Below are 54,469 nucleotides of genomic sequence, written 5' to 3' on the forward strand. Positions count from 1 at the left end.
ACAGTTTCAACAATCAGCTGTCACCGGTAGAGTTTGAAAAGCGTTACGCAGCGAGCCTGGAGAGTGTCTAGGAAACCTGGGGCGATTCAGATTTCTTCCCGTGCCATGGCTTCCCACAGAAACGGGAAACCGTTGGCATCGGTGCGCTCTCCAGTGGCGAGGGCGACATGGGCAGGAAGCGGCGCGCCGCCACCGAGTGCCTCGACATGCCAGGCCAGGCGGCTGCGCCACTCCAGTGTGATCGCGCGCAAATGGGCCTGGCGAATGCCATTGGCGACCACTAGCACACCGTGGTTGGCGAGCATGGCCCATTTCTGGGCTCCCAGTGCCGTCACTACGGCGCGGCCGAGGACGGTGTCCTCGACGGTACCGCGATATTCGTCGTAGAGCACCGGGTCGCTATCAACCAGGGCGGAGGTCTGGTCGTAAACCGGCGGGATGCGCCCCGCGGCTGACCAGACGCCTGCCCAGCGCGGGTGGTTATGGATGACCACCTCAACATCATGGCGCGCGGCATGTAAATCCATATGCAGGTTGATCGCCGGGGTGATGTTCCATTCGCCTTCGATGACCTTGCCGGTCTGGTCGAGGCGCAGGATGTCCGAGGCGGTTACTTCGCCCCAGGTGAGCTCCCAGGGGTTGGCCAAATAGGTGCCATCGTCCTGCTTGACGGTGACATGACCGGCAATATGGTCGTTATAACCCTCTCGATACAGCACCCGGCACAGCAGCGCCACGCGTTGGTGCGCAGTCAGTTCGGGCAACAGTGCATACCGGCCTGGCCTGGGAATGTAGCGGGCCAGGAGGTCGTGATTAAGTTCATCGTTCATCATTCTGGTGTGCTCCTCTGCAGCGGTTGTGATCCGTGAATGTTCCTTCAGAACTCACGCCTGCAAGGGTTCGCGGGCGAATACCGAGGTGCGCTGCATGCGCCGTTGATGGGGTTGGTAGTCCAGAATGGCGTTGTGCAACACGCTTCGGTTGTCCCAGAGCACCATGTCACCGACACGCCAGCGATGGCGAAACCCGAATTGCACGTGCTGGCAGTGCGCGTGCAGATAGTCCAGGATCGCGTCGCTTTCAGAGGGGGCCATACCTTCGATATGGGTGGTGTAGGTCGGGCTCAGATACAGGGCTTTGCGACCGGACACCGGGTGCTGGATCACCAGCGGGTGCAGGTGGCGGCGGTTCATCTGCACGACCTCGGCATAGCGCTCATGGCTGACGACGCTCTGGCGCAGCGCTGCCGTCATGGGCCCGTTCATGTCGTGCCAGGCGCTGAGCCCGTCGAGGTAGTGCTGCATACGCCCGGACAGGCTGTCATAGGCCGTGGTCATGCTGATCCAGCACGTATCGCCGCCACAGGGGGGAAGGATCTGGGCGTGGGTCATGGTGACAATCGGCGGGTCGGGCAGGAAGCTCTCGTCGTGGTGCCACATATCCGCCCGGTCACCCAGCCTGGAGTCGATCACGGTGATCTGTTCAAAGCCTGCGCCCAGGTTGGGATAGAACGTGTGAACTTCGGGCTCGCCGAAATATCGTGCAATGGCCAGGTGTTGTTCTGGCTGTAGCCATGGGGCGTGCAGTACCAGGGCTTCATGTTTGACCAGCGCGGCTTCCAGTGCCGCCAGGGTTTGCGGCTGAAAAACAGTGGCAGGATCCAGGTCAAGCACTTCGGCGCCCAGGTGTGGGCCAAGGGGCTGGAGGGTGAGTGGTGAAGGCATGGGCAATCTCCCGGCAGGCTGAAATATCCGATCTTATAGAGGGCGTATCACTACACGTTTGGACGATGTCCGAGCGTCTCCAAAGATCATACTGACGTCATCAGGGTTGAGATATTCGCATTCTGCGGGCATCTGATTGCGTATTTAACCTAATGATAAAAAAGGAAAATATCTGAAATTAAGAACAGCAAAAAATACTCCGCTCGGGTTCCCATGAGCAAGCCAGCCGATGACAATACAAAGGGTCTGATGCCTGCGCTGCGCAAGCGGCCGGTGCAATCCCGCTCACGGGCACTGGTCGATGCTGTTGAGCAAGCCTGCCTGCAGATTCTGGATGAAGCAGGAGAGGCGGCGCTGACGGTCGCCCGCATCGCCGAGGTATCTGGTGTCGCGGTCGGCTCGATCTACCAGTATTTTCCCAGCAAGGACGCCATCGTGGCTTTGCTGTACGAGCGTGTGCTCGACGAAGAGTCCGAGCAGTTGCTGAAGGTGCGGGAAAAGTTGATTGGCGTGCCCCTGAAGTCGGCGCTGGAACAAATTCTGGCCAACATCATTCGCGTCGAAACACGCTTGTTCAGGCTGAACAAGGTGTTTCATTTGCGCTATCACTCGGCCTTGCACCTGGGCATGTGGCGCGGGCCATATACCACCACCGGGGAATTTATCGAAGCGACCTGGTTGCCGCTGCTGCAGTTGTATGAAGATGAAATATCCACGCAACACCCGGCCATGGCCGCTTACCTGCTCGGGCAGGGGCTGCGCAGTGTTATCCGCTCGGTACTGGAAGACATGCCAGACCAGCTTGAATCCAGGGCGCTGCTCGATAGCCTGGTGGCCATGGCCATGGGGTGCCTGCGGCCTTGCACGTGGGAGTGATCTGGCGGTCGGCCCGCTGTTGCGGCTTCGCACGCCGAGCAGTTGCGGGCGCTACACGGATCACCAGTCAGCTTGAAACAGCCAGTTGCACCTTGACCTTCTTTATCCTGCAACTAAGGTCGTGGTAGTGCACCCACCGCGCAGCGTCTGTTCTTGAGCGTGATCCGAAGGCAGGGATATGCAAATTAATCACCCATGTTCAGCACTACGCCCGTTTCTCTGGTACGCAGCCGTCAGCTTGCTGACCCTGGCTATGGCAGCGCAAGCCCATGCCGAAGACACCTGCAGCGCCTTGGCCGCCAGGGCCTTGCCCGATGCGACCATCACCGTGGCCGAGGCCATTGCCCCCGGGCAGTACCCAATGCCGCAAAACCCGCTGACCCGATTGGGGAGTTTCTCCGGCATGAACCCGGCAGGGCGCCCCGCAGTCGGGCCAAACCCGGCCTTTTGCAGGGTTGCTGCCACACTCAGGCCCAGCAGCGATTCAGATATCAAGATCGAAGTCTGGTTGCCGCTCAATGGCTGGAACGGCAAGTTACTGGGTGTCGGCAGTTTTGGCTGGGGCGGAGCGATGATGTACCCGGCCATGCTCGCCGGGCTTGAGCAGGGCTACGCCACGGCAGCGACCGATACCGGACACGACAGCGGTACTGAAGAAGGCAAGGGCGGGCAGTTCGCCCTGGGCCACCCGGAAAAACTGATCGATTATGCCTGGCGCGCCGACCACCTGATGACGGTACATGCCAAGGAACTGATCAAGGCCTACTACGGAAAACCGGCCAGCCGGGCGTACTGGATAGGCTGTTCGCTGGGCGGCCTTGAAGGTCTGATCGAAGCCAGGCGCTTTCCCGATGACTACGATGGTATCGTCGCCGGTGCGCCGCCCAACCCGCTGGTCAAGTTCAATGCCGCCCAGCTCTGGCCCGGCTGGTTGCTCGGTCGCCACCGCGATGTGAACATGACCAAGGCCAAGCTCGAGATGGTCAGCAAGGCGGCGCTCAAGGCCTGCGCCACGCCCATTGGCCTCAAGCAGGGGTTTATCGACGACCCGCAGCATTGCGATTTTGAGCCTGAACAATTGCAGTGCAAAGGCACCGAGACAGCCGACTGCCTGACGGCGGGGCAGGTAGAGCTGATGCAGCAGCTCTATCGAGGGCCGATCAACCCGCGTACCGGGGAAGTGATCTTTCCTGGCGTGGCCAAGGGCAATGAAAACCTGCTCGGTGATTTTGTCGATGGCCAAGCGTTCCCGGTGGCCCTGGACCTGTTCAAGTACGCAGCTTTCCAGGATCCGGACTGGGACTGGACGACCATGGACTGGGACAAGACCGTGAATGAGGCTGTGAACAGGCTCGGGCCCTTGTTGCACGTTGACTCCAACCTCACGGCATTTTTCGACCGGGGGGCAAAGCTACTGCTTTATGTGGGCTGGAACGATTTTCATAACGGCCAGGAGCTGATCGACTACTACCAGTCACTGCTGCGCGATTCGGGCAAGGCGGCCCGGGCCTCGGCCCGGCTGTTTCTGATCCCGGGCATGGGCCATTGTTACGGCGGTGCGGGCTGCGACACCTTTGACAAGTTGGCCATTATCGACAATTGGGTGGAGCACGGCGTAGCACCGCAGCGCATCGTCGCTTCGAAAATTGAAGACGGCAAGGTTGTGCGCACCCGCCCGCTATGTGCCTGGCCGCAGGTCGCCCGTTACGCGGGCAAGGGCGATATCGACAATGCCGACAGTTATGCCTGTGTCGAAGTAACGCAATAGTGGTGCAAAAAAACAAAGGCCTGCATGAGAAGTCTCATGCAGGCCTTTGTGTACCTTGCGCCGGCGCTATTGCGCTGGTTTCAGCGGCCTACCAGCAGTTCTGCGGCCTGATCCAGTAATGCCAACGGGTCCTTGGCCTTATGGATATCCACCGACAGCAGTTGACGAAAGCGCCTGGCGCCAGGGAACCCCTGGCCCAGCCCCAAAATATGACGCGTGATATGGTGCATTGAACCACCAGAGGCTATATGCGCTGCGATATAAGGCCGCAACAGCGTGAGCGCCTCTACCCGCGAAATGACAGGGGCAGAACTGCCAAACAGACGTTGATCGACCTCGGCCAGAATATACGGGTTGTGATAGGCCTCGCGGCCGAGCATCACACCATCAAACACCTGTAAATGTTCCTGGCATTGCTCGAGGGTCTTGATCCCGCCGTTGAGAATGATCTCCAGTTCAGGGAAATCGGTTTTCAACTGCGCGGCAACGTCATAGCGCAGAGGCGGGATATCGCGGTTTTCTTTAGGCGACAGCCCTTCGAGAATGGCAATACGCGCATGCACGGTGAAACTGGTGCAGCCTGCATCACGAACCGTACCGACGAAATCGCACAGTTGTGCATAGCTATCGCGGCCGTTGATGCCGATACGATGCTTGACCGTGACAGGGATAGCGACCGCATCGCGCATGGCCTTGACACAATCGGCCACCAGCGCCGGATGCGCCATCAGGCAGGCACCGATCATATTGTTCTGCACCCGATCGCTGGGGCAGCCGACATTCAGGTTCACCTCGTCATACCCTGCATCCTGAGCCATGCGTGCGCAAACGGCCAAGTCAGCCGGAACACTCCCTCCCAGCTGCAAGGCCAGCGGATGCTCAGACTCGTCATGACGCAAGAAGCGCTCGGCATCACCATTAATCAGCGCACCCGTAGTGACCATTTCGGTGTACAGCAAGGCGTTTTTGGATAGCAGACGCAGAAAAAACCGACAGTGGCGATCTGTCCAGTCCATCATAGGTGCCACGCTAAAGCGCCTGGACACCGCAGAGCCTTTATTTACGGGGTTTGTAGCTGATTTTTCTACCATTTTGCTCTACGTGTTTAAGGCGTGTTTTAGGGGGTAAAAGGGCGTTTTTTGCATGTCACTGGTACAATGTACCATCTCAATTTCGAATTGTACCAGTTGACCATGGCCACGATCAGAGCACGTAAACGCACCGACGGCAGCACCAGTTACACGGCTCAAATACGCCTGATTCGTGAAGGGGCGCAAGTCTATCAAGAGAGCCAGACTTTCGCCCGTAAACAGGCCGCCCAAGCATGGGTTCGCAAGCGTGAAGCCGAACTGGATCAACCCGGCGCGATCGAGCGGGCAAACCGGATAGGCGCCACGGTTAAGGAAATGATCGATCGATACATGGTCGAAATGGAAAAAGCCCGTGGCCTGGGAAAAACCAAGCTGGCCACACTCAAAGCTATCAGCGAGTCCTACCTGGGCGCGGTGAGTGACCAGGACTTGAACTGCCAGATTCTGGTTGAGTACGCGGTCTGGCGAATGGGGCCAGAGGGCGGCGGGGTGCTGCCTCAGACCGCTGGCAATGATTTGGCGCACCTTGGGGCTGTGCTTTCGATTGCGCGCCCGGCATGGGGCTATGAGGTCGACCCTCAAGTAATGGGCAATGCCCGCAAAGTCTTGCGCAAGTTGGGCTACAACATGCGCAGCCGTGAACGTGACCGCCGCCCGACTCTGGATGAGCTGGATAGGCTGCTGGAGTACTTCCAATCGATTCAGGACAGGCGCCCGACTTCGATCAATATGCTCAAGATGACAGCGTTTGCCTTGTTCTCGACTCGGCGTCAGGAAGAGATCACCCGGATCAAGTGGGCGGATCTGGACGCGGAGGGGAGTAGAGTCCTGGTGCGAGATATGAAGAATCCCGGGCAGAAGATAGGCAATGATGTGTGGTGTCATCTACCGCCTGAAGCATTGGCCATCCTGCAGTCAATGCCAAAGACCGTTGACGTGATTTTTCCCTACAGTGCTGAATCAACTTCCGCATCCTGGACACGGGCCTGCAAGTTTTTGGGGATCATCGATCTGCACTTTCACGACCTGCGCCATGAGGGTGTCAGTCGCTTGTTTGAAATGGATTGGGATATACCGAGGGTGGCCAGCGTATCGGGGCACCGCGACTGGAACTCGATGCGTCGCTATACCCACCTGCGTGGACGGGGGGACGCTTATGCAAACTGGAAGTGGTTGGATATTGTGGTAAAGGCGCCCGTGAAGTTGGGCGCCCTGACCTTAAAGTGATTTAACCCCTACGAGGTGCGCTGTTGAGCTGCTGACTCTCCTTCATCGCTGCAGCGCGCTGGCTGTCCAGGTACTCAGAAAGATCCGAGATATGAATGCCCTTGGCACTTTTCTGGCTGGCCTCCATCCGAGTGATGGGGATTTTAATCAGCCCGGCCATCACCTTGCGCTCAAACATATTGGTGGTCAGGTGGGTAAAGTAATCCGTGCAGACCTTATGCAAAGGGATCACCACTTGGGCATCGTATTGGGCCATCAGAACAAACAGAGTTTTCAATTCCCGGTTTCCAGTTCAGCAATGCGAGTTAGCAGTTGGGCAATAACCTTGTTCTTCTGATCGAGCACCAGTTCCAAGGCGAGCGAGCGTTCCAGTCGATGGATTATTTCTCCGTTCATGCTTCGTTGGTTTCTATAGGCGACGGTGGCAATTTCAGGACGAAGACCGTCGGGTAACCGGATTACAAACTTGTCTTGAGCGCGTGAGTCAGTCATTAGTTAGCTCCCAGGGACATGGATTTAGCGAGTAACTGCGCAACTACGGCAGCATCCCGTTCCGATAGCTCGCCCAAGGTCTGGGCCATGCTGCTCAAGCTTTCCAGGCGCACACGTGCCTCTGGTGTTTTGTGTACCAGGTAACCGATCACTGCAGCTCCGATAATTGCGGTGGCCACCAGGTGCCTTGCCGGTGTGGTAGCCTTCAATTCGCTGCTGCTTTGGTTTGTCACTTTCATGGTGTAGTCCTCAGTGGTGGTTGGTGTCGGGGAGCTGTAACTCCTCGACACCACATTTCTAATTCAGGCTTTGAACTGCCAGCAGCTCACCGACTCAGGTGGGGGATTCACCAGGTTGTTTTTCCGCTGGATGCTGTTAATGGCGCTGGATGTGGTGCGATTGATATCAATCAACTTGTGCGATCGGCATTCGCGCAGTAACTGACGCAAGGTGCCGATGTCTGCCAGCTTCTGACGATGTTCTGCCGCTATCTTGGCGAAGCCGTTGAGGTTGATCGCGATGACGTCTGGCTTCTTGCTGTGGTTAACCAACGGTTCGCTGGTGAGCGACTCCAGGTACTCATAGACCTGCCAGAACTCGACTACCGCTGGTGGATCCATGACGATTGCAGACTGGCGTTCGTGCGCCATTTCGATGATCTCTGCGCGGGTGCTCGTGATCATTGCGTCGGTCAATGGCAGCACCAGGGCAAGGCAATCAACAAGTGCAAGCATCATGCTGTGGTTCTTGACGATTCGAGCTGAGCTAAGCGTGCGCAACGAGCGCAGGTGCTCGCGGTGCTTAGGATAGGTTTCGGCGAACTTGGCCATAATCTGTGGCTCAAGACTGATGGCCTGAACAAGGAAGTTGCTGACCTCGTCTGTCGCCATCTGACTCAGTGCATCAGCGGCCGCACTGCTTTCGGCTGTGATCTTTGGCTTGAGAAAGTGCAGTTTGACGATCCGGCTCATAATCGCTTCATTGCCAGTGACGGGAGCGTTTTGGCAGATTGCGATTGCTGCGCGGAACTCAGGCTCATAGGTTTCATTGGTGTTGTTTTTCACACCACGGGTACCCAGCAGGCCGCCACCGAAGAAGTCTTTTAGCTCGTTCATATCGAACGATTTGTTATTCGATGCGTCGTTGTCGCGATCCCCTTCGATAAACACGACCGGCATCCCTGCGACCTGGCCCATCGCACGACTACGGCCTGACGCAGTACCTTTCATTGGGTCGAAGCCTTCGTAGTGGGGCCGCCCGAAGAGTTTCCACAGGAACATAATCAACGTGGTCTTACCCGCGTCCGGTTCGCCAGTGGCCTCCAGGAACGGGAAGCTTTCGTACTGTGCCCTGATCTGTTCTGAGAACAGCGAACCAAACCAAAACGTCAGTGCAGCCAGTCCCTTTTCGCCGAAGCACAGCCACAGCTTGGCCAGCCAGTCATCGCGATAGCCTTTGTTGGTTGCCTTCGGATTGATTTTTACGTTCTTGACCAGGCATTTAACCCGGCGCTTGCCGAACTCAAAGTAATCGTCGGAATTGACTTGGTAAACGACACCGTTATGACAGGCAAGACCATTGAAAATGTAAGCCTGATGTTCTTTGCTGTACCCAACAAAGTCGATTGTCTCTACGGTTTTGATACCTTCAATTTGCTTCATTGAAATCTGGTCAAGGTGCTTTTGGGCACCCAGCCATGTGGAGCTGGAGTAGAGAAGACGGGCTTTAAACTCGGTGCTCGATGAAAACTGTTTCAGGGTGAAAGTGATCTTTTCGCTTGGAGCATCACCGTGCGGATTGATGCGGACGTAATACCACGCCTCACCAGTCGCTTCGTTTAGTTGCTTGTAGAGCGTTTCAAAAGTGCAGTTCGCCAACTGCTTCAACGAGCAAGCGCTATCCAACGCTTTTTGTCGGGCTGCCTTTGCGTTCAGAAGCTGGTCGTCATGGTCATCGCTGTTGAGGAGTTCACGTTGTTCCTCATCGAGCTTGTGCAGATCAAACTTCGCCCAGTACAGGCGGTTGGCAAAATCAAAGTGGAATTCGGATCCTTCCTTTTTTTGGTTATAGATCAGCATCGCTTTTTCACGGGCGGATTCAGCCAACAACAGATCGCCTTGATGGCGAGCCGCATCCAGATCCTGCTGGCGGCGGTAAGCACGCTTAGACTCGTCGGTTTCAAAATGCCAGCGTTGGTGCAGGTCGTTCCAGTCGACTTTGCGGCCGGGTTGCGGGATCAAGGACGCTTTACAGTTGAATCCCATTTCACGGGACTGTTTTACCCACTTTCTGACATACCGGCGCGTTTCAGGCTCGTTATCCAAAGCCCAGACGAGGGTTGGCAATTTGCCGCCGCGCTGCCGCGACAGCTCCTTTAACGCATCCACCGGGAAGTTGTTGTTGGACATGGCGGATACTGCCGCTATGCCGTTGTGTTCCAGGGCAATGGCGTCAAAGATCCCTTCGACGATCCACAGCTCCTTGACGTTGACCAGGTCTACCGATGGCGGGCACCACCAACCGCCGCTTGGGCTTTCGCCTTTTTTGAAGCGGGCCTTCATATTTCCGAAGCGATCCGCCCGGTCAATCAGACGTTCCCAATATCCCCCTTTGTCCAAAGGGAAACGAACCGTGGCGCTGCCGGCATTGAGCTTGTCGGAGTAGAACGAATCCTGAGTGAACCACCCATTAATCCGCTCGATTTGAAAGCCGCGGGCAAACTCCAAATAAGCCCGCGCTGTTGCATTTGGGTTGTCGCTTGTTGCGGGTACCCGTTTGCTCCAGTTCTCAAAAAGGTCTTTGTAAATCTCCTTCACATGCATTGTGAATTTGCACTTTTCAGGTCGCCCGCAAATGATCATCCAGGGTTCATCGTGGCGGGCGTACAGCAGCTTGTCCTTGTGGTTGCAGCTAGGGCAAACGCCCCCGCGCATGTATTGAGTGCCTGGGCGATGTTTCAGGCCATAGTCAGCCTCAAGTCGCTGCAGGATGTCGTAGCGCAGATCTTCTCTCATGGTTACTTCACTGATTTAAGGCTGAGTGATAGGGCTGCCATCAGGCGTTTTTGTGCAGCCATTACCGGGACGTGGGCGAGGATTGCCCCGTGGCGCAGACCGTCCGAGATCAAGCGGAATTGGTCGGCATACCAGTGTTCATTGAGGTTTGAGCGGTACTGTTCACGCAGGGCCATAAGCAGCGCTTCGGCCTCTGCAGGAGGCAGTTGGGTGGTGACAATTACGGCGTTTCCCATCGTAAAACCTCGATTTTGGGCGCAGCTCACCCAAACCCACTGGGTGTGGGGCAGGCGGTTATTGGGTTGGTGGTTCTATTGGGCTATCAAGAAACGGTCGATATGGGCCGTTTTGCGTGCAACTGAATGACAGCTAGTACCTCTGCATGGCGTGCGGCCATGTGCAGGCTTTCGGCTTTAAGGATGGCGTCTGCTTCGCCTTGATCGATTACGCCGTCTTCAAGGGCTTGGGCAATGATCTGGTCTACAGTCCCGCGCTTGGCTGCTGTCTTTACGCACATGGTGTACATCTCCAAATTGTCGAGAGACTCAGGCTGCGCGACCGGGACGAACATTCCGCCGTACATGCCAGCGATGTATTCGGGAAAGTGAGTGGTGCCTGTGTCCTGTTCAAGTTGAAATATTTGCGACTCGGTCAGGGGGCGGCTGTTCTCATACAGGTGGTTGTCAAACTGCTTGATGTCTTCAAAACCCAGGCGGGCAGAGGCGCACTCCCGGCCACCTGGGTAAGCCAGGATTACCAGTCGCATAACCTGTCTGCGCGTTTTTAAAACTTGGCCTTTCATCTTCTACTTTCCCCCGTTACGCAGTGCTATTACTGTGCGATCACGCCGTCTTTGATGCCGAGTAATACGGCAGCGCGATGTGCTTCCCCACGACGACAAAGGCTCTGGCCACTCAGTACTGCGTAAACGGTGCTAGGGTTCAGGTTGTGCAAAACAGCGAAGTTCTTCGCTGACTGGCCACGCTTCTCCAGGGCTTCGCGAGCCTGTTTCCGCGCTTGCTCGTTGGTAGTGGTGTTGGGCATAGTGCAATTCCTTGCGTTTTCGTGTGATGACAAGCGCAGGATGTGGCAAAAAACTGCCATTGTAAATATGTGAGTGGAAATAAATTGACTCTATCTGAAGAAATTGGGGCGCGTTTGCGTGAGCTGCGTTCACAGACCGGCCTGACTCAAGACCAACTTGCGGAAAAGCTCGGCGTATCAAAACGTACCCAAGGAAACTACGAGTCAGGGGCAAGTGATCCCACTGCTTCTTACCTGAGCATGGCAGCCAGCCAGCTGGGTTTTGATATTCCGTACATCCTCAATGGCGTGCGCACGACACCTACGAGCGATTCCCTGAGTGAGGTGGAGCACTCCATTCTCCAGCAGTACCAGAGCATTCCCGAAGACGATCAAAAAGCCATTCGCCGTATTCTCAAAGCGATGGCCGACGATGCTGCACGGTCTGTTAATTAATTTCGTCTCCCCCCGTTCTAAAGCTGCTACTCCTCCCGATAACGTCGATTCAGCAATGCACTTTATGGAGTAGTTAGCATGTTGGATCACGTAAAAAACCATAGCGGCCTTGCACAAGCGCTTGAGCTTGAATCGCAGGAACTCACGGTAATGGAGCTGAATTTGATCAGTCTTTACCGCCAGTTGAGTGAGCAGGATCAGTTGCAGATGAAACGAGTAATTGAGGCTCTGACAACGAATCCGGAAGCCCCTGTAGAAAGTTAACTTCCCGCTGGGATGTGACCGATCGCCGACATTTTGAGTCGGCGGTTTAAGGTTCAAGCGACTGCATGTGATGCGAGTTGTGCGAATAATTCTTGTTGTTTGGCTTTGGGCATTTCGCGCAAACGGTCGAGCAGCATTCTTTCGTATGACTGAGCCGATGGGCTTAATGTGTGTGAGAACGTGAGTTCTGCCACCCAGGTATGCCCGCACATTGCATCCAGGCACTGGCAATAGAGCTTCGAAAAATCAGCTGAAAAAGTTTCCCGTGAAGCGATGCGCCCTTTGTGCCCGCACTTACAAACAACCCGCATATTGTGTCCCTCCCCAGGGTGCAATAATTTGCCATTGTATCGTCGATAGACGCAGATTTACGCTTCTGGCCGCGCTTTAATTAGTGCTTTCTATCGTTTTGTCCTCTTCCCGCCACGCTATCCGCCGATCCTCGCGCAACACCTCATTAACCTGGTCAAACAGCTGGCAGATCGGGCGTATCTCGTTGCTGGTGTAGACCCGGTCGATCTTTTCAATATCCCCAAAGCCCCCGCTGTTCTCCGGGATGATGCCCGCCAGTGCGGGGTTCATTCGCCAGGCCGCGATTACGTCGTTGCGGGTGATGTTCTTCACCTTCTCCAGTTCGTCTTTGGCCTGGAAGTCGCCCACCGGGATGATCTGGATCGCCTCTTTGTCGCCGCCCGGGATGTTGACGAACATTGAGCGGAAGTTACCCACACCCTTGCTCGCGGTGATTTGTGCGCGCAGCTCGTCTTCGTCTTCTTCGGTCAGGTTTGGGTCGTTGGTGTAGAAGATGTAGCCTGCGTGGGCACCGTTGCTGTAGTAGCGGCGGCGGAACAGGGTCGCGGCTTCGTTGAGTAAAAGGGCCTGCAGTCCGCCCAGGTAGTCGGGCACGCCGTAGATGTTCTGTTCCACGTCGTAGTCTTTGATATGGACGACTTCGTCTTGCTCAAACTCGTCTTCCTTGCCGTCCGGCAACAGCATCACAAACCCGCCATCGACCTTTACCCGCATGTTGATAGCGGGCAGGTGTTCCAGCTCCAGGACTTCGCCAAACATATTGAATTGCTTGAGCAGGTAGGCTTCGCCAAAGACCATAAAGTCCAGGCCAGCACAGCGCATGGTGTGAACGCTGACACCTTCAGAGGGGATGAACTCACGCAGCAGCAAGTTGCGCTTGAAGCCCGGAATGGCGCCGTGGTGCGCGTTGGCGCGCAACAGCTTGGCCAAGCCCTGGCGCGACACTGGCGGCGTGTACAGGCGCCCGTCGTCGCTGGCAAAGATGCCGAGGTATTGCCCGATGTTCTCGGTGAGTACCTGTTCCGGGGATCCGAACGAAAACGCTCGCGTGCGCCCTCGTGCTGGTTTGCGTTGCTGCTGTTTTTTTGGCCGGGCCATTACTGTTCGATCCGCTGAGTGTGTAGCGACTACGCCGCTGCTTGTTGGTGTTGAGGGGTTCGTTTTGCAGGGCGTGCATGACCGCCCAGGCCACGTCGGCGTGGCCGGTGGCGTCGGTACGCGATGCGCTGTAGGTGACTTGCCCGCTGTTGGTGGTGCCGCGCTTGATCGTCAAGAAGGCCTGGGCGATGTCAGTCCACCCGGCATCCCATTCGATGCGGCTGCCCTGAATCGTGTCCTGGGCTTTGAGTACCAGGGCGTTTTTGGTTTCCAGGCTGTAGTGGATCGAGGTCGCACGCGGGTAAAAATCGCGCACCAGGTCGAACACGCCGTATCCGATGCCGGTGGTATCGATACCGATGTGTTGCACGTTGAAGCGCTCGGTCAGTTTTTTGATCTGGGCAGCCTGGTACGTGAACGAATGGCCGCGCCAACTGTGTTTTTCCAGAATGCGGAACTTGGCGCCCGGCTCCAGCGGTGGAGCGATGACCACACAGGTGGCGTCATCGCGGGTACGGCTTGGGTCATAGCCCAGCCACACAGGACTGTTGCCGTAGGGTCTGGCGTCATCCGGATCGTAGTCAGCCCACAGTGCCAGGTCGGAATAGCAGCGCTCCAGATCCGACAGGGTGAAGGCGCTCATGGTGCTGTCGATGAATTTACAGCGGAACAGCTGTTCAAACTTGTCCTCGTCGTACTCCAGCTGCAACTGCGCCAGGTCGAACAAGTTGCAGCCACCGGCAATGGCATCGTCGATGGTGATGATCTTGCGCCACTGGCCATCCGGGCATAGCGTGCCCTGTGCGATCGCCGTGTCTTTCGGCCAGTCTGCAGCGAGCTTTTTCCCGCGTTTGCTGTTGCGAAAGCCCTCACCACTCCAGAATGGGTACGCCTGGTGCGTGACCGCGCTTGGCGTTGAAAAGTAGGTCTTGCGCCACTTTTTGTGGGTAGCCATGGCGCTGGCCACCGTGTTCAATTTCTCGAAATCACGAATCCAAAAGTATTCATCCACGTACACATGGCCGTGGTGGCCCTGGGCGGTGCTGCTGTTGGTGCTCAGAAAGCGCAGTTCGGCGCCGTTGCTCAGTTGGATCGGGTTACCCGTCAGCTCCAGGCCAAACCACTGCTGGGCAAACTGGATAATGTAGCTGCGAAAAATTTCTGACTGGGCGCGACTGGCCGACAGGAATATCTGGTTATCGCCGGTCAGCACGGCATCCATAAACGCTTCGCCAGCGAAGTAGTAGGTCAGGCCCACCTGGCGACTTTTGAGGATGTTGCGGATACGACAGGCCAGCGGGTTCTGTTTGGCCGCGAACAGCTCTTTCTGGTAGCCGTACATGCTGCCGATGAACTTATCCAGAAAGTCCACTTCGGTCAGGCCGCTGACATCATTCTTAATCTTTTTTTCGCGCTTGCCGCCGCCTTTTTCTGCGCGTTCGCCACGTTCGCGGCGTCGGCCTTCCCGGGGCTGGCCAGTCTCTGCCGGTTGATCCCCGATCGGGGCCGGTACCGACTTTGCGCTCTGCTTTAGCAGACGCTCGCGCACGCTGGTCAGGCGGTCGAGTTCGTCCAGGTCGCCTTTTGTCAGCGTGGTCTGCTTGTCCAGGATCAAGGTGATTCGGCGGCCAACCGCGGTCAGCGGTTCCTCATCCGAAAGCATGTCCTCCCAACCGCCCTGGCGGATCCAGTAATAGACGATCCGGATATTGGGCAGGTTGAGCTGTGCCTGAATTTCCTTGGCCTTGCAGCGGCGCAGAAACAAGCGTTTGGCGGTTTCTTTAACTTCGGTTGAATAGAGCATGGGCCGCAGTCTATGCGGCGAAAACGCAGCAAACGCGGTGTTAAGTTCCGCCATTCTCCTAGATCGCGAATATAGGAGGAACGCGCAAGGGAACCGTTTGTTTGAGGGGCTTTCGCTCCCTATCGTGGCGTCTCAACTCACCGATTGAGCGCAGTTAGCACCATGCCCCGTTCCCTTGTTTCAGTTTGGAAACGTGTCGCCACCAGCGGCACCACCGCTGATGGTCGCGAAATCCTTCCCCAGGAACTGCGCGACATCGCCGAAACCTACAAGTCGTCGCGCTACACCGCTGTTATCTGGTGTGAACACGAACGCTGGCATGGATCCCACGGCACTGTGTTTTCAGTGCGTTTGCTGGAAGACGCTGAGGATCTGGAGCCGGGCCAAATCGCTCTGGAAGCCCAGCTAAAACCCAACGATCAACTGCTGCGCCTCAATGACCTGGGCCAGAAGCTGTTTACCAGCATCGAGATCACCCCGAACTTCGCTGGCACTGGCAAAGCCTATTTGACCGGACTTGCCGTTACGGATGAGCCGGCCAGCCTGGGCACTCAAGAACTCTACTTTTCCCGCAAGACCAACAAAACGTCGTACTACGCCGCGTCTGTTGCGCTGGGTGAGTTGGTCGAGGATCAGCCGCAGGGCGAGTTTGCAAAGCTGACAGCCATGCTTAAAGGGCTTTTTAAGCAGTTCGGTATTGAGCCAAAGCCCGACGAAACCCCACCCCCCACCGAGAGCAAAATCCCAATGGATGAAGCAACAGCCAAGGCTGCACAAGCCCTTATTGAGCAGCTATTGATCGTGGCTGCCGGTCTGCAAACGCTGGTTCCAGCCGTCAGCGAAGAAGTCGACCAGACCCTGATTGAAGACGTGCAGGAGTCTGTCGAAACGATTCTGGACGAGGCGGACAAAGACCGCGAAATGTCCCGTAAACGTAAGGCTACAGGCACTGCCCAAAGCCAACTGGAACAGCGTTTGGCTGGCATCGAGAAGCAGTTTTCGAAGCTGCTGGATACCGCTCAAGCCCGTCCGGTTGTGCGTACTACTGGTGTGAACTCTCGCATCAACAAGCGGAGAGCTGTGTAAATGGCACGCTCATATTCCCTTAGTGCCCACGCACAAGAACAGTTCGCGCTACTGCAGGACGATCTTGGCGAAGCGTACAACGTCCAGGACGTAGCCCGTCAGTTTGCTGTTGAACCCAGCGTGGCCCAGGAACTGAATGATCGCATCACCGAGAAATCCGACTTTCTTGGGCGAATCAACATCGTCCCGGTGACTGAAATCAAGGGCGAAAAGGTGATGATGGGCGTCAGTGGCCCGGTGTCGAGCCGCACTAACACCATCACCACCGACCGCGAAGCCAAAGACTTCAGCGACCTGTCTGCACTCGGTTACGAGCTGTTCCACACCGAGTCCGATGTGGGTCTGTCCTTTGCGAAAATCGACAGCTGGGCCAAGTTCCCGGACTTTGCCGATCGCTACACCGCTGCCGTGCAACGTCAGATCGCGCTCGATCGGATCATGATCGGTTTCCACGGCACCCACGCTGCACTGCAAACCGACATCGTCGCGTTCCCGATGCTGCAGGACGTGAACAAGGGCTGGCTGCAAATCGCCCGTGAACAGATCCCGGCGCAGGTGCTCAAGGAAGGCAAGGTGGCTGGCAAGATCACCTTGGGCGTCGGTGGCGACTACGTGAACCTTGACGCCCTGGTGCATGACGTTAAGCAGATGATCGATCCGGTGTTCCGTGATGCGGGCGACCTGATCGCAATCATTGGCAGCGATCTGCTGGCCAGCGACAAGGGCAAGCTGTACGCCAAGCAAGGCGACACCCCGACCGAGAAGGAGCGCATCGAAGGCGCCCAGATCATTGCGACCTACGGTGGTCTGTCGTCCTTCGTGGTTCCTCACTTTCCATCCACCGGCGTTGTTGTCACCAGTTGGAACAACCTGTCGCTGTACTTCCAGGACAGCAGCTGGCGTCGTCATGTGCTTGAAAACCCGAAGCGCTCCCGCGTCGAAGATTACAACGGCCGCAACGAAGGCTATGTGATCGAGCAGCTGGAAAAATTCGCGGCGATCGAAGCCGGTAACCTGGAGCTGATCTGATGAGCATTGCCTTGGCCCACAAGCGGCGCGTACTCGCACAAGGCCCGGCGGTCGAGGCGGCTGCTGTGCCTTACAGCTCATCGACGGCACTGGCCAGCCCGGCCAATGCGCAAAAGCACCTCAAGCTGATGGAAGTTGCGCTGGCTGATGATCTGGAGCGCGTCAGCGCAATCAACAGTCGTGAAGTCCGTCAACAGCTCAAGCGTGACGAGCTGTTGCCCAAGTACCAGGACTACGTCAAACGCTATATCGACAGCGGCCTTAACCACCCAAATCCGGTGCTGATGCAGGTGATGGTGTGGCTGTTCGACACCGTGCAGTTTGAAGAAGGCTTGGGCCTGGCTCGCTTTGCCATGGGCCAGGGTCAGGAAATGCCTGAGCGCTTCAAGCGTGACATCCAGACCTTTGTCGCTGACGAGGTGATCGACTGGGGCGAGGCAGAGCACAAGGCCAAGCGCAGTCCCGAACCGTACCTGTCCGACCTGCTGCCTTTTGTCGATGGCGAATGGCAGCTGTTTGAGCGCATTCCGGCGCGCTACCACAAGCAAATCGGGATTCTGGCACTGGAGCAACGCGACTTCGCCAAAGCCATTCAGCACTTCGAACGTGCAGAAGAGCTTTTCGAAAGCATCGGCGTAGGCACTCGCCTGGAAGGTGCTCGCAAAGCCCTGGCCAAAGAACAGAAAGAAACGGCCAACCCGGCCACTGAATAACCGACTACCCCCCCCAGCGGGAAACTGTGGAAGTGAGTCAGCCATTTATGGCCGTCCGACTCACCGCCAACAGTTTTCCCGCCCTATTTGAGCGGCCAGCGATGAGCTTTTCAGGCAAACCCACCACATTGGTGGAACAGCAGATCGACAATGACGGCTTTTGGCCTGACCTGTCGGTAAGCGAGTTCCAGAAAGGCTATCGCCTGCCAGGTGAGTACCTGGGCGAAATGCTGGCCGCTGATTTAAAGACCGCCATGGTCGAGGTCAACACTGACCTGAGCCGTGTGAAAACCAAACTACAGGCTGCTGGCATATCAAACCTGGAAGCTGCTGCAGGTGTGACTACTCCCGCTGAATGGGTCTATGCCTACAAGGTCGTGCTTTACAAGCGCGCAGTGTACTGCCGCGCCAAGGCCAGCCTGCTAACCCAGTTCGCCACAGTAAACCGCCGCGAGAGCGCCGAAAACCTCGGCAAGGAATTGCCTGAGCGATCGGAAACCTTTCTCGCATTCAGCCAGCAGGCTGTTCGCTTGCTGCAAGGCCGTGGCCGCATCACGGCGATGCTGCTGTGATCAAGCTGCAGGCTTTGACGGCCTACCTCATCGAACGCCAGTTGGTAGCTCCCGAACAGCTCGACAGCTGGACGGACCAGGTGCAGCTGGAATTGGTGTGGAAGCCCGACACCAAGGGCATGCACATGGGCGATATGAACTACAGCGCCACGATCGTGCTCGAGCGTTTCGCCGACAACCCGGCCCGCCTGATGGCATTGGTCGGCAGTTGGTTGGAGAACAACGACGAGGACCGCGACGGCCTGCCTGCGACCGTGTTCGACATCACCATGCTCGACAACGACTTGGCCGATGTGGACATCAAGCTGCAGTTCAGTGAGCCGCAGTACCTGACCGAGGATCCGGACGGTGAGATCGAGGCCTTCGGTCAGACCTGGGCATTCGTGCCGTTCGAGCTGTGGGTGGCAGAGCAAGGCGAGGTGACCGGCGATGGCGCGTAGCACTTTCGACCTGGATATTCGCGGCCTGCTGGGTGCCGAAGAACAGCTCGCGCTGCTCAATCTGGCGCCTAAGTTGCGCCGCCGGCTGCTGAATAACGTCAGCAAGCGCGTGCGCAGCCTGAGTCGCCAACGGATCCGCAACCAGCAGAACCTGGACGGCTCGCCGTTCGAGGCTCGCAAAGGTTCGGCCAAGGGCAAAAAGAAGATGGAAGCCGGCCTGGGCAAGCTGCTCGAGGTCACCCGCGTCAACGCTGACGAAGCCGAACTGGGCTGGCGTAACGCGCTGACCCGTTGGGTGGCCTCGCAGCAACACAACGGCGTATCCGAACGACGCACCGCCGCGCAGATGCGCCAGTGGAACAAGGTTCCCGAAGGCTTGGCCGCGACCGAAAAGCAGGCCAAGCGCTTGCGCCGTCTCGGTTTCAAGGTTCGTCAGGCGGGCAAAAAAACGCTCACACGCCCGTCCGTGGCGTGGATTAAAGAACATGTGAACTACGCCAAGGCGGGTCTGTTGATCCGCATCCTGGACGACCAACAAGCCGAAACCTCTGGTGCACAAAGCTGGGAAATCAAGCTGCCCAAGCGCCAGTTTCTCGGCCCCGGCACCGAGACGGAAACCAGCGCGCTGGTGAACCTGGTGCTGCAACAAATCCTTAATTCTCCCCGCTAACGAGGCACTGCATGTCACTCGGCAAAGTCAGCGTAAACAATCTCAACCTCGGCCAGGGTGCCGTGTCTTCGATCGAATGCTATTTCATGTTCATCGGCCCTGGTGCGAAAAGCCAAGGGCAGTTGATCCCCCTCAACACCGACAGCGACCTGGACGTGATGTTGGGCATTCCGGCCAGCGATCTGAAAAGCCAGGTCACGGCCGCACGCCTGAATGGCGGTGACCGCTGGGCCTGCCTGGCTGCGCCGTTGGCTGCCGATAGCAACTGGCAGGACGCACTGACCAAGGCGCAGCAACAGGGCTACTCCGTCGAAGCGGTGGTGATCACCAAACCAGTCACCACTGGCGCCGAATTGTCGGCCATGCACGACGCGGCGCAAGCCCTGCAGAACACCTATGGTCGCCGCGCTTTTGTCATTGCCTCGTCGGTTGGCATTGATGCCGCCGATCAGACCTGGTCGGAGTACCTGACCGAACAGAAAGCCATCGTGGAAGGCCTGGCCGCACCGCGTGTCATTTGCGTGCCCCAGCTGCACGGCAACGACTTGGGCGTGTTGGCCGGTCGCCTGGCCAACGCCGCCGTCAGTGTGGCCGACAGCCCGATGCGCGTGGCCACCGGCCCGGTACTCGGCTTGGGACCGGTACCGGTTGATTCCGAAGGCGTGCCGTTGCTGTCCGCGATCCGCTCCGAGCTGGATAAAGCGCGGTTTTCCGTGACCCAGACCTACACCGATTATCCCGGCGTGTACTGGGCCGACGGCAACCTGCTCGACACGCCGGCCAGCGACTTCCAGGTGATCGAGTACCTGCGTATCGCCGACAAGGCGGCACGCCTGGTACGTCCGCTGCTGATCCGCCGCGTGGCCGATCGCCGCCTGAACAACTCGGCCAACAGCATGGCGGTGAACATCAGCGCCCTGATGGCCCCGCTGCGCGCAATGGCCAAGTCCACCACCTTCGCGGGCCAGGTGTTTCCCGGCGAGATCGAGCAGCCCAAGGACGGCGACATTGTCCTGACCTGGAAGAGCAAAACCGCCGTCGAGGCCTACATCAAGTTGCGCCCCCTTAACTGCCCGAAAGACCTGACCGCGAACATCGCGCTTGACCTTTCGACCACTGAAACGGAGTAACCCCGCATGGCTGCAAAGATTGGCGGCAAGAACTTCGACGTGAACCTAGGCGATCTGCTCGTTCACGTCGAGAGCGGCACCCTGGACATCACCGACAACAGCACCGTGGCCCAGACCAAGGGCGTGCCGAACGGGCACGTTGACGGTGACGTGGGCGCAGCGGGCGAACTGGAGCTGGACACCACCAACTTCAACTTGCTGATCGAGCAGGCCAAGAGCGCCGGCAGTTTCCGCGAACTGGAACCGTTCGACATCGTGTTTTTCGCCAAGGCCGGCGACGAGGAACTGCGCATTGAAGCGTTCGGCTGCAAGGTGCGGATCTCCAGCCTGTTGAGCCTCGACCAGAAAGGCGGCGAGAAGAACAAGCACAAGGTGCCGTTCGACGTCACCAGTCCGGACTTCATCAAGATCAACGGCGTGCCATACCTGAGCGCTGCTGAAATCGAAGGCCTGACCTGATGGTGGACTGGTTCGATCGCGCCCAGGCGCAAGAGCAGCGCGAGCGGGACAAGGCCATAGAGGTCCAGCTCGCCCGGCCGCGCCCGTCCGGACCGAGCCGGACCCATTGCCAGGAGTGCGAAAGCCCGATCCCCGAGGCGCGTCAAGCGCTGGGCGGCATCGTTCGCTGCGTGCCCTGCCAGACGACTTTTGAGCAAGGAAAACGCTGATGTCGACCACTCTGCAGCAGCCCCTTACCGACCCAGGTGCAGATACCACGCGCCAGGGCAGGATCGAACGTGACGTGATGTTGATCGAGTACCGCGTAGGCGAATTGGAAAGGCATCACGGAACGGTTCCTACCCGCGTCACCAAGCTTGAGCAACAGTTCGAACACATGTCCGGTCAACTGTCGCAGCTCAATGAGGGCCAGCAAAAGCTGACCGTCGTTGTTTCCGATATCGGCAAGAAAATCACCTGGGCGTTGGCGATCGCCAGCACCTTGTGGGCGATCCTGCAGATGGTCGGACCAGCCCTGTTGCGGGTGTTCCTACCATGAGCCTGCGCAACAAGATCACCGCCGGTGTGCTGGTCCTATGTAGCGGAGCGCTGACGGCTTTTCTGGGCACCTGGGAAGGCAACGGCCAGAACGTCGTCTACGCGGACAACCTGGCCCGTGGGCTGCCCACCGTGTGCAAAGGCATCACCAAACACACCAGCTCGGTACCGGTGGTTGTGGGTGATTACTGGTCGGACGCTCGTTGCGCTGAAGTGGAAAGCCTGGTGATCAGCAAAGGCCAACTGGCCCTGGCCGACTGCCTGACCAACCAGGCGATCGGGCAGAACACGTTCGACGCCCTTAGCAGTCATGGCCACAACCTTGGGGTGCCGTCCACGTGCGCCAGTCGGGCCGTGGGCCTGATCAACGCAGGCCGCATTGCTGAGGGCTGCAAAGCATTAGCCTGGGCGCAGGACGGCAAGCCGGTCTGGGCCTACGTGACCCTGCCCAACGGTCGAAAACAGTTTGTCCAGGGTCTGCACAACCGCCGGTTGGCCGAAATGGAGCTGTGTCTGAAATGAAAACCATCCTTATGGAGTTCGCCTGGCCGCTGCTCAAGCTGTTGAGCAGCGTACTCATCATGCTTGCTCTCTATTTCCAGGGCGGACAGCTGGACGATGCCCGCCGCGAGCGTGACAGCGCCCAGTCCGAAGTCAGTGGCTTGCGTGAAGCCGCCCGCATCAGTGGCGAACGGCTCGCCGCCCGTGACCAGGTCGATCAGAAACACACCGAGGAACTGAACCATGCACGCGCTGAAAACGACGCTCTGCGCCGCGATGTTGACGATGGCCGTCAGCGGCTGCGCATCCGTGCCACCTGCAGACCCCCTGTGCCCAGCGCCACCGGCGCCGCCAGCGTGGCTGATGCAGGCAGCGCCGAACTCGCAGCAGACGCTCGATCGGATTATTTCACCCTCCGAGATCAGCTCGCCCTAAGCCGGCAAATGATCCTCGGCCTGCAGGACTACACCCGGCAGGTGTGCCTACGCATGCCCGCCAATCCCTGATCAACATTCACCAAACCCTCTACAGACGGATCCTCCAATGACTGAAGTAAACCGCGACATCACCATGGAAATCGGCGACCGCGAATTCACCTTTCATCTCACGCCTCAAGACGTGACCAAGTACTTCAACAGCACCACGAACAACAACAAGGTGGCCCCGGCTAACAACTTGTTGGTGAGCACCGTCAAGCAGGAAGAACGCGCCTCGCTGAAACCGTTGCTGGCCAACCCGGTGACGGTGATGGAGCTGGCCGGTGCGCTGCTTGAAGAGTACTCGCCGGACATCGACATCATCGTAAAAAAGTCCTCAGCCACGCTGACGGCTTAACCGACGACGGGCTGGGCCAGCTGATGGCCCTGACCCACCGCTGGTTACCCGGTGCTGAACCCACGATCGAGAACATGGGCACGGCGAAATGGCTGGAAGACGAACACTGGAGACGCATGGAGATCGCCGTGGCTAACGGTATCGCCTTTGCGCTGAACGGATAAAAACCCATGGCTGACCGCAGCGCCCGCTTGGCTTTCATCCTCAGTCTGACCGACAAGGTCAGCGCGCCCCTGGGCAGGGTGAAAACCAGCTTTTCCGACCTGGCCACCCAGGGCGAAAACAACATCAAGCAGATGGGCCTTGGCCTGGGCGGGATGATCGGTGCAGCCAAGGGCATCAGCGAGTCGCTGGAACCGGCGCTGGAGATGAACCGCGCCCTGGGCGAAGTCCGCTCGCTGGGCGTGGCCGAAGATGCGCTGAATGCCCTGAATCAAAAGTCGTTGGAGTTCTCGGTGAACTACGGCGAGAACGCCCGCGACTTCGTGGCCTCGGCCTACAGCATCTCGGGCGCGATCAAGGGGCTGTCGGGCGACCAGCTGGCGACCTTCACCAACACCAGCAACCTGTTGGCCAAGGCCACCAAGTCCGACGCCGAGACCATGGGCGCCTACGTCGGCACCATGTACAACCTGTTCAAAGCTTCGGCTGATGCCATGGGCAAAAGCCAGTGGGTCGAAAAACTGGGCGGCCAGACGGCATTGGCGGCGCAGCTGTTTCGCACGGACGGTGCGCAGCTCAAGGATGCGTTCAAGGAAGTGGGCCAGCTCGCCACCACGGCCGGCGTCGATATCGCCGAGCAGTTCGCGGTGATCGGCACGCTGAGCAGCACCATGGAAGGCGGCGACGCCGGCGGCCTGTACAAGTCGTTTTTCGAGAACATCGGCGCAGCGTCCGAAAAGCTCAAGCTGAAATTCACCGAGCAAAACGGCCAGCTGATGCCGATGGCGGACATTCTGGCCAAGCTCGAGGGTAAGTTCGGCGACCTGACCAGCGCCGCCGCCGGCACCAAGCTGACCGAGGCGTTCGGCGGAGAAGGGGCACGGGTGATCAACGCCCTGGCCAAGGACACCGACCGATTCAAAAACGGCCTCGATCAGCTGGGCAAAGTCCGCGGTTTGGAGAGCGCCGAGAAAATGGCCAAGGCCATGGTCGACCCGTGGCAACAGTTCGGTGCGGCTGTCCAGGCGCTGCGCATTGCCTTCGGCCAGGCGCTGATCCCCATGCTTGCTCCACTGATGGACAAGCTGGTGGGCATCGCCGGCACCCTGACTCGCTGGACCCAGCTGTTCCCCAACATCACCCGTGTGATCGGCATCACCGTGCTGGTGATCCTCGGCCTGACCGCCGCCATGGCCGCGATGACCTTCACCGTGGGCCTGGCCAAGATGGTCTGGCTGTCGCTGGTCACCATTTGGAAAGTCCTGACCTGGACGGGTTTTCGCAGCATCGCCATGTTCCTGGTGCACACGGTATTGATCGCCGGCTTTGTCCTTGGCCTGGCAGCGCTCTACACCTGGATGGGCTTGGTCAAGGTCGGCATGTTGCTCTGGCAGGGTGCGATCTGGCTGGTCAACGCCGCCATGTATGCCAATCCGGTGGGGCTGATCATCGCCGGTATTGTTGCCCTGGTCGCGATCGTGGGTGCCGCGATCTACTACTGGGACGACTGGACCAGCGCCCTGATGAACACCTCCGCGTTCAAGTGGATCGCCGGCCAGCTGCAGGCGTTGTCGGATTGGTTCAGCTCTATCGGTGGCTGGACCGGTATGGCCAGCGCCGCGTGGGACGGCATCGTCAGGATTTTCAAGGACGCGATCAACGGCCTAATCGAGATGCTGAACAAGATCCCCGGTGTGCAGATCGATGCGGCCTTTGGCGAGATGCCCAAAGCGCCGGAGATCCCCGGCATTTCCGCGCCCCTGGTCAATGCGCCGGCACCGCCGCAACTGGTCACCACGCCGCCGCTCACCGAACAAGCCGAGCAGGCACGTCAGCGCATGAACGGCGGCACGTCGGGCGGTCTGTCGCCGATGCGGCCGACGGCTGTGCCCCAGGGCGGCCTGTTGCGCAGCATCCAGAACAACAACAGCCAAACCCAAAACAGGGGCACGCATGTGGAGACCCTCAACATCAATACGGCCAAGCCTATGACCCCGCTGGAAGTTGAAAACATGATGAGCATGGCGGTGGGTGGATGAGCGAGTACATCGATCTGCTGATCGAGGACAACGACTTTGCCCTGGACCTCAGCCGTCAGCCGGTACCGGTGGAGGATCGCGTCTGCATCGCCCAGGACATCGGCCACATGATCCGCGAAAGCGGCCTGCTGGTGACCCTGGTGGCCGAGCGCAACCGCCTGAAACAGCGCGACTGCATCCAGCAGCTGGAACTGCTGGTGGAAGCCGACGTGCGCCTGGTACCCGGCACCGCCCGAATCACTGAGCTGGGATCCGGCCAATACCTGGTCACCGCGACCACCCTGCAGTTTGGCAACCTTGAGGTAACGCTGTGAGTGACGTGGACTTCAAACAGGCGCTGGCCGACGCTGGCATCCCGACAACCGAGGCCGCGCTTAAGGCCGCCTGGGAGGCCGAAGTGGTCGCCCAGGGCAGCAAGCTGGCCAACACCAGTGCGTATTCGCCGTTCTGGCGGGTGATCACTGCCCTGGTAACCAAACCGGTGCTGTGGATCCTGACCTTCGTCACCGGCACCGTGCTGCCGAACTTCTTTTTGAAGACGGCCACCAGCACCTGGTTGGACATGCTGGCCTGGGCGGTGAACGTCGAGCGCAAAGCCCCGACCAAGGCGATCGGCTCGCTGTTGTTCAGCAGGGCTACGACCGTGGGTTCGCTCGAGATCCCGATCGGCACCCGCGTGCAGTCGGCCACGATCAACGGCAACGTGTACGAGCTGGTCACCACGGCGGTGGGCAGTTTTATCGAAGGCGCGTCACAGGTATCGATCCCCGTGATCGCCATCGATGCCGGCAGCGGTTTCAACCTGGCCCCGGGTTATTACGCCGTGTTGCCCGTCCCGGTACCGGGCGTTGTCCAGGTGGTGAACCTTGACGGCTGGCTGGCCACCCCGGGTTCCGATGCAGAGTTGGACGACGATCTGCGCCTGCGTGCGCGCAATCAGTTCAGCGCGGTCAACCAGTGGCACACCGACGCTGTTTACCGCGCCCTGATCGCCGCGTTCCCAGGCGTATCGGCCAATGGCGTGTACTTCGAGCATGGGGCCCCGCGCGGCCCGGGCAGCGCCAATGCCTACGTGTTATTCGAAGCGGATGCACCGGCGGACACCTACCTGCAGCAGATCAACGCCCGAATCATGGACGAGGGCAACCACGGCCACGGGGATTCCATGTTGGTCCTGGTGATGCCCGAGACCCAGCACGACGTCAGCCTGCAGGTCTGGCCGGTCGCCAATTTGACCGAGGCGCAGCGCGCCACGCTGAAAGCCGATATCGCGTTGTTCATCCGGGCCGCGTTCCGTGAAAGCACGGGCAGCGATTACGCCCCGACGTTGACCTGGCCACAGTCGCGCTTTTCGTTCAGCCGGCTGGTTGAAGAGCTGCACGAACAGTTCCCGCGCATCGAATCCATGCGGTTTGGTAACGACGACATTATTTCGGCGTTGGCTATTCCCCGCCTACGGTCGCTTGCGGTGGTGTTCGCATGATCAAACTCGAACTGCCGTTCTGGCTGGACGGCGTAGAGGCCACCAAGCTCAAGGCCACCGCCCAAGCGTGGTGGGAGTCGGTAGAAGGCTGGCTGCGCTGGCCGCTGCTGCAGATGGATGCCGAGACCTGCCATCTGACCATTCTGGATCTGCTCGCCTGGCAGCGCGATATCACGCGCTTTCGTGGTGAGTCCGAGGCCCTGTATCGCTTGCGGGTGAAGTACGCCTTCGTCAACGCGGTCGACGCGGGATCCGTTGCAGGTTTTCAGCGGATCTTCCAACGCCTAGGGATCGGTACCGTGCAGATCCTGGAGCGTCAGCCCGACCGTGACTGGGACATCGTCCAGCTGCTGCTGACCGACGAGCAACTGTCCGAAAACCCCGTTTTGCTGGACATGATCGTTTACCAGTATGGCCGGACCTGTCGCCGTTACGAGCTGGTGGGTACCTCACGGATCACGCTGGTGATCGGTGCCCATGTGATCGGGAATGACCAGACGACCGAGACCGCCCGGTTCGACGATTTCAACACCGTGAGCTTGCGCCTGGCCACTCAGGAGTACGGCAACGACTCGCTGTCGGTTTCGGCTCGGTTCGATGACACCCACACCGTCAGCGTTTCGCTGAACACCACCGAATTCAACCACGACCAGGTCACCCTGGTTACCCGCTAAGGAATCCCCCAATGGGTGCAAGTATTACCCTGGCCGGCGAAAGCCTCATTTCGCAGAAACAGAGCAAGCGTGAAGCGCTGCTGGTCTCCAAGTTCGTCCTGGCCAACGTACCAGGACTGGACACCACCTTGCCGGTGGACCGGGCAGCGGGCTTTCCGTTGGCTGAAAACATCGTTCACAGCGTCCCGGTGACTCGCGAAGGCTATCTGGCGACGAACAAGGTCGTTTATAGCCTGATGCTGGGCAGCGATATCGGTGACTTTGATTTCAACTGGATCGGTCTGGTGTCTGCAGAAGACGTCCTGGTGATCGCGGCCTACGTGCCGCGTCAGCAGAAACGCAAGGAAATCCCGCCGCTGCAGGCGGGCAACAACCTGACCCGCAATATCATCCTGGAATATGACGGCGCGCAGAGCCTGACCGGGATCAACGTGCCGGCCAGCAGCTGGCAGTTCGATTTCACAGCTGATTTCACTGCCATCAACGCCAAAATCGAACTGCTGCAGGTCGAGATCGCCAAGAAGGTGGATCTGGAGACGTGGACGCCCCCGGCAGCGGTCAGCTTGGACGGCCCCGTGTTGGTCTACCCGGGCAGCACCAACACTTACAAGATCACCGATTACAACCGATTCAGCGTGTTCACCGCATCCACCACTTTGGGCACGGTGTCTGTCGCCGCCGATGTGGTGACGCTGGTAGTCCCGACAGTGGCTGCTGCCGGCCTACTGACGCTCAACGTGTTGCGAGACGGTAACAAGGCTTCGTTCAAGTTGCCTGTGGGTGCCGCGTCCATTGTGCCGCCGACCATCACCAGTCCGGCCAACCTGGCGACAGGTGTGGCGCTCGACCTGGTGCTGACCGCCACGCCGTTTGAAGTGTTTCCTGCAGGCTATGACCGGCAAGTGTCGCGCCGTTGGCAGATTGCGACGGACCAGGCGTTTGCCCAGGTCGTCTTTGACAAGACCAGCACAACAGATCTAATCAGCATCCGTCCGAGTGACTACGAATTCTTCCTGCCTCCAGGTAAACGTCTGTATGCAAGGGCGTGGGATATTGGCTCGACCTTGCAATCCGCTGCCCCGGTCGCTATCTCGTTTAACACTGCCACAACCTACATTCGTCGACCGTCGCTCATTACCCCGCTCGATGGCCAAACTGGCGTCAGCAGCTCGGTGACCCTGATCGGTGATGCATTCAGTGTCTACGGCGGCTCTGATGCGCACGTCCAGAGCCGCTTTCAAATTGCACTGGCAAACGATGGCACTGGCCTTGTGCAAGACAGTGGCTGGTCGGCAGTCTCGCTAACCAGTTACAAGCCAGAAACCAAGCTGGCTAGCATTACTCAGTTCTATGCGCGCGTTAAATATCGCGGCCAAGCACTCGGCGAAACTGAGTGGTCGCCGTTTATCAGCTTCAAAACTGCCGACAAGCTGCGTGGCGTGTTCAAGATGCTGAGCAGCGGCGGCGTAGATCGTATGTGGCACGGAATGGCGTCGCATGCGGGATTCATCTACGTTTTCGGTGGGGGCAACTCCTCCGGAAACCTTGGCGATCTCTGGCGCTATGACCCGAACGCAAATGCCTGGCAGCAATTGGCATCAACCGTCGCCAGGGCTTACATCCCGATGGTGGCCATTGCCGACAAGCTTTACGTGTTCGGCGGCAACACGACCAATGTCAGCTATACCAACGATCTGTACTGCTACGACATTGCTAAGAACACCTGGACGAAGTTGGCTCCTGCGACAAGCCCGCCTGTGCGTTACGCACATTCGATGGTCGCCCTAGCCGGAAAAATCTACATGTACGGTGGCCACATCAGCGGCGGGTTCGCCACGGATCTCTGGTGCTATGACCCTGCGACCAACAAATGGACCTCGCTTGCTTATAACTCTCCAGGCCGAGCTTTTGGCGTTATAGGAGTTGTTGCCGGCGAAATCTATATCGGCATGGGCGCGCAGGCTAATACCGGTGGATCGAATCGACTGGCCAAGTACAACCCCGTTACCAATACCTGGACAGCGCTGGCCAATGCTCCGGCCTATTACCTATGGTCCACAGGTGCTGTTGTCTCCGAGAAATTGTATGTCTTCGGTGGCCGGAGTGGCAGCACATCGCCAACAGGTGACCTTTTTGAATACAGCCCTGAGACGGATGAATGGACCAAGCTACCAAGCGGCGTTGGTTTTGCCAGGGAAAACGCAGCCGCATGCGAACTGAACGGCAAGTTGTATGTTTCGGGCGGTACCTACGGTAGCGGCGCGACCAAAACCCTGTTTTCCATTGAGTGAGGCCCCCTATGTACAAGCTTGAGTCCTACAACAACGGTGGCGCGCTGGTGGTTAACAGCGATGACAGCGACGAGATCTACCGCTCAACATTCAACGCATCGAGCGCGCAGGAGGCGGAATCGATCGTCGTCGGCCTGAACCAGGGTGTGTTGCTCAAAATCCTGGCCGACCATCGATACGCGATTGAGATCGGGGGTATCGAGCTGCCTAACGGTTTGCGCATGTTGACCGATCGGGACAACCGCAGCACGTTCAAAGAGAGCTATCAGGACATGAGGGATGGCCTGATTCCGGATACAGACTGGAAGGCGGTGAACAGCTGGAAAACAGTCGAACTGGTCGAAATGGAGAGCATGGCCAAGGCGCTGGCCGCCCATGTGCGGGGTTGCTATCGGGGTGAATTCGCTGTGGCTACGGCTATCAATGCCGCCGCCACCATCCTGGGCACTGAAGCGATCGATGTCGCTGTGATGTTCGGTGCGGCCTACGACGCGGCGTATGCAGAAGTCATGGGCACAGAGGCTGCCGCTGAATGAACTGGACCCCGGTGACGATGCAGTGGCCGGTCGAGGCGACCGCCTGGATGGATCAGATGAGTGAGGCGAAGGACATGGCCTCCACTGCACTGGCGAGCACAGGCGCACGCCTGACCAGCCTGGCGGATCAGGTCACCACCGATCTGAGTTTGATTGGCGCAGCGGTCCAGGGCGTCATTGCCAATGGCCGCGCCACCCTGGACGGCCAGTTTGGCGAGGTTCCTAAGTGCTTTGTGGTGACGCCGTTTCAAAGCGGTGTCGGCCAGGGCACCGGTTACCAGCGCTTCCTGTCAGCTCCAAACCTGGTGCAGCGTCTGGCGGATAAGCTCGAGGACAGCGCTGATCCGGCGCACCCGACCGGCGAGCAATACGCCCTGGTGATCCTGTTCTTGGGCACGCGCTTTGACCAGATGGCCGGGGTGCTGTCGAAGTTCAACGCGCTGATGCCGATCGCCGAGCTGCAAAAGGCCGAGCGTCGTGCCCAGCACCTGTTCGAACTGGACACCTCGAAGTGGGAACTGCCGACTATCGGCGCTTTGCCGCCCTGGGCTGATCTGCCGCTGGAACGCTGCACCGTGCTCAAGGAAGCCAGCGCCTCGATCAACGGCCAGTTGGCCCGTCTGGAAAGCTACGCGGCAGACAGTTCGCCGCTGGACGACCTGGCCGAGCTGGCCCAGCGCAAGACCGAACAGGCCGTGGGCCAGGACTCGAAACTGAACGCCCTGAAAGATCTGCTGGCTGGTGGTACGCCCAACACCAGTATGCAGGCGCGTTTGCTGGGGCCGGGTGATGCCGGCGAACTGCGTAAGCAGCTGCTCGAGGGCGACGGCGCACCGGGTCACGAATGGGTGCTGTCGTCGGGCGTCATGTTGGTGGGTTCCCTGAAGGGCCTGAGCTTTGTTCGCGAACTGGTGGGCCTATGACGCTACTACTCGATGGCCAACAAATCATCGGCAACCGGATGAAGGTGACGGCCAACCTCAAGATCGAAAGCGACGACATGTCGGGGCAGACCAGCAACACTGAAAAGTCGCACAAGGGCTTCAAGCCCAAGACGCTGACGATTGCGCTGACCATCCCCTACAAGCAGCTGAGCAACCTGCGCACGCTGATGCGCCTGGCCGAAGGCACCGAAGGCGGTGGCCAGCTCAAGACGTATCGGATCGTCAACGACACCGCCGAGGCGTTCGGCATCCGCCAGGTGACATTTTCCGATGGTGTCAGCGCCCGCGAGGATGACAGCCTGTCGCAATGGATTGTCCAGTTCACCCTCTCGGAAAAGCTCTCCAACCCGGAAAAGGTTGAGAGCCGTCGCGCCGGCAACGCGGTGAAGTCGCAATCCGCACCAGGTGACGGCGTGGCCGGTACCAGTACCGGCGCCGATGGATCGAGCGGGGCGCCCCAGGAACTGACCGGCTTCGAAGCCGTCCTGAAAAAAGTGGATTCCTACCTGGGTGGCACGCCATGAGCATGAAACTGCACAAGGTGCTGACGATCAATGGCGTTGTGGTCCCGCTGGTGAAAGACGAAGTCCGCCTGGAGATCAAAAGCCCTGGGCGGGCGATGTTCACCATTCAGGCCGGGGCCTCGGTGCAAGGCCTGGTGACGCTCGACATCGGCTACAACGAAGCCGCGCTGCAGCGACACTTCATCGGCTACGTCGAGCGCTGCACTGCCGCAAACGGTATTGAGCAGGTGGTGTTTTGCCGTGAGCTGGCTGCCGTCCTGGCCAGCCCGTTGCCGTTGAACCTGCGTCATGTGGATCTGCGTGCCGTGCTGACCGAGATCAGCACCAAGACCGGCCTGCGTTTTCGCGTGCCGGATCAGCCTTACACGAAGGTGAAGGCCCCGTTTTTCTACAGCCTGGCGGCGGGTTATCAAGCGCTGGACAGCCTGGCCAGGGTGTTCGGTATCACCGACTTCATCTGGCAGCAGCAGGGTGATGGGGAAGTGTTCGTCGGTTCCTGGGCGGACAGTTTCTTTGGTGCTCGAGCACCGCTGCAACTCCCGGTCAGTCTGTTCGACGGCTACCAGGGCAACCAAAGCGCAATGGTCGCGGCTCTCCCCGGGCTTCGACCAGGTGCAACAATTAACCAGGGCGAGCGGATCACCAGTGTCACGCTTGCCGGCACACAGATGGCCATCAAATGGACGACGCAATCAAGCGCAGCGTAGAACGCCAATTCCCTGAACTCACCGGCGGTTACCACTTGCCGCGCTTTGCTCGCGTGGTGGGGGTGGCTGACGCGCCCGCCGGCGCATCCATGTGTGATGACTTCCGGCCACGTTACGCGGTCGACATCGAAGTACTCGGCCCGGACGGCGAGCCAGATCCAGCACTGCCGGTGCTGTCCAGCGTGCCATTGCCGCTGCCATCCGGTGGCGATGAAATGGGCATGTTTGCCTTTCCCCATGAAGGCACCCAGGTGGTCGTGTGCTTCGCCTACGGCCTACCGAGCAGCCCATACATTCAAACGATCCTGCCGCATGGTCTGAGCCTGCCCAAGGTGCCCAAGGGCGACCACGTCTGGCAGCACAGTGACGCCGTGCAACAGCGCGTCGATGCGGACGGTAACTGGCTGCGCCTGACGGATGGCAAGATCCGCGACCATTCCCTGGAACGGGAAGTGGAAGCCCTGGGCAACAGCGAGAAGTATCAGAGCCACACCCGCGAGGTGGAGAACCATTCGACCGAGGAGGTGGGGGGCATCAAGCGGATCAATGCCTTGGGCGCACTCAAGCTCAATTCCGCCGGCACTGCCACGCTGGCAGCCCTGGACGACATGCACCAGGCCACCGGGCGCGACCTCAACCTGGTGGTGGGCAAAACTCACAACGCTTCCGTGGGTGGCGACATGCAGGAGAAGATTGCCGGCCTGCGCAAAAGCGTTTCCGCCGTCAGTCAGCGCCTGGTTGCACCGAAAAACCACGTCGGGTCGGAAAGCGTGAACATCTTCCGGGTGTTATGCGACACGCTCGACCTGATCGAGCAGATGGCCACCGAGCTGGCATCTCATACGCACGGTCCCTCGCCGGTACCGACTCAAGCGGCCGCCTTCGCTGCTGATGCGATCACGGCTGGGCTGCTCTCCGCTGAACTTGGTTCTGTGACTCTTTAGGGTAATGGTGGCTGTTTTTTTGCAGTTACGAAATCGATATACATCTGATCCTTATGATGCACATTAAAAACTAACAAGTTCTTAGAATCCACATAAGAATCATAAAAAATTGGCGATGATTTACTATCTGCGGCGGGCAAATCTTTCATATTCCATTGCGACACGAAGCTGGCGATATAGTCGGGCATACGGATCAGTTCGTCGTACCACATGAGCCTCCCGGTTGTGTTCGGTATGCCTATCTTGATTTCGAAAGGCATTCTGCTACCAGTGTTAATGTGGTAACCATCGACGCTGAGCCGTATAAGTTCGCCGTAAATCCGGTCATGCTGGATGGTTATAGTGTCTCGATCAGGGAATATTCCTACAAGCTCTAATGTAATAAATTTGCTAGTGAAAATAAGTAATCCACTTACAATCGCGGAAAAAATCATTAACTCACAGTAAGCCGATAGGTTAAAGCGCTTAGCTTTAGCTTCTTGCAGCAACGTATTGAATGGCTTCAGTGATTCTTTTGATGCTCCTGCTTTGACGCCATCGTAAAGCTGTTCAATAGTGCTGAGTGCGTAAGCCTTTGGGTCCGGTTCGCCGCCGCTGAAAACTGCAATAGGATCGTTCACTACAAAACCAAAGTGAAAAAACTGCTCATCGTTGAGGATGGCTATAGCTAGGGGAGAAACCGTCTTAATCTTCTTTATATCCTTGGGCATGGAATCTTTTATTTTTTTTATGATTTCATCGTAGCTAGTACTGGCAGGCAGTAAAGTTATTGCATAAGTTTTGTTGGGGAAGTTTCTGTCAAAGCAAAAGTCGGCGGCCACCATCCATTTAGTAATGTGGGAATGGGAGTCCAAGAATCTTCTAAACTCTCTGCCCTGCTCACCTGAAAGTATCTTGAAAATACCTTCTGACAACGTTGGATGCATGAAGTCGACCCTATCATAGTATCTGGGATGCCTAGCGTAAACGTTGTGGCCTTTGAAAGCTTCCCGTAAGGGCGGTGTGCCCTGCAACAAGCCAGGTATGCCGAAACAAAACCGCCTGATTAAGGCGTTTTTTTTCGCTTGAAGAGAGGTGATCTGTTCACGTCCTACTATTCAAGCAATGCCTCCACTGCGTACGCCAGCGCCCCGTCTGCTAGCTCGAGCAGGTCACTCAGGTCGTCTCGATTGATCACGTCGGACCGGTATAGAGCGTTGGCCGTCCTGAGCAGCGCTTTGTGCTGAGCGCCGGGGTTCTCAAGAAGCGACACACTGTCATTGAGCAATATTGTCCAGGTCGCGATTGCGGCGGTTCGCTCGACGGTTGCCATGTCCATGCGTGAGCCTCACTCCATCAGATTGTACTGTATACATACACAGTATAACGATTCGGCCTTTTGCGCCACGTTGCGGCGACGGAGCGCGCCGAAAAGTCCCTTACACGAAGATGAGTTCGACTCTCATCAAAAAATGCAGCGCAAAGAAAAAACCAGCTGAAAAAGCACTTATCCCCCTCCCGCCGACGGGCCTTGTGTCCTTTTTTTGTGCAAATCCAGATGTAGTGCAAACGAACCTGCAGCCCAGGCGGGCCGTGGGCCTCTGCAGGGGATCGGCATTTGCACAGAATGCAAAGTTTTGCAGGTAAATGAAGCGCGCTTGCACAGCGGCACACAGGGCAGTCTCAGATGGGGTATCGCTTAAGTCCCCGGTTTCATTGGGCGAAAACTTTTAAAACACGGGTTTCGGTGTGTTTTCAAAAACGCGCTTGATCTTTTTTTGGTGAGACTTGGCTGTGTGCGGGGAGCGGCTAAATTGCTTGGAAGCCTTGTAGTGCGGGGCTTAGCGTCGAGTTGCTGCGTTTCACTGTTTGACCTGGGAAAGCGATCGAGACGGAGCGTCTGAGGGCAGGCAGGAAAAGTCCTTTAAAAACACCAAACCCGGGTTGCCGTCAAAAGTGGCTATTTTTCGCCACCTCCTGCAGAACGGGGTGATTAATGCTCTGCAGCCCTTGTAGAACGTGGCTTTGATACATGGCGATGAAATGGTCAGGATGACTATTTGGAAAGGTATTTAAATTTAAAACCTATATAAATCAGGTGGTTGGCGGGGGTAGTAAAATAGTAGTCCTGATAGCCCCATTAATAGCTGAGGTGGTCTTGAAAATATGGTCTATGAAAGCTCTGAAAGCCTTTGTCTCTGTGGGTTAGAGAGTAGGTAAGTAAAAAAATACCTTTAATAGTCACTTTAAATCTCAACCGGAGAATTCATTCTGGCAGGTGGGAAAGCTCTGTCTGACGTGCTCGGCTCTACAGCCCCGACCATACCGCTTGAGGGTTCATGGGATGGGGTAGATGTATTGGGTAGATGTATTGGGTCGATATCGTTTGCTGCACTGGATGTGCTGTGAACGACGAAAAGGGTCAAGACTGGGGATTTAAGGGGAGGGAAGTGAAAGTTGGCTGGTACGAAAATGGTACAGAGAAAAATTAAGTAGGTCGTAAACCCTTGTTTTAAAGGGGCTAGCAGCTCAGTCCGTATCATCCATCATGGGCGCAACAGAAAACCGCCGAGACAGCGCAGCCCCTGTGTTTACTGGCTTTGAAGCAATATTCTGTACCATTGTGCTCTACGTTTTTGCTGCGATTTTAGGGGGTAAAAGGGCGTATTTTGAAGTCGACTGGTACAATTTACCAATCAAAACAACAATTGTACCAGGCGATCATGGCCACTATCCGAGCACGCAAGCGTACTGACGGCAGCATCAGTTACACGGCACAAGTACGCCTGTTTTGCGATGGGTTGCAAGTCTACCAAGAGAGCCAGATCTTCGCCCGATAACAGACGGCCCGGCAGCTTTGGGTCGATTGCGGGACTTTGCGACAGGCAGCAATCGGACAGATGCAGCCACTCGAACAACATAACCTGAGCGCTGTTTTGCAGCGCCAAACGGTCACTTATGTTCCGCTGCCAACATTGATCTGAACTGGGAAATACTCTCTGAAGATAGCCCGGCACCTTCGAACACTGCGCAGGTGAAGCTAACGGGGGCAGGGCCTGGAGCGGTTATGATGCGGTCTGCAACCACCGCTATCGGACTGTTTCGATAAAACCCGTGACCTTCATAACCTGCAGCATTCTCTTGTAAGAAATTAGCACTGTTTGAGGTATGTGGAATCTTGTCGAGAAGCCCGGCCCTCGCAAGTGCCAGAGTTCCCCCACAGATACCTGCAATCGTCGCTCCACTTGAACGACTGGCATGAAGAAAGTCTCGAATATCCGGTGCTTCTGCACGTTCCCAGACCATTCCCCCGATAACGACCACAACATCCGGTTTCCAGTCCAGGCATTGTTGCAAGTTACTATCGATCGTTACAGGCAGCCCGCCCTGCGAGTGGATCTGTCCCGGAGCAAAAGCGAAAAACCTGACGTCGATCCCGTAAAATGGGGACGCAGTTCCAGCTATAAAAGCATATTCCCAGTCAGCAAAACCGGGGCTCAGTAGTAAACCTATGCGTGCCATCAGTCAGAATCCTCCATGAATGCCAACACCCTATGGCGACAATAAATGGATATCAAGGGCTGCTTTGGGTCGGATAGCAGTCGCTCGCAAAAATCTGCTCTCTACCTATATATGCCAGGACTCAGCCTCGACGTAGCGGGCCAACGCACGTTTGAGGTGGTACTAACGGTCGCGGTCGGTGGCTTGGGACAACTGGTCGAGCTGCTCCACGAGCGCCTCTTCAACACAGAATGACAACACGGGCGGTGCCATGATGGAATCCTCACTCTTGAGTGTATACAGCTGTTGCCGCTGACCGAAAACTGACCCAGTAGAGGCTGTTCTGCCGACTGAAAACTGACCCAGGTGTTCAACTGCTTCTGCTCACTTTTTGAGCAGGAGAACACAGGGTGATCAGCATGGAAATGTTGGGAAAAATCCGGCGGATGTACTTCCGCGACAAGCTCTCGCTGCATCAGATAGCCAAGCGTACCGGGCTGTCGAGAAACACCATCCGAAAATGGGTCAGAGCGCCCGAAGCCACTCAGCCAGCGTACCAACGGTGCGCAACCTTCAATAAGCTCAGCCCTTTTCACGAGACCCTGGAGCAGGCGCTCAAGGCCGATTCGTTCCGGCCAAGACACAACCGCAGGAGCGCCAAAGCGCTTTTCGAGCAGATCAAGGCCGAGGGTTACGACGGCGGCTACAGCCAGCTCACGGCGTTTGTCCGCTCTTGGCGAGGGGAGCAAGGCAAGTCTTTACGCGCTTTTGTACCGCTGACGTTTGCTCTCGGTGAGGCCTTTCAATTTGACTGGAGCGAAGAAGGTCTGCTGATCGGTGGTCTTTTTCGACGTGTCCAGGTCTCCCACATGAAGCTGTGCGCCAGCCGCGCATTCTGGTTGGTTGCGTACCCCAGCCAAGGCCACGAGATGCTATTTGATGCCCATACGCGCTCGTTTGGAGCGTTGGGTGGCGTGCCACGTCGCGGCATCTACGACAACATGAAAACGGCTGTCGACAAGGTCAACAAAGGTAAAGGCCGCACGGTCAACGCCCGGTTTTCCGTGATGTGCGCGCACTATCTGTTCGATCCGGACTTCTGCAACGTGGCCTCTGGCTGGGAGAAAGGCATCGTCGAAAAGAACGTGCAGGACAGCCGGAGGCGAATCTGGCTCGATGCTCAAAATTGCATGTTCCATACCTTTGAGGAGCTGAATGTCTGGCTCGGCCAACGTTGCCGGTCGCTCTGGAGCGAACTGGTGCATCCGCAGTACAACGGGCTGACGGTGGCCGAGGTCTTGGAGCTGGAGCAGGTCGAAATGATGCCAATGCCGACGGTATTTGATGGCTACGTCGAGCGTACCGTGCGGGTCTCCAGCACCTGTCTGATCAGCGTGGCGCGAAATCGCTATTCAGTGCCATGTGAGAGAGTCGGCCAGTGGGTCAGCAGCCGTTTGTACCCTTCGCGGATCGTGGTCATTGCCGACGAAACGGTGATCGCCAGTCACGAGCGCCTCTTTGATCGAGATCAGGTCAGTTTTGACTGGCAGCACTACATCCCACTCATCGAACGCAAGCCTGGTGCATTGCGCAACGGCGCGCCATTTGCTGATTTGCCAAAACCGTTACGGCTTCTCAAACGAGGACTGAGGCGTCACACCAACGGTGATCGAATCATGATGCAGGTACTGGCTGCTGTGCCAATTGCGGGTCTCGAACCAGTGCTGGTGGCGGTGGAGCTGGTACTTGAATCGGGAAGTCTGAGCGCCGATCACATCCTCAATGTCGTTGCCCGCCTGACCTCCACCACACCACCTCCCTGTGTAGAAACCAGCCTGCAACTCAAGGTCGCGCCTGTTGCCAATACGGCACGCTACGACCGGCTCCGTGCGACCGATGAGGAGAATCGCAATGCGTGACCTAATGACTGAACTCAAAGAACTTCGCCTGCACGGCATGGCCAGTGCTTGGGAAGAACTGGTCTCTCAAGGAACAGCGTCGACGGCTTCATCGAAATGGCTGCTGGAACATCTGCTTCAGCAGGAACATGCGGATCGCGCGGTACGCTCGGTGAATCATCAGATGAACATGGCAAAACTCCCCATGCACCGTGACTTAGCTGGCTTTGACTTCAGCGCTTCCAGCGCTGATGCCCGGCTGGTCAGCGATCTATCCAGCTTAGCGTTCACTGAAACCGCGCAGAATGTCGTGTTCATCGGCGGCCCTGGAACCGGGAAAACACACCTGGCCAGTGCCTTGGCTGTATCCGGAATCACGGCCCACAACAAACGCGTGCGCTTCTTTTCCACGGTGGATCTGGTGAATCTGCTGGAGCGTGAGAAGTACGATGGCAAGGCAGGGCGAATCGCCCAGGGACTGCTACGAACAGACCTGGTGATACTGGATGAGCTGGGGTATTTGCCCTTCAGTCAAAGCGGCGGTGCCCTGTTATTTCACCTGCTGTCCAAACTGTACGAACACACCAGCGTGGTCATCACCACCAACCTGAGCTTCTCGGAATGGTCGAGTGTGTTTGGCGACGCCAAGATGACCACCGCGTTGCTGGATCGGCTGACACACCACTGCCACATCGTCGAAACGGGCAACGAGTCCTACCGACTACAACACAGCACCTTGGCCGCGCAGACAAAGATCAAGTCACGGGAACGAAAGCGCAAGGACGGAGATGATGTCGAGGACGATGAGCCATTTTGATCCGCACCATAAATGCCCTGCCGCTTGCGGTGGGGCTTGATGGTCTTGAATCGGAACACTGCTGCTAAGCTTATCCACAATTGCTGGGGCAAAAATCAGCAATCCGTCCTGGGTCAATTTTCAATCGGCAGGGTGGGTCAGTTTTAAATCAGCGCCAACAATACAGCGTATACGGGTTCTAAAGCTGCACACCCAAGTGGCTGATGAGAACAGAGGTTTCTTGTAGCTTCAGACAAACGCACCGGTGTCTCTGCAAACTACCTGCGATAGCTTATTTTCGTCCTTGGGTGCCATTAAAGCGAAAAAAGGCCAGCCACATCATGGCCAGCCTTTTTGCTTGCTTGAACCACCACCTGAAAATCAGGCTGCCTTGTTACTGATGCGAACTTCGAGTTCCAGATCTGCACTGGCCAACATATTCACCAAAGCATCCAGAGAAAATTTTTCAATTTTCCCCTTGAGCAAATCATTCAGCCTTGGCTGAGTGATATGCAGCCGCTGGGCCGCTTCTTTTTGCGATACATCCCAGGTTTTCACTACCCGCCTGATGGCTCGCATCAACTGAGAACGGACACGCAGGTTCTCGGCTTCTTCTGGCGTATCAACCAACGCATCCCAGACACTGGTAGGGCGTTCGTTTGACATACACTTTTCCTCTGATCAATCACTTGCTTACTAATTTTTGGACAACTGTTTTGCTACAAGTTCTTTTAAAAAAGTGACAGGTGTACTTTTTTTGAGTCGGGTCATAGCTAGGGCTTTACCCCTTCACCGTTGGTAAAGGGGATCGCCACGCCACCCTACGCTCAACCCAGCGATTTGTATCGGGTTCTACCCAGATCCAAATCACGCTTTTCCGTCTTTTGAGTTGTCTTGCGGAAGGCATGCAACACATAGATTGCTTCCGGCCGATTGACCACATAAAACACGCGAAAAGCCCCATCATCACATGCAATCCGGATTTCCTGAACACCCTTGCCAACGGATTTCATTGGCTTGAAGTCGTCAGGCTCTTCCCCTTCCTGTAGTAGTTCTAGCTGAAAACCTGCTCGCTTCCTAGGCACTTCAGGGAAGTCCCGCAGGTCTTGCAAGCTACTTCCAACCCACATGATTTCCTTCATTTCTCGGTTGGGCATCGCTGCACCTCCGTCTTATCAAACATTTTATGCATCTGAAAGTAGTCATCGGTCGCTTCCTCTCTGGTCAAAAATCGAACAGGCATGTTGCTCGTCTCACCTACGGATTCGCGTGTGCGAATCCACGCCTGCGAGATAAACATTATATCTGTTTTGATATAAATACAAGGTCATCTCTCATCACTGTTTTGCAGACATCAAGAGGTGGGGCCATCATGCATGCGAAATGCTCCCAGTGAGGCTACGAGTCCTTGTGCGGCTCATTTCCACGTTGGGATGCGGTCAGCCGCTTCCTGACGGTGCTGGTGAATCTGTGTAGGGATTTATTCAGATGTTGGCGAATGCCAGTTTGTCGAGTGGGCTTCATTCCTGGACATTCATCCTTTGTAGGGCCGTTGAACATTGGAGGTGAGCTTACCGAGAGATATTCAGGAGTTTCGTACGACGTTTCGCTTTCCATCTCGCGAATCATCCGAGAGAATCCCGTTCGCTTGCGCCTGCTCAAATCGGGGAATAGTCTCGGCCCATCGCTGCAAAATCAGCGGTCGGGTTTAGTCGCCCGTAGTGAAATCAGGCGCACAGCGCCACCTCAGAGAGGCGTTTTTTTGCCTCCGGTTTTTGGTGGCCGTGCGCAGGGCGCCTTCGGGCGCGCCGGGTTCCTGGTTTCTCCGGTCGACTAACCTGCGTACGGCTGCCACCCATTCGTTTGGTCGCGATAAGTGACAGCTCCTCTTAGAAGCCAGGAGTTAACGGTATGAAAAAAGTTGTCCCCGATCCCCCCTCATTGACCCTGCAAGATGCTGAACAGTGCGATTCACAGTTGCTGGACCGTGCGGCCGTCAGGCGTGCGCTCGATTATTACCTGCACGACCATAAGCCTGCTCGCCCCATAAGCACGGCCATATTTGCCATCCCGGACAGTGTCAATTCAGAAGCGGCTTTGGCCCAAGCGTCAGACTTGTTGCGCTGTGCGGTTGCTTCGGCGAGTGAGGCGGGGGATGGTTTGTGCGGGCTCGCGCGCGACCGGGTGTTGTCGGTCATGCATCTGGTGGAGCTGGCCAGGGCGTATGTCGATAAATCGCTGGACGGTGTGGCGATGCACTGATGCAGCACGCGCCTGGTTGGCGGCAGGCGCGTTATTGATCTCTGGGTATATTGGGTACTTTTCGAAAATCGCGGCAAGTTGATCGGAGCCTCCCTAGGTAGCTGACAAGCTGCCCAACAATACAAGGAAGTCAATGCTGAGCTCACTGGTATCAAATGGTCAGCAACCAACGTCGGATCAATCAGAACTGGTGGTGCCTTGGTGGAGCTTTACGAAGACCATCCTGGCTGTAACCGCCCTGTCATTAGTACGTGATGGGCGGGTCGGACTGGACACCCCGATACCTGATCAGCCATTCACGTTGCGCCAACTGCTTAGGCATGAGGCAGGGCTCGCCGATTATGGTGAACTTGCAGATTATCACGCCGCCGTTGCCAACCATGAGGCTGCATGGTCAGCAGACGAAATGATGCAGCGCCTTGATGGCGCTCGGCTTCGATATACCCCCGGAACTGGATGGCGCTATTCCAATGTGGGTTACCTTCTAATAGGCAAGCTAATTGAACAACTGACTGACTTGTCGCTTGAAGAGGCAGTGGGTCGATACGCACTGACGCCTTTGGGGCTCTCGAGGGTTCGCTTCGCTAAAACGCCAGCAGACTTACAAGATACCCACCTTGGAAATACATCAAATTATGACCCCGGCTGGGTGTATCACGGCTTGTTAATCGGCCCCATTTCGCAAGCCGCACTCTTCCTCGACCGACTTTTCGCTGGGCATCTGCTCCCCACAGGCTTGCTCCAGGACATGCAGATAGCAAAGGCATTGGGTGGTTCGATTCCAGGTCGCCCATGGATTACACCGGGATACGGCCTGGGTTTAATGCGGGGTTCGATCGACGGTGGTTTTACCCTATGCGGACACACAGGGTGCGGGCCTGGCAGCGTCATTGCCGTTTACCGTATCTGCGACGGCGACACATCGGCCTGTTGCGCTGTTTTCGGCGCAGGCACCCGTGAAGGCACCGTCGAAACCCTCGCCGCCGAGCAACTGATACAAGTTTTGCGGTCGGGGGGTAAAGTCGTCTGAGTCCTTCGATGTATTGGCCGGCGATCCGCTACTTATCGTGGCGCAGCTCGCGGCTCAAGGTCTGAAGCATCTCTATATTGACGGAGGTCAGACCATCCAGGCTTTCCTCGCTGCGGGATTGATCAACGAGATCACTATTACGCGCATTCCAGTGTTGTTGGGCAAAGGAATTCCTTTGTTCAGCCAGTTGGGTGGCGAGCTAAATTTAAGTCTGATTGATTCCTCAGCGTCTGATAACGGATTTGTACAGAGTCGTTATCAAGTGCTCGCCCAGGCTTGCTCAGTTGAGAAAACAGGATCTGATTGCAGTGCTCTAGAGATTTGATGACTGCCCGCACGTCATTTGGTGCATAGCGACGTTCAAAGTCAGGTCGTAGCTAACCGACCCACATTTGCAGGCGCTGGCCACCACTGGCTCGATATCTCGAGGATGTTCTTGCTCGGCTGCCACATCAGTGGGGCACTGTTAAGTTATCGGAGATGGCAAAGTTTTAGAGTGGCTGAAACGAAATGACAAAAGAGACGGCACGTTACATCTTGATCACAGGCGCGGCAGGTACCGGCACCACGACTTTGGCGGATGCTTTAGCTAAGGAACTGAGCGCAACTCACCTGGAAGCAGATGATTTTTTGTGGCTGCCCAGTAACCCGCCCTATCTGCATCTGGCAGACAAAACGCTACGAGGAGAGCGCTTGCTACATGAAATGCGCGCTCATGACCGTGCAGTGGTTGCCGGATCAGTAATGGGCTGGGGTCAACCGCTTGAGAGCGAATTTGATCTTGTGGTGTTCCTTTATCTTCCGGTTGAACTCAGATTGGAGAGGCTAGAACGTCGAGAGGTAAAACGCTTCGGTCAAGCAAAGCCGGAGTTTCTGGCTTGGGCAGCTCAGTACGATGAGGGGGGCGTCCCTGGACGTAGCCTGGCCAGGCACCAGGAATGGCTGTCTGCGCTTACCTGTACGGTCTTAAAGCTTGAAGGGGACATGTCTGTTACAGATCGGGTGCGGCAAATACGGGATGCAGTCGACGGACTGAAGCACGCACCGTCAGTCATGTGAACGTGTGTTGGCTGTAGGCTTACGTCCAGCTTGCCAAGCGAGTGGAAGAGATGGGCCAGTCATTCAGCGGCACATTAAGGCAGTCAAAAAGCTCGAGGCAGTTATCCTGGATCGGCACGTTCGCAATCAAAGCATGATGATTGCCGTGCTCTCGAGCAAGACGGGCCGCACCAGAATTTTGTAGCAGTCGGCATCGAATGCCTGCCCTGTCAGTCTGGGGGCCAGTCTGGCTTCAGACTCGCAGGTATAGGTGCCGATATAGCGCCAGCTGTCCACGACGTGGTACTCCTCGATCTCGCCATGCTGCTCGTGCAATGCGATTGCGCCTGGATAGGGCCAGTGATGCACGGCCCAGCGTTCCAAGGCACTCAACAAGCGTTGGGTATGCGCCTTATGGCTTTCTGCCCCTTTGCAGGCACCGGCGCACTTGCCTATCTGAGCCCGAAAGCAGCCCCGTCCCGTTGATTTATCCAGGCCCAGCAGGGTGTGGCAGAGCCGGTGCTCGTCCGCAATCTGCATCAGGGCTTCGGTGGCCATCCGCCGGTTACGGAAAAGCCCGTACAACTGTGGCCCGTCGCAGATCGTGGTGGTGTCGATGATTTCCAGTACCCCGTCGACAATCCGCAATGAGCACAGACGCTGTTGACGACGAAGTCGCTTGTTCTTCAAGGGTTGCAGTTCTTTGATCAGGCGGGACTCCAACAGCAGGGCACCGATTTCTCCTGCGGTTTGCTGGTACTCGATCCGTTGTGTCTGGCGCAGCATTCGGGCTTCTTCCGGCGCGCGCAGGTGGGAAAGCAGTCGGCTGCGTATATCGATGCTTTTACCGATATAGAGCGGCATGGACTCGCCAGCAGCGTAAAAGAAATACACCCCGGGTGCTCGCGGGGCGGCCTCGACCTGAGCGCGCAGGTGGGTCGGGTATGTATAAACAAGGTCGGGGCGAGCAGTAGGGGCGGGCATGGGGTGCACCTTCAAGGTGGATCAGTAGGCCTATGTACCAAGCATGGCCAATTTCAGTTCGGGGCAATGCAATTGAACACCTCACCGCGCAGCTTTTACCAATAGTCCAGGCGTGATGTGCCAGAAGCTCGCTCAATGCCTGACGCGTCAGGGTATTCAATGTCACGTATTACTGCTGTTTGTACCACGGGAGAGCTACAAAACACATCGGAAGAACGCCTTGCTCTACGAGGATTGATCAACGGGAACAGTTATTGCTTGAAGGGCTGAGGGCGGAGGGAAATGCAGACCGCGCAGATTTGTGTGCGCTGTAAGGGTGCGTAAGTTAATCAGGAATTGCGTGTTTTCGAGCGCAAGCAGTTGACCTACTCAGAACAGTTTATAGGGAGCTATCGCTTGGAAAACCTGGTCATTCGTCATGCGCAACTAACGGATGCGACGCAGCTCTGCAATGCCGAGCGTGAAACGGCCAAAACCCCCGGTTTGCTTGTCTCGCGGCCAAGTGAGTTTAACACTGCAGCCTTTGAGCGAAAAATTCTTGCCCTGAAGGATGATGGCCTTTACCTGGTGGTTGAATGGAATGACCAGATTGTCGGGCATGCTTTGCTTGAGCCAATGGGGCTTGAGGCCTTTAAGCACGTTATGAGCCTGACTATCGTTGTGCATCCCGACTATGTGGGGCAGGGTATCGGCCATGTGTTGATGACGCGCTTGTTGCAGTGGGCCGGGGATCGCCCGGGGCTGGTAAAAGTCGAACTGCGGGTGCGTGAGGTCAATCGCCGTGCGAGGCACCTTTATCTGAAGTTCGGCTTTGTGGAAGAAGGTCGTCTTGAAAAGCGTATACGCCTACCCGATGGCAGTCTGATCGCGGATATCACCATGGCCTGGTTCGCACCGGAGCACAGCTGAAGCAGCACTGGGTGGCAGCTTGATGCCCTGACGAACTCAAGCTGTCGTCTATAGTCAGAGGACCACCCTTATTCTGAGTCCTCGACCATGCTAACGCCTCGCTCACTGATTACAGCCATTACGTGTGTTGCGCTTGTTTGTGGCCCGGTCACTGCCTCGGCCGATCCAGGTAACGGGAACGGTAAAGGCAATGACAAAGGCGGTCAGCACTATGACCAGGATCATGGCAAGCAAGGTGGCCAGGGCAATAAAGGTAAAAAGTCAGGCGCTGACGACAGGGCGCATGGCCCGAGTATCAATCGTGCAGCCACGCTTGAAATCATTCACGGGCATAGAGATTACTGGAGCCGAAGCCAGGCGCTGCCGCCCGGCATCCAGAAGAATCTGGCGCGGGGCAAGCCGCTGCCGCCAGGTATTGCCAAAAAGCTGGATGGCCGACTGGCCAGCAGGCTGCCTCATTACGAGGGGTACGAATGGCAGCAGGTGGGCACGGAGTTGATTCTGGTCTCCATTGCCACCGGGTTGGTTTATGAGATTCTCAATGGTGCCTTTGATTGATGTGACGCCGTTGTGTCGATCAGTGCCTGAAACTCCGGGCTTATCCCTCGCCTAGACCCGGGAAAAGCCCGGCCAGCCGGGGCAATGTGCCAGTGTTTCTCACTAAGTGGCTGTTTTTGAATAAATTTATTTAAAAAGTGCTTCCCATATCCTCAGAGTGCGGGTATATTTGCGCTCGTTCTCACAGCGAACCCTTACAGGTTCACGGCGATTGGCAACATTCGCAAGCTGCAAGGACGTTAAATGAATGCCAGGCATTCATCGCAACAACTACAGGGGCGTCGCCAAGCGGTAAGGCAGCAGGTTTTGATCCTGCCATGCGTTGGTTCAAATCCAGCCGCCCCTGCCATTTTTCAGATCTTGTCCAGCATCGGGCAAGACTCTCCAAGCACAGCGTCAACGCCGTTCGGCCTGACGCAACCTCGCTAGTCACCCATCCCATACAAATTAATACCACTGTCTTTTTCTTGCCCATCCGGTTTGTGGCGGATCAGTCCTGCGCGTTTCTGCAGCTCAACCCATTGCCTGTGAAAGCAGTGCGTACTGGAGAACACCTTCAGTGGATTGCGGGGGTGTGCCGAGGGCCATTTGGCTCACCCGGTCTACTGGGCCCAGGCCGGCCCGCGTCAGCCATTCACACAGACCGCTGTTATGTGGCACATCGATACGCACCAACTGGCCAGGGATCCGTGAGAGCAGGGTGGCGATCAGGTGCCTGGCCTGCCGGGGATTTTGGGCAATCACCGGGCCAATGCAATGGCCCTTTCCGGCGCGGCGCAACAGGGCAAACGCCTGTAACTGGCCACCGCACTCGATACCGGCCGTGTGTTCGATAGTGTCGTGCAGATGGGCGAAAATGGCACTGCGATCCAGCCCGCTGCCAGCGTTGGCCAGTGCCAGTTGCCGTGCCTGATCCTCTGCGTTGAGGCTGCGGCAGTGTTCGTCTGCGGCCAGCGGCTCAAGGGCCATACATTGTGCCGGGCCCTGGCGCTGCTCGAGGGTGCCGAACTCGATAAAGCCCTGGCTCAGATACAGCGGTGCGCCTGCCGCCGAGGCATTGAGGATCGCCGTGGCCGGCTTGCAGGCCTCGAGCGCCAGCTCCATCAATCGGCGGCCAACACCCTGGCCCTGATAATCGGGGCTGACCACCACCAGGCCAATGGTTGCAAACGCACCTTGTGGGCAGGCGAACGCCGTGCCGATCAAGCGCTCACCTTCGCAGGCCACAAAGCCTTTGCACACCCGGTGCAACAACGCCCAGTCTTCCAGGCGATGGGGCCAGTTCAGTTGCGCGGACAACCTGTGGGCGGCAGGCAAGTCGGCCCGGGTCATGGCGCGGTAGTTGAAGGCAGCCTGTTGCGGCGCGGGCATGATGAAACTCCTGGAACATGTGCGCACTATCTACAGGTATTGCCGCCGCGCTTTCAACCCCCGTGTGCGACCTCATGCCTGGCCGACATGATGCTCGCCACCTGACGTGGCTGGCAGTTGAGGTAGGCCGAGGATTGCAGCCATTGCTGGTCGGGGTACCAGGCAAACATGAACTGGCCATTTTTGAGTTTATCTACGACCTGACGCGCCACTTGCGGGCGGACCGCCGGGCAGCCGAGGCTGCGGCCGATGCGGCCCTGGGTTTTGCTCCACAGCGGGTTCACGTAATTGGCGGGGTGGATCACGATCGCCCGTTCACGGGCCTGATCATTGATGCCGGGCTCAAGGCCGTCCATGCGCAATGAGTAACCATGGCTGCCCACATAGCTTTCCTGGGTGCTGAACAGGCCGAGACTGGACTGGTTGCTGCCTTCGGTATTGGAGAAACTGGTGGCGAAGTTCTCGCCGGATTGTTTTCCGTGGGCCACCAGATCACGCAGAACCAATGTCTTGCGGGTCAGGTCAAAGATCCAGAGACGGCGAGCGGTTGAAGGTTGCGAGAAGTCGATTACCGCCAGATGCCGAGCCTGTTTGGCTCCGTTATTGACCGCGCACTGCATGGCGCTGAGGGCACTTTTCAGGGCCTGGGGGTTGAGTTCCGGGGCGGCATGGCTGAGCTTGTTGAGCAAGAGCGGATTAGCAGCGTAGGCAGTAGTGCAGGTTGCGCTTAAGGCGATGGCTGCAAAGCAAAAACGGCGTAAAAAGTTGAGCATGATTTGCGTATTCTCGATGGAGTCAGACCAGTAATGCTGCGCCGATAACTTGGCGCTTGGGTTTTAACTGCTAGCCTGTGGGTTTGCCGTGACCGCTGATTGAGCTGAAGTTAAAGATGACGGCCCATAATTGGAGTAAAGCAGTTGTTCAAAAAACGCGCATTTTACTTGAGCATTGCCTTGCTGACTGTGCCACTGGTCGCTGTAGCCGATCCCCTACAGGCAGACACCACAAGCCCGGTACAACAAGCGCTCAGCCAACTGCCGCAAGCCTGTCCGGTCCTGGCGCCACGGGTCAATGCACCGATGCTGCGAATGCTGCAGGGGTTTTATCAGGGGCAGAATGACCAGCCGGTATGGTCGGTCAATGGCCGTTTGAGCGCCCTGCAAGGGGAGCTTGCGCAGTTGGCGGATGACGGTCTGGACCCCGACACCTACAAACTGCCTGTCGCTGGTGATCTGTGTGCCGATATCGGGATCAGCCAGCAGTATCTGCAAGCCTTGCAGGACCTGCACTATGGTCGCCTGCAGCAGTCGCGGTTCGAGCCGGTATGGCATGCCAGTGAGGTTGCACAAGACCGCCAGGCCCGCATCCTGGCCTTTGCCGGCCCGGGCCTGGCGGACTTGCCCCGGGCTTTTGAACAGGCGCGCCCGCAAAACGAGCTGTATCAAAACCTGCGTCGGGTCTATGCCCGCCAGCGTCAGCAACCCTTGCCACAATGGCAACCACTGGCCAGCGGGCCGTTGCTGCGTCCGGGGGCTGAGGATGCGCGGGTGCCCGAGCTGGCCCGGCGACTGGTCAGTGAAGGCTACCTCAGCCACCTGCCGGCGACTGTCGATCACCATTACAGCAATGAACTGGTGGCGGCGGTGAAGAGCTTCCAGCTCGACCATTCGTTGCAGGCCGACGGTGTAATCGGCGCGGGCACCCTTAAAAAACTCAACATCAGCCCCCAGGCGCGGCGTGAGCAGCTGCGCATCAATCTGGAGCGCTTTCGCTGGATAGCCCAGGATCTGGAGCCCGATATCCTGCTGGTCAATGTGCCCGCAGCGCAACTGACCGTGTACCGCAACGGTGTGCCGGTGTGGCAGACACGCACCCAGGTCGGTCGTGCCGAGCGCCAGACCCCGCTGCTCAAGTCCCGGGTCAATCGCCTTACGCTCAACCCGACCTGGACCATTCCGCCGACCATCTTTCGTGAAGACAAACTGCCGCAGATCCGTCGCGACCCGTCTTTCCTCAGCCGTCAGGACCTGCAGATTGTGGACAGCAACGGCCAGCCGCTGGCGGCTCAGGATATCGACTGGGATCGACCGGGCAACATCCTGCTGCGCCAGGGCGCGGGGCCGAGGAACCCGTTGGGACGAATTGCCATCCGCTTCCCCAATCCGTTCTCGGTGTACCTCCACGACACCCCTAGCCAGGCCTTGTTCAGCAAGGGGCCACGGGCTTTCAGTTCGGGTTGCGTGCGGGTTGAAGCGGTGTTCCAGCTGCGTGACTTGCTGGTGACACCTGCCGAAAAAGTCCGTAGCGAGGAGCTGTTGGGTACCGGGCTGACCCATGAGTTCAGGCTGTCGAACCCGACACCGATCCTGATGACCTACTGGACCGCCCAGGCAAACAAGGACGGCAAGGTGACCTACGCACCGGATATCTACAATCATGACCCGGCATTGATTGCGGCTCTGGCCAGCAAAAAATAATTCGGCCATTGCGGACTTTCGTAGCAGCTGACGAACGCAGCCTCGCTCCGCTCGTCAGCTGCTACATAGTCTTGGGCAACTTGCCTCATCTGCAGGCGAGCCACTAGTATCCAGCTCCCGATTGTCGACCCTGAGAGCCCCCATGAGCTGCTGGCCCGATTCGCGTTTCACCGATCTGCTGGGTATCGCCCACCCCCTGATTCAGGCACCGATGCTGGGCGCTGGCGCCGATATCATGATCGGCGTGGCACAGGCCGGGGGGCTGGCCTCACTGGCCTGCGCCACGTTGAGCCTGGAGGCCATCCGCAGCGAGGTGGCAGCCTTTCGGGCTGCCTGCGACCAGCCGCTCAACCTGAACTTTTTCTGCCATCAGCCTCCGGAGTACGACGAGGCTGCCATCGAACAGTGGAAGTCGCTGTTCAAGGCCTATTACAGCGAGCTCGGCGCCGATTATGACGCGCCCACTCCGATATCCAGCCGCGCGCCTTTCGATGAAGCCACCTGCGCCCTGGTTGAGGAATTGCGCCCCGAAGTGGTGAGTTTTCACTTCGCCCTGCCGGCACCGGAGTTTGTGGCCAGGGTCAAGGCCTGTGGGGCCAGGGTGCTCAGTTCGGCCACGACGGTTGACGAGGCGCAATGGCTGGAACACCACGGCTGTGACGCAATTATCGCCATGGGCTATGAAGCGGGCGGTCATCGGGCGATGTTCCTGCATCGTGAGCTGACCACGCAAATCGGCACCTTCGCTCTGGTGCCGCAAATCGTCGATGCCGTGTCAGTGCCGGTGATTGCTGCAGGCGGCATCGCCGATGCGCGAGGGATCGCGGCGGCGTTTGCACTTGGCGCCAGTGCCGTGCAAATCGGCACTGCTTACCTGTTTTGCCCTGAAGCAAAGCTGGCCAGGGCTCATCACCGTGCGTTGCGCGAGGCTCAGGCCAGAGATACCGCGCTGACCAATCTGTTTACCGGGCGGCCAGCACGGGGCATCGTCAATCGGGTCATGCGCGAACTGGGCCCGATCAACTCCCAGGCGCCAGCCTTTCCGTTGGCCGGTGGCGTGCTGCTGCCGCTCAAGGCCAAATCCGGGGCTGACAGCGGCGACTTTATCAACCTGTGGGCGGGCCAGGCTTTCCCCCTGAGCCCCGGGCGCATGGCCGAGCTGACGTCGTATGAGCTGACACGCAAATTTATCGACGATTATGCCGCCCGCTCTACATGCCTATAGCAATTTTGCCCGGCATGGCTGGCGGTGCGAATCAGCAACATGATTGCACCTGCCACCGGCAGGCTTACCAGTAGTAATGCATAGCGCAGCGATTCAATACCGAAAGCCGGCTGCAGGGCATCGCTGAGCAAACCGGCCAGCAACGGCCCCAGGCCAATCCCCAGCAGGGTCGAAATAATGGTCTGCAAGGCCATCGCCGTACCCCGGCGGTTGGCCGGGACCAGTTGGGTGATCAGATTGAACGACGGCGCCACCCACCACACCGAAAAAAAGCTGTAGAGCGCGCACAGCAGCATCGCACTGGGCACCGGTACGCTGCCCACCTGCAGCCACACTGTGTTTGGCCACAGCAGGTAGGCGAACAGCGCACTGAGCGCTGTCACATGCCCTATGACCGGAATGCCCACTTGCCAGTGCGGGTTGCGCCGGGTCAGGTGGTCACTCAGCCAGCCGCTGAACAAGGCGCCGATCCCGGCAAAGCCGCCGCAGATAAAACCCGCCAGCAACCCGGCATGTTGCAGTGACAAACCGTGGGAGCGCACCAGAAAGCTGGTGTTCCACATGCCGATGGCATAAGAGCCCAGGGTGGTCAAACCACCCGCCATCACCAGGCAACGGTAAGCGGGCAGGGCCCAGAGTTTGCGTGCCTCGCTGCCCATGCTCTGCAGGGGGTGGGCCGCGTGGGCGCTGGCCAGGTCCCAGCGGCCACGCGCCGGGTCCTTCACCACAAAGGCCAGCAGCGTGGAGAACATCAGCGCCGGCATGCCGATCACGATAAACGCGGTGCGCCAGCCATAGTGTTCAACCACCCAGGCGCCAAGGCTGAGGCCGATCACTGCGGAGAAGGTCGGTGCCGCCGTGAAGCAACTGATGGCAAACGATCGGCGATGGGGCGGGTAGAGGTCGGCAATGATCGACATCGATGTCGAGGTGGTCGGCGACTCGCTCACCGCCACAGCCATGCGTGCCAGGGCGAGCATCCAGAAGCTCACTGCCAGCCCGCACAACATGGTTGCCACGGCCCACAGCAAACAGGCGATGGCCAATAAGCGGGTGCGTACCATACGGTCGGCCAGGCGACCGGCAGGCAGGGCAAGCAGGGCGAATACCGCGGCAAAGGCCAGGCCGGAAATCAGCCCCATCGCTGTGTCACTGACGCCGAACTCGGCTTTGATCGGCTCAATCATCACTGCCAGAATCTGGCGCCCGACAAAGTTGTCGGCAAACACCGCTGCCAGCAATAACAGCAAAGCATGGCTGCGCCAGCCGACATGAGTGTTGGACATGGTGGGTTTCCTGTGAGGTAAAAACGCCGAAGGCGCTGACCCGGTCAGCGCCTCCGTCAAGGTGCGACGCCTCAGGCCCGCTGGCGCGCCAGGGTCATGGCGGTGTCTTCGATCATGTCTTCCTGGCCGCCAACCATGCCGCGACGACCCATCTCCACCAGAATCTCCCGTGCTGGCACGCCGTACTTTTTCTCGGCGCGCTTGGCAAACAGCAGGAACGAGCCATACACCCCGGCGTAGCCCATGGTCAGGGCATCGCGGTCGCTGCGGATCGGGAAGTCCATGATCGGCACCACCAGATCCTCGGCCACGTCCTGAATGCCAAACACACTGACCCCGGTTTCTATGCCCATGCGATCGCACACGGCCACCAGGATTTCCATCGGCGTATTCCCCGCGCCCGCGCCGAGCCCGGCCGCTGCAGCGTCGATGCGGGTGGCTCCGGCCTCGATGGCCGCGATGGAGTTGGACACGCCCATCGACAGGTTGTGATGGCCGTGAAAGCCGATCTCGGTGTCCGGGTGCAGGGCCGCACGCAGGGCTGCAACCCGCGCCTTGATATCGTGTGGCAGCATATAGCCGGCCGAATCGGTGAGGTACACGCAGTTGGCGCCGAAGCTCTCCATCAACTTGCCCTGTTTGACCAGCCCCTCGGGACTGTTCATATGGGCCATCATCAAGAAACCCACGGTGTCCATGCCCAGCTTGCGGGCATAGGAGATGTGTTGCTCGGACACGTCCGCCTCGGTGCAATGGGTCGCCACGCGGATGGTATTGACCCCCAGTTCATGGGCCATTTGCAGATGGTCCACGGTGCCGATACCCGGCAGCAGCAGGGCTGACACCCTGGCCTTTTTCATCATCGGGATCACGGCCGACAGGTACTGCTCATCGGTGTGCGCCGGGAAGCCGTAGTTCACCGAGCTGCCACCCAGGCCGTCGCCATGGGTGACCTCAATCAGCGGCACGCCGGCTGCGTCCAGGCCGCAGGCGATGTCTTTCATCTGCTGCAGGCTGATCTGGTGACGCTTGGGGTGCATGCCGTCGCGCAGGCACATGTCATGCACGGTAATTTTTTTGCCGCGAAGATCCATGATCGGCTCCTTAAGCGAGGGCAGGTTGGGGGGCTGATGCCTTGAGTTGCAGCTCGCCCTTGAGGATTTCCTCGGCGAACATCTCGGCGGTGCGGGCGGCCGCGGCGGTCATGATGTCCAGGTTGCCGGCGTACTTGGGCAAGTAGTCGCCCAGGCCTTCGACCTCCATGAAAATCGAGACCCGGTTGCCGTCAAACACCGGGCCGTTGACCAGCTTGTAGCCGGGCACATACTGCTGCACCTGCTCGATCATGCTGGCGATGGCCAGGCTGATAGCGGCTTGATCCGGTTCGGTTTCAGTCAGGCAATGCACGGTATCGCGCATGATCAGCGGCGGCTCGGCGGGGTTGACGATAATGATCGCCTTGCCCTTTTTCGCCCCACCCACCTGCTCGATGGCACTGGCCGTGGTGCGGGTGAATTCGTCGATATTCTTGCGCGTGCCCGGGCCCACCGATTTGGACGCGGCAGTGGCGACGATTTCGGCGTAAGCCACCGGCTGGACGCTGGACACAGCCGCCACCAGCGGAATGGTCGCCTGGCCGCCGCAGGTGACCATATTGACGTTCATGGCGCCGCGCTTGAGGTTGGCCTTGAGGTTGACCGGCGGTACGCAATACGGGCCAATGGCAGCCGG

Annotated in this window: 62 protein-coding genes, 1 tRNA gene and 3 pseudogenes (1 of these 66 cut by a window edge); 41 read left to right on the plus strand and 25 right to left on the minus strand. The window is 57.8% G+C overall.

Annotation, left to right across the window (positions count from 1 at the left end; all coding sequences use genetic code 11):
* Nucleotides 1–86 precede the first annotated feature (86 nt).
* Together GHN92_RS10200 and GHN92_RS10205 are read right to left on the minus strand one after the other, a co-directional pair.
* On the minus strand, nt 87–833 hold the full coding sequence (locus GHN92_RS10200; protein WP_153380008.1) for a class II aldolase/adducin family protein: 747 nt from the start codon (nt 831–833) through the stop codon (nt 87–89).
* A 51-nt stretch (nt 834–884) separates the two neighbouring features.
* Nucleotides 885–1,724 carry a TauD/TfdA family dioxygenase gene (locus GHN92_RS10205; RefSeq protein ID WP_095021135.1) on the minus strand — a complete coding sequence of 280 codons (840 nt, stop codon included), beginning with the start codon at nt 1,722–1,724 and terminating at the stop codon, nt 885–887.
* 213 nt (nt 1,725–1,937) lie between these two features.
* On the opposite strand from GHN92_RS10205, the gene GHN92_RS10210 reads away from it, so the two are divergent.
* The gene (locus tag GHN92_RS10210; RefSeq protein WP_095018467.1) at nt 1,938–2,600 is read left to right on the plus strand and encodes a TetR/AcrR family transcriptional regulator; all 663 of its coding nucleotides are present in this window, start codon (nt 1,938–1,940) and stop codon (nt 2,598–2,600) included.
* 178 nt (nt 2,601–2,778) lie between these two features.
* Nucleotides 2,779–4,368: a tannase/feruloyl esterase family alpha/beta hydrolase gene (locus GHN92_RS10215; protein ID WP_153380010.1), complete on the plus strand. Its 1,590-nt coding sequence runs from the start codon at nt 2,779–2,781 to the stop codon at nt 4,366–4,368.
* Between the two features lie 80 nt (nt 4,369–4,448).
* Here GHN92_RS10215 and dusA read toward each other — a convergent pair whose 3' ends face one another.
* Entirely contained in the window at nt 4,449–5,459 is a 1,011-nt protein-coding gene (gene dusA, locus GHN92_RS10220) for a tRNA dihydrouridine(20/20a) synthase DusA (protein ID WP_153380012.1), read from the minus strand.
* Nucleotides 5,460–5,561: 102 nt separating this feature from the next.
* On the opposite strand from dusA, the gene GHN92_RS10225 reads away from it, so the two are divergent.
* Entirely contained in the window at nt 5,562–6,686 is a 1,125-nt protein-coding gene (locus GHN92_RS10225; protein WP_153380014.1) for a site-specific integrase, read from the plus strand.
* Between the two features lies 1 nt (nt 6,687).
* Here GHN92_RS10225 and GHN92_RS10230 read toward each other — a convergent pair whose 3' ends face one another.
* The 7 genes from GHN92_RS10230 to GHN92_RS10260 form a co-directional block, all read right to left on the minus strand.
* Nucleotides 6,688–6,963 (minus strand): pyocin activator PrtN family protein, encoded by a 276-nt coding sequence (locus GHN92_RS10230; protein WP_153380016.1) that lies wholly within the window; start codon nt 6,961–6,963, stop codon nt 6,688–6,690.
* Complete coding sequence (locus GHN92_RS10235) at nt 6,960–7,178, minus strand: Arc family DNA-binding protein (RefSeq protein ID WP_153380018.1); 219 nt, start codon at nt 7,176–7,178, stop codon at nt 6,960–6,962. The genes GHN92_RS10230 and GHN92_RS10235 overlap by 4 nt, the downstream gene beginning before the upstream one ends.
* Nucleotides 7,178–7,417 carry a hypothetical protein gene (locus GHN92_RS10240; protein ID WP_153380020.1) on the minus strand — a complete coding sequence of 80 codons (240 nt, stop codon included), beginning with the start codon at nt 7,415–7,417 and terminating at the stop codon, nt 7,178–7,180. Before GHN92_RS10240 ends, GHN92_RS10235 begins: the two co-directional genes overlap by 1 nt.
* A 63-nt stretch (nt 7,418–7,480) precedes the next feature.
* Complete coding sequence (locus GHN92_RS10245; protein WP_153380022.1) at nt 7,481–10,192, minus strand: toprim domain-containing protein; 2,712 nt, start codon at nt 10,190–10,192, stop codon at nt 7,481–7,483.
* Between the two features lie 2 nt (nt 10,193–10,194).
* Nucleotides 10,195–10,428, minus strand: a complete 234-nt coding sequence (locus tag GHN92_RS10250) for a hypothetical protein (protein WP_106117264.1) — start codon at nt 10,426–10,428, stop codon at nt 10,195–10,197.
* Between the two features lie 86 nt (nt 10,429–10,514).
* Entirely contained in the window at nt 10,515–10,994 is a 480-nt protein-coding gene (locus GHN92_RS10255; RefSeq protein WP_153380024.1) for a YmfL family putative regulatory protein, read from the minus strand.
* A 29-nt stretch (nt 10,995–11,023) separates the two neighbouring features.
* On the minus strand, nt 11,024–11,236 hold the full coding sequence (locus tag GHN92_RS10260; protein WP_153380026.1) for a DNA-binding protein: 213 nt from the start codon (nt 11,234–11,236) through the stop codon (nt 11,024–11,026).
* 84 nt (nt 11,237–11,320) lie between these two features.
* Here GHN92_RS10260 and GHN92_RS10265 point away from each other — a divergent pair, with 84 nt between their 5' ends.
* Entirely contained in the window at nt 11,321–11,671 is a 351-nt protein-coding gene (locus GHN92_RS10265; protein ID WP_153380028.1) for a helix-turn-helix domain-containing protein, read from the plus strand.
* Between the two features lie 78 nt (nt 11,672–11,749).
* Entirely contained in the window at nt 11,750–11,935 is a 186-nt protein-coding gene (locus GHN92_RS10270; protein WP_153380030.1) for a hypothetical protein, read from the plus strand.
* Nucleotides 11,936–11,988: 53 nt separating this feature from the next.
* Here GHN92_RS10270 and GHN92_RS10275 read toward each other — a convergent pair whose 3' ends face one another.
* From GHN92_RS10275 to GHN92_RS10285, 3 genes are all read right to left on the minus strand, one after another.
* Nucleotides 11,989–12,246 (minus strand): ogr/Delta-like zinc finger family protein, encoded by a 258-nt coding sequence (locus GHN92_RS10275; RefSeq protein WP_153380032.1) that lies wholly within the window; start codon nt 12,244–12,246, stop codon nt 11,989–11,991.
* A gap of 76 nt (nt 12,247–12,322) precedes the next feature.
* Nucleotides 12,323–13,177, minus strand: a complete 855-nt coding sequence (locus GHN92_RS10280) for a phage portal protein (protein WP_178102616.1) — start codon at nt 13,175–13,177, stop codon at nt 12,323–12,325.
* Nucleotides 13,104–15,149, minus strand: coding sequence for a terminase large subunit domain-containing protein (locus tag GHN92_RS10285; RefSeq protein WP_153380036.1), 2,046 nt, complete (start codon nt 15,147–15,149; stop codon nt 13,104–13,106). Before GHN92_RS10285 ends, GHN92_RS10280 begins: the two co-directional genes overlap by 74 nt.
* 162 nt (nt 15,150–15,311) lie before the next feature.
* Between GHN92_RS10285 and GHN92_RS10290 the strand changes: the two genes are divergently transcribed.
* The 24 genes and pseudogenes from GHN92_RS10290 to GHN92_RS10400 all read left to right on the plus strand — a co-directional run bounded on the left by GHN92_RS10290 (nt 15,312) and on the right by GHN92_RS10400 (nt 33,424).
* Nucleotides 15,312–16,235 carry a GPO family capsid scaffolding protein gene (locus GHN92_RS10290; RefSeq protein WP_153380038.1) on the plus strand — a complete coding sequence of 308 codons (924 nt, stop codon included), beginning with the start codon at nt 15,312–15,314 and terminating at the stop codon, nt 16,233–16,235.
* Entirely contained in the window at nt 16,236–17,264 is a 1,029-nt protein-coding gene (locus GHN92_RS10295) for a phage major capsid protein, P2 family (RefSeq protein ID WP_153380040.1), read from the plus strand.
* Nucleotides 17,264–17,977 carry a phage terminase small subunit gene (gene gpM / locus GHN92_RS10300; protein ID WP_153380042.1) on the plus strand — a complete coding sequence of 238 codons (714 nt, stop codon included), beginning with the start codon at nt 17,264–17,266 and terminating at the stop codon, nt 17,975–17,977. The genes GHN92_RS10295 and gpM overlap by 1 nt, the downstream gene beginning before the upstream one ends.
* 101 nt (nt 17,978–18,078) lie before the next feature.
* Entirely contained in the window at nt 18,079–18,549 is a 471-nt protein-coding gene (locus GHN92_RS10305) for a head completion/stabilization protein (protein WP_153380044.1), read from the plus strand.
* Entirely contained in the window at nt 18,546–18,989 is a 444-nt protein-coding gene (locus tag GHN92_RS10310; RefSeq protein ID WP_178102617.1) for a phage tail protein, read from the plus strand. Before GHN92_RS10305 ends, GHN92_RS10310 begins: the two co-directional genes overlap by 4 nt.
* Nucleotides 18,979–19,659, plus strand: coding sequence for a phage virion morphogenesis protein (locus tag GHN92_RS10315; protein ID WP_153380046.1), 681 nt, complete (start codon nt 18,979–18,981; stop codon nt 19,657–19,659). Before GHN92_RS10310 ends, GHN92_RS10315 begins: the two co-directional genes overlap by 11 nt.
* Nucleotides 19,660–19,670: 11 nt before the next feature.
* Complete coding sequence (locus GHN92_RS10320; RefSeq protein ID WP_153380048.1) at nt 19,671–20,789, plus strand: DUF2586 domain-containing protein; 1,119 nt, start codon at nt 19,671–19,673, stop codon at nt 20,787–20,789.
* Nucleotides 20,790–20,795: 6 nt separating this feature from the next.
* The gene (locus GHN92_RS10325) at nt 20,796–21,248 is read left to right on the plus strand and encodes a phage protein (protein ID WP_153380050.1); all 453 of its coding nucleotides are present in this window, start codon (nt 20,796–20,798) and stop codon (nt 21,246–21,248) included.
* Complete coding sequence (locus GHN92_RS10330; RefSeq protein ID WP_153380052.1) at nt 21,248–21,457, plus strand: TraR/DksA C4-type zinc finger protein; 210 nt, start codon at nt 21,248–21,250, stop codon at nt 21,455–21,457. The genes GHN92_RS10325 and GHN92_RS10330 overlap by 1 nt, the downstream gene beginning before the upstream one ends.
* The gene (locus GHN92_RS10335) at nt 21,457–21,786 is read left to right on the plus strand and encodes a hypothetical protein (protein WP_256666451.1); all 330 of its coding nucleotides are present in this window, start codon (nt 21,457–21,459) and stop codon (nt 21,784–21,786) included. The genes GHN92_RS10330 and GHN92_RS10335 overlap by 1 nt, the downstream gene beginning before the upstream one ends.
* On the plus strand, nt 21,783–22,307 hold the full coding sequence (locus GHN92_RS10340; protein ID WP_153380054.1) for a lysozyme: 525 nt from the start codon (nt 21,783–21,785) through the stop codon (nt 22,305–22,307). The genes GHN92_RS10335 and GHN92_RS10340 overlap by 4 nt, the downstream gene beginning before the upstream one ends.
* Nucleotides 22,304–22,792 (plus strand): lysis protein, encoded by a 489-nt coding sequence (locus GHN92_RS10345; RefSeq protein ID WP_372239743.1) that lies wholly within the window; start codon nt 22,304–22,306, stop codon nt 22,790–22,792. Before GHN92_RS10340 ends, GHN92_RS10345 begins: the two co-directional genes overlap by 4 nt.
* A 37-nt stretch (nt 22,793–22,829) precedes the next feature.
* Nucleotides 22,830–23,120 carry a putative phage tail assembly chaperone gene (locus tag GHN92_RS10350; protein WP_153380056.1) on the plus strand — a complete coding sequence of 97 codons (291 nt, stop codon included), beginning with the start codon at nt 22,830–22,832 and terminating at the stop codon, nt 23,118–23,120.
* A gap of 23 nt (nt 23,121–23,143) precedes the next feature.
* Nucleotides 23,144–23,284 carry a hypothetical protein gene (locus tag GHN92_RS23840; protein WP_178102618.1) on the plus strand — a complete coding sequence of 47 codons (141 nt, stop codon included), beginning with the start codon at nt 23,144–23,146 and terminating at the stop codon, nt 23,282–23,284.
* 6 nt (nt 23,285–23,290) lie between these two features.
* Nucleotides 23,291–25,321, plus strand: a complete 2,031-nt coding sequence (locus tag GHN92_RS10355) for a phage tail tape measure protein (RefSeq protein WP_153380058.1) — start codon at nt 23,291–23,293, stop codon at nt 25,319–25,321.
* Nucleotides 25,318–25,635, plus strand: coding sequence for a DUF2590 family protein (locus tag GHN92_RS10360; protein WP_153380060.1), 318 nt, complete (start codon nt 25,318–25,320; stop codon nt 25,633–25,635). Before GHN92_RS10355 ends, GHN92_RS10360 begins: the two co-directional genes overlap by 4 nt.
* Nucleotides 25,632–26,804 (plus strand): baseplate J/gp47 family protein, encoded by a 1,173-nt coding sequence (locus GHN92_RS10365; RefSeq protein WP_178102619.1) that lies wholly within the window; start codon nt 25,632–25,634, stop codon nt 26,802–26,804. Before GHN92_RS10360 ends, GHN92_RS10365 begins: the two co-directional genes overlap by 4 nt.
* A pseudogene (locus GHN92_RS10370) lies at nt 26,801–27,316 on the plus strand (phage tail protein); the annotation flags it as partial. The gene GHN92_RS10365 and the pseudogene GHN92_RS10370, both read left to right, overlap by 4 nt.
* Nucleotides 27,317–27,489: 173 nt before the next feature.
* A complete protein-coding gene (locus GHN92_RS10375) occupies nt 27,490–29,769 on the plus strand; it encodes a kelch repeat-containing protein (RefSeq protein WP_153380065.1) in 2,280 nt (759 codons plus the stop codon).
* A gap of 8 nt (nt 29,770–29,777) precedes the next feature.
* On the plus strand, nt 29,778–30,305 hold the full coding sequence (locus GHN92_RS10380; RefSeq protein WP_153380067.1) for a DUF4376 domain-containing protein: 528 nt from the start codon (nt 29,778–29,780) through the stop codon (nt 30,303–30,305).
* Complete coding sequence (locus GHN92_RS10385) at nt 30,302–31,228, plus strand: hypothetical protein (protein ID WP_153380069.1); 927 nt, start codon at nt 30,302–30,304, stop codon at nt 31,226–31,228. Before GHN92_RS10380 ends, GHN92_RS10385 begins: the two co-directional genes overlap by 4 nt.
* Complete coding sequence (locus GHN92_RS10390) at nt 31,225–31,773, plus strand: DNA-binding protein (protein ID WP_153380071.1); 549 nt, start codon at nt 31,225–31,227, stop codon at nt 31,771–31,773. The genes GHN92_RS10385 and GHN92_RS10390 overlap by 4 nt, the downstream gene beginning before the upstream one ends.
* Entirely contained in the window at nt 31,770–32,480 is a 711-nt protein-coding gene (locus GHN92_RS10395) for a hypothetical protein (RefSeq protein WP_153380073.1), read from the plus strand. The genes GHN92_RS10390 and GHN92_RS10395 overlap by 4 nt, the downstream gene beginning before the upstream one ends.
* Nucleotides 32,453–33,424 (plus strand): hypothetical protein, encoded by a 972-nt coding sequence (locus GHN92_RS10400; RefSeq protein ID WP_153380075.1) that lies wholly within the window; start codon nt 32,453–32,455, stop codon nt 33,422–33,424. Before GHN92_RS10395 ends, GHN92_RS10400 begins: the two co-directional genes overlap by 28 nt.
* Here the strand turns inward: GHN92_RS10400 and GHN92_RS10405 are convergent.
* A complete protein-coding gene (locus GHN92_RS10405; RefSeq protein WP_153380077.1) occupies nt 33,421–34,350 on the minus strand; it encodes a hypothetical protein in 930 nt (309 codons plus the stop codon). The genes GHN92_RS10400 and GHN92_RS10405 overlap by 4 nt on opposite strands.
* A gap of 167 nt (nt 34,351–34,517) precedes the next feature.
* Nucleotides 34,518–34,742: a hypothetical protein gene (locus GHN92_RS10410; protein WP_153380079.1), complete on the minus strand. Its 225-nt coding sequence runs from the start codon at nt 34,740–34,742 to the stop codon at nt 34,518–34,520.
* A gap of 1,384 nt (nt 34,743–36,126) precedes the next feature.
* Between GHN92_RS10410 and GHN92_RS24335 the strand changes: the two are divergent.
* A pseudogene (locus GHN92_RS24335) lies at nt 36,127–36,240 on the plus strand (integrase); the annotation flags it as partial.
* 115 nt (nt 36,241–36,355) lie between these two features.
* Here GHN92_RS24335 and GHN92_RS10415 read toward each other — a convergent pair.
* On the minus strand, nt 36,356–36,925 hold the full coding sequence (locus GHN92_RS10415; RefSeq protein ID WP_153380081.1) for a DJ-1/PfpI family protein: 570 nt from the start codon (nt 36,923–36,925) through the stop codon (nt 36,356–36,358).
* Between the two features lie 165 nt (nt 36,926–37,090).
* A pseudogene (locus GHN92_RS24145) lies at nt 37,091–37,177 on the minus strand (transcriptional regulator); the annotation flags it as partial.
* A 146-nt stretch (nt 37,178–37,323) separates the two neighbouring features.
* Here GHN92_RS24145 and istA point away from each other — a divergent pair.
* The gene (istA, locus tag GHN92_RS10420; protein ID WP_115129398.1) at nt 37,324–38,823 is read left to right on the plus strand and encodes an IS21 family transposase; all 1,500 of its coding nucleotides are present in this window, start codon (nt 37,324–37,326) and stop codon (nt 38,821–38,823) included.
* Nucleotides 38,816–39,619 carry an IS21-like element ISPsy20 family helper ATPase IstB gene (gene istB / locus GHN92_RS10425; RefSeq protein ID WP_029241171.1) on the plus strand — a complete coding sequence of 268 codons (804 nt, stop codon included), beginning with the start codon at nt 38,816–38,818 and terminating at the stop codon, nt 39,617–39,619. Before istA ends, istB begins: the two co-directional genes overlap by 8 nt.
* 360 nt (nt 39,620–39,979) lie before the next feature.
* Here the strand turns inward: istB and GHN92_RS10430 are convergent, their stop codons facing one another.
* Both GHN92_RS10430 and GHN92_RS10435 read right to left on the minus strand, forming a co-directional pair.
* Nucleotides 39,980–40,264 (minus strand): helix-turn-helix domain-containing protein, encoded by a 285-nt coding sequence (locus tag GHN92_RS10430; RefSeq protein ID WP_095018471.1) that lies wholly within the window; start codon nt 40,262–40,264, stop codon nt 39,980–39,982.
* A 161-nt stretch (nt 40,265–40,425) separates the two neighbouring features.
* Nucleotides 40,426–40,755: a type II toxin-antitoxin system RelE/ParE family toxin gene (locus tag GHN92_RS10435; RefSeq protein ID WP_095018472.1), complete on the minus strand. Its 330-nt coding sequence runs from the start codon at nt 40,753–40,755 to the stop codon at nt 40,426–40,428.
* A gap of 754 nt (nt 40,756–41,509) precedes the next feature.
* Here GHN92_RS10435 and GHN92_RS10440 point away from each other — a divergent pair.
* From GHN92_RS10440 to GHN92_RS10455, 4 genes are all read left to right on the plus strand, one after another.
* Nucleotides 41,510–41,860 (plus strand): DUF6124 family protein, encoded by a 351-nt coding sequence (locus GHN92_RS10440; RefSeq protein WP_095019843.1) that lies wholly within the window; start codon nt 41,510–41,512, stop codon nt 41,858–41,860.
* A 133-nt stretch (nt 41,861–41,993) separates the two neighbouring features.
* Nucleotides 41,994–42,890 (plus strand): serine hydrolase, encoded by an 897-nt coding sequence (locus GHN92_RS10445; RefSeq protein WP_095019844.1) that lies wholly within the window; start codon nt 41,994–41,996, stop codon nt 42,888–42,890.
* A 13-nt stretch (nt 42,891–42,903) separates the two neighbouring features.
* Complete coding sequence (locus tag GHN92_RS10450) at nt 42,904–43,215, plus strand: dihydrofolate reductase family protein (RefSeq protein ID WP_252342268.1); 312 nt, start codon at nt 42,904–42,906, stop codon at nt 43,213–43,215.
* Nucleotides 43,216–43,400: 185 nt separating this feature from the next.
* The gene (locus tag GHN92_RS10455; protein ID WP_153380083.1) at nt 43,401–43,949 is read left to right on the plus strand and encodes an AAA family ATPase; all 549 of its coding nucleotides are present in this window, start codon (nt 43,401–43,403) and stop codon (nt 43,947–43,949) included.
* Between the two features lie 126 nt (nt 43,950–44,075).
* Here GHN92_RS10455 and GHN92_RS10460 read toward each other — a convergent pair whose 3' ends face one another.
* Nucleotides 44,076–44,912 carry an endonuclease gene (locus GHN92_RS10460; protein ID WP_153326624.1) on the minus strand — a complete coding sequence of 279 codons (837 nt, stop codon included), beginning with the start codon at nt 44,910–44,912 and terminating at the stop codon, nt 44,076–44,078.
* A gap of 396 nt (nt 44,913–45,308) precedes the next feature.
* Here GHN92_RS10460 and GHN92_RS10465 point away from each other — a divergent pair, with 396 nt between their 5' ends.
* The 3 genes from GHN92_RS10465 to GHN92_RS10475 all read left to right on the plus strand — a co-directional run bounded on the left by GHN92_RS10465 (nt 45,309) and on the right by GHN92_RS10475 (nt 46,728).
* A complete protein-coding gene (locus GHN92_RS10465; protein WP_153380085.1) occupies nt 45,309–45,821 on the plus strand; it encodes a GNAT family N-acetyltransferase in 513 nt (170 codons plus the stop codon).
* Nucleotides 45,822–45,908: 87 nt separating this feature from the next.
* On the plus strand, nt 45,909–46,379 hold the full coding sequence (locus GHN92_RS10470; protein ID WP_095032534.1) for an anti-virulence regulator CigR family protein: 471 nt from the start codon (nt 45,909–45,911) through the stop codon (nt 46,377–46,379).
* A 274-nt stretch (nt 46,380–46,653) separates the two neighbouring features.
* Nucleotides 46,654–46,728 (plus strand) — tRNA-Gln (locus tag GHN92_RS10475).
* A 164-nt stretch (nt 46,729–46,892) separates the two neighbouring features.
* On the opposite strand, the gene GHN92_RS10480 is transcribed toward GHN92_RS10475, so the two are convergent.
* Nucleotides 46,893–47,750: a GNAT family N-acetyltransferase gene (locus tag GHN92_RS10480; protein ID WP_153380087.1), complete on the minus strand. Its 858-nt coding sequence runs from the start codon at nt 47,748–47,750 to the stop codon at nt 46,893–46,895.
* 53 nt (nt 47,751–47,803) lie between these two features.
* On the minus strand, nt 47,804–48,523 hold the full coding sequence (locus tag GHN92_RS10485; protein ID WP_095000062.1) for a murein L,D-transpeptidase catalytic domain family protein: 720 nt from the start codon (nt 48,521–48,523) through the stop codon (nt 47,804–47,806).
* A gap of 144 nt (nt 48,524–48,667) precedes the next feature.
* Here GHN92_RS10485 and GHN92_RS10490 point away from each other — a divergent pair, with 144 nt between their 5' ends.
* On the plus strand, nt 48,668–50,227 hold the full coding sequence (locus GHN92_RS10490; RefSeq protein ID WP_153380089.1) for a murein L,D-transpeptidase: 1,560 nt from the start codon (nt 48,668–48,670) through the stop codon (nt 50,225–50,227).
* 142 nt (nt 50,228–50,369) lie between these two features.
* Nucleotides 50,370–51,452 (plus strand): nitronate monooxygenase family protein, encoded by a 1,083-nt coding sequence (locus GHN92_RS10495; protein WP_153380091.1) that lies wholly within the window; start codon nt 50,370–50,372, stop codon nt 51,450–51,452.
* On the opposite strand, the gene GHN92_RS10500 is transcribed toward GHN92_RS10495, so the two are convergent.
* The 3 genes from GHN92_RS10500 to GHN92_RS10510 form a co-directional block, all read right to left on the minus strand.
* Nucleotides 51,425–52,738, minus strand: coding sequence for an MFS transporter (locus tag GHN92_RS10500; RefSeq protein WP_095000065.1), 1,314 nt, complete (start codon nt 52,736–52,738; stop codon nt 51,425–51,427). The genes GHN92_RS10495 and GHN92_RS10500 overlap by 28 nt on opposite strands.
* Before the next feature lie 71 nt (nt 52,739–52,809).
* On the minus strand, nt 52,810–53,832 hold the full coding sequence (gene dmpG / locus GHN92_RS10505) for a 4-hydroxy-2-oxovalerate aldolase (RefSeq protein ID WP_095018480.1): 1,023 nt from the start codon (nt 53,830–53,832) through the stop codon (nt 52,810–52,812).
* A 10-nt stretch (nt 53,833–53,842) separates the two neighbouring features.
* Nucleotides 53,843–54,469 carry the 3' portion of an acetaldehyde dehydrogenase (acetylating) gene (locus GHN92_RS10510; protein WP_095000067.1) on the minus strand. Its footprint extends 303 nt past the window's final position, so 627 of the gene's 930 nt are visible here — the last part of the coding sequence; the start codon falls outside the window, past its right edge; its stop codon occupies nt 53,843–53,845.

The organism is Pseudomonas sp. FSL R10-2964 (genome assembly GCF_009600035.1).
GTDB lineage: Bacteria > Pseudomonadota > Gammaproteobacteria > Pseudomonadales > Pseudomonadaceae > Aquipseudomonas > Aquipseudomonas bubulae.

What these genes read in the sequence shown, in the direction of transcription:
- GHN92_RS10200 (WP_153380008.1), bottom strand. Translation starts at nt 833, where the DNA reads ATGATGAACGATGAACTTAATCACGACCTCCTGGCCCGCTACATTCCC.
- GHN92_RS10205 (WP_095021135.1), bottom strand. Translation starts at nt 1,724, where the DNA reads ATGCCTTCACCACTCACCCTCCAGCCCCTTGGCCCACACCTGGGCGCC.
- GHN92_RS10210 (WP_095018467.1), top strand. Translation starts at nt 1,938, where the DNA reads ATGAGCAAGCCAGCCGATGACAATACAAAGGGTCTGATGCCTGCGCTG.
- GHN92_RS10215 (WP_153380010.1), top strand. Translation starts at nt 2,779, where the DNA reads ATGCAAATTAATCACCCATGTTCAGCACTACGCCCGTTTCTCTGGTAC.
- dusA (WP_153380012.1), bottom strand. Translation starts at nt 5,459, where the DNA reads ATGGTAGAAAAATCAGCTACAAACCCCGTAAATAAAGGCTCTGCGGTG.
- GHN92_RS10225 (WP_153380014.1), top strand. Translation starts at nt 5,562, where the DNA reads ATGGCCACGATCAGAGCACGTAAACGCACCGACGGCAGCACCAGTTAC.
- GHN92_RS10235 (WP_153380018.1), bottom strand. Translation starts at nt 7,178, where the DNA reads ATGACTGACTCACGCGCTCAAGACAAGTTTGTAATCCGGTTACCCGAC.
- GHN92_RS10240 (WP_153380020.1), bottom strand. Translation starts at nt 7,417, where the DNA reads ATGAAAGTGACAAACCAAAGCAGCAGCGAATTGAAGGCTACCACACCG.
- GHN92_RS10245 (WP_153380022.1), bottom strand. Translation starts at nt 10,192, where the DNA reads ATGAGAGAAGATCTGCGCTACGACATCCTGCAGCGACTTGAGGCTGAC.
- GHN92_RS10250 (WP_106117264.1), bottom strand. Translation starts at nt 10,428, where the DNA reads ATGGGAAACGCCGTAATTGTCACCACCCAACTGCCTCCTGCAGAGGCC.
- GHN92_RS10255 (WP_153380024.1), bottom strand. Translation starts at nt 10,994, where the DNA reads ATGAAAGGCCAAGTTTTAAAAACGCGCAGACAGGTTATGCGACTGGTA.
- GHN92_RS10260 (WP_153380026.1), bottom strand. Translation starts at nt 11,236, where the DNA reads ATGCCCAACACCACTACCAACGAGCAAGCGCGGAAACAGGCTCGCGAA.
- GHN92_RS10270 (WP_153380030.1), top strand. Translation starts at nt 11,750, where the DNA reads ATGTTGGATCACGTAAAAAACCATAGCGGCCTTGCACAAGCGCTTGAG.
- GHN92_RS10275 (WP_153380032.1), bottom strand. Translation starts at nt 12,246, where the DNA reads ATGCGGGTTGTTTGTAAGTGCGGGCACAAAGGGCGCATCGCTTCACGG.
- GHN92_RS10285 (WP_153380036.1), bottom strand. Translation starts at nt 15,149, where the DNA reads ATGCTCTATTCAACCGAAGTTAAAGAAACCGCCAAACGCTTGTTTCTG.
- GHN92_RS10290 (WP_153380038.1), top strand. Translation starts at nt 15,312, where the DNA reads ATGCCCCGTTCCCTTGTTTCAGTTTGGAAACGTGTCGCCACCAGCGGC.
- GHN92_RS10295 (WP_153380040.1), top strand. Translation starts at nt 16,236, where the DNA reads ATGGCACGCTCATATTCCCTTAGTGCCCACGCACAAGAACAGTTCGCG.
- gpM (WP_153380042.1), top strand. Translation starts at nt 17,264, where the DNA reads ATGAGCATTGCCTTGGCCCACAAGCGGCGCGTACTCGCACAAGGCCCG.
- GHN92_RS10305 (WP_153380044.1), top strand. Translation starts at nt 18,079, where the DNA reads ATGAGCTTTTCAGGCAAACCCACCACATTGGTGGAACAGCAGATCGAC.
- GHN92_RS10315 (WP_153380046.1), top strand. Translation starts at nt 18,979, where the DNA reads ATGGCGCGTAGCACTTTCGACCTGGATATTCGCGGCCTGCTGGGTGCC.
- GHN92_RS10320 (WP_153380048.1), top strand. Translation starts at nt 19,671, where the DNA reads ATGTCACTCGGCAAAGTCAGCGTAAACAATCTCAACCTCGGCCAGGGT.
- GHN92_RS10325 (WP_153380050.1), top strand. Translation starts at nt 20,796, where the DNA reads ATGGCTGCAAAGATTGGCGGCAAGAACTTCGACGTGAACCTAGGCGAT.
- GHN92_RS10330 (WP_153380052.1), top strand. Translation starts at nt 21,248, where the DNA reads ATGGTGGACTGGTTCGATCGCGCCCAGGCGCAAGAGCAGCGCGAGCGG.
- GHN92_RS10335 (WP_256666451.1), top strand. Translation starts at nt 21,457, where the DNA reads ATGTCGACCACTCTGCAGCAGCCCCTTACCGACCCAGGTGCAGATACC.
- GHN92_RS10340 (WP_153380054.1), top strand. Translation starts at nt 21,783, where the DNA reads ATGAGCCTGCGCAACAAGATCACCGCCGGTGTGCTGGTCCTATGTAGC.
- GHN92_RS10345 (WP_372239743.1), top strand. Translation starts at nt 22,304, where the DNA reads ATGAAAACCATCCTTATGGAGTTCGCCTGGCCGCTGCTCAAGCTGTTG.
- GHN92_RS10350 (WP_153380056.1), top strand. Translation starts at nt 22,830, where the DNA reads ATGACTGAAGTAAACCGCGACATCACCATGGAAATCGGCGACCGCGAA.
- GHN92_RS23840 (WP_178102618.1), top strand. Translation starts at nt 23,144, where the DNA reads ATGGCCCTGACCCACCGCTGGTTACCCGGTGCTGAACCCACGATCGAG.
- GHN92_RS10355 (WP_153380058.1), top strand. Translation starts at nt 23,291, where the DNA reads ATGGCTGACCGCAGCGCCCGCTTGGCTTTCATCCTCAGTCTGACCGAC.
- GHN92_RS10360 (WP_153380060.1), top strand. Translation starts at nt 25,318, where the DNA reads ATGAGCGAGTACATCGATCTGCTGATCGAGGACAACGACTTTGCCCTG.
- GHN92_RS10375 (WP_153380065.1), top strand. Translation starts at nt 27,490, where the DNA reads ATGGGTGCAAGTATTACCCTGGCCGGCGAAAGCCTCATTTCGCAGAAA.
- GHN92_RS10380 (WP_153380067.1), top strand. Translation starts at nt 29,778, where the DNA reads ATGTACAAGCTTGAGTCCTACAACAACGGTGGCGCGCTGGTGGTTAAC.
- GHN92_RS10385 (WP_153380069.1), top strand. Translation starts at nt 30,302, where the DNA reads ATGAACTGGACCCCGGTGACGATGCAGTGGCCGGTCGAGGCGACCGCC.
- GHN92_RS10390 (WP_153380071.1), top strand. Translation starts at nt 31,225, where the DNA reads ATGACGCTACTACTCGATGGCCAACAAATCATCGGCAACCGGATGAAG.
- GHN92_RS10395 (WP_153380073.1), top strand. Translation starts at nt 31,770, where the DNA reads ATGAGCATGAAACTGCACAAGGTGCTGACGATCAATGGCGTTGTGGTC.
- GHN92_RS10400 (WP_153380075.1), top strand. Translation starts at nt 32,453, where the DNA reads ATGGACGACGCAATCAAGCGCAGCGTAGAACGCCAATTCCCTGAACTC.
- GHN92_RS10405 (WP_153380077.1), bottom strand. Translation starts at nt 34,350, where the DNA reads ATGCATCCAACGTTGTCAGAAGGTATTTTCAAGATACTTTCAGGTGAG.
- GHN92_RS10410 (WP_153380079.1), bottom strand. Translation starts at nt 34,742, where the DNA reads ATGGACATGGCAACCGTCGAGCGAACCGCCGCAATCGCGACCTGGACA.
- GHN92_RS10415 (WP_153380081.1), bottom strand. Translation starts at nt 36,925, where the DNA reads ATGGCACGCATAGGTTTACTACTGAGCCCCGGTTTTGCTGACTGGGAA.
- istA (WP_115129398.1), top strand. Translation starts at nt 37,324, where the DNA reads ATGGAAATGTTGGGAAAAATCCGGCGGATGTACTTCCGCGACAAGCTC.
- istB (WP_029241171.1), top strand. Translation starts at nt 38,816, where the DNA reads ATGCGTGACCTAATGACTGAACTCAAAGAACTTCGCCTGCACGGCATG.
- GHN92_RS10430 (WP_095018471.1), bottom strand. Translation starts at nt 40,264, where the DNA reads ATGTCAAACGAACGCCCTACCAGTGTCTGGGATGCGTTGGTTGATACG.
- GHN92_RS10435 (WP_095018472.1), bottom strand. Translation starts at nt 40,755, where the DNA reads ATGCCCAACCGAGAAATGAAGGAAATCATGTGGGTTGGAAGTAGCTTG.
- GHN92_RS10440 (WP_095019843.1), top strand. Translation starts at nt 41,510, where the DNA reads ATGAAAAAAGTTGTCCCCGATCCCCCCTCATTGACCCTGCAAGATGCT.
- GHN92_RS10445 (WP_095019844.1), top strand. Translation starts at nt 41,994, where the DNA reads ATGCTGAGCTCACTGGTATCAAATGGTCAGCAACCAACGTCGGATCAA.
- GHN92_RS10455 (WP_153380083.1), top strand. Translation starts at nt 43,401, where the DNA reads ATGACAAAAGAGACGGCACGTTACATCTTGATCACAGGCGCGGCAGGT.
- GHN92_RS10460 (WP_153326624.1), bottom strand. Translation starts at nt 44,912, where the DNA reads ATGCCCGCCCCTACTGCTCGCCCCGACCTTGTTTATACATACCCGACC.
- GHN92_RS10470 (WP_095032534.1), top strand. Translation starts at nt 45,909, where the DNA reads ATGCTAACGCCTCGCTCACTGATTACAGCCATTACGTGTGTTGCGCTT.
- GHN92_RS10480 (WP_153380087.1), bottom strand. Translation starts at nt 47,750, where the DNA reads ATGCCCGCGCCGCAACAGGCTGCCTTCAACTACCGCGCCATGACCCGG.
- GHN92_RS10485 (WP_095000062.1), bottom strand. Translation starts at nt 48,523, where the DNA reads ATGCTCAACTTTTTACGCCGTTTTTGCTTTGCAGCCATCGCCTTAAGC.
- GHN92_RS10495 (WP_153380091.1), top strand. Translation starts at nt 50,370, where the DNA reads ATGAGCTGCTGGCCCGATTCGCGTTTCACCGATCTGCTGGGTATCGCC.
- GHN92_RS10500 (WP_095000065.1), bottom strand. Translation starts at nt 52,738, where the DNA reads ATGTCCAACACTCATGTCGGCTGGCGCAGCCATGCTTTGCTGTTATTG.
- dmpG (WP_095018480.1), bottom strand. Translation starts at nt 53,832, where the DNA reads ATGGATCTTCGCGGCAAAAAAATTACCGTGCATGACATGTGCCTGCGC.